The following is a 57,671-nucleotide window of genomic DNA, read 5'->3' as shown; positions in this document are numbered from 1 at the left end:
CATATGGCGTCCGTTATTAGAATTGTATAATCGATAAACATTGTTGCCAGTTTTTGGTGCCGCCCATCCAACTCCTTCATATTTCCAACCAACATCTTGTAGGCCAGAGGCTTCACTAACATTCGTAGTATAATGGTGGCTGCCACCATTAGCATTGTACATTCTGAATACAAATTGTTCATTATCCCGTTGGCCATTAGTACTAGGTCTATTTACTGGAGCATCACTTAGCACCCGTCTAGCAAAGCTCGGTGCAAAGTATGTCCAGTCAATATTTGCGACTTTAACATATTCACCTGGTTGAGGCGCATGGACGTACTGTCCATTTCCAATATATAGGGCCACGTGATACGTATTACCTCTAGATCCCCAAAATAATAAATCACCTGGTTTCAATGAAGATAAATTAACTTCTTTTCCGCTGGATTCTTGAGGTACTGTCCAATCTCCTATATTTACTCCAACTGTATTCAAGTATATATATCGTGTTAATCCTGAGCAATCAAATCCTGAGGGAGTTTTTCCTCCCCAAACATATGGAATATTTCTCTTTGCCAAATCTATTGCTAAATTAACAACTTTTTGTTGATCTGGGGTCATCGATGTGCTAGTTTCAGGTCTCGAGGCAACAGCGTCATATTTTGGCATAGACATAATTGCTTCAAACTGTTCTAAAGTATACCCTGCATCTAAAGCTTTTTGTTTTTCTGATTCGTAATAATCATCTTGAATCGTAGAAGTTGATACTTCAGAATCAGTCACTGTTTGTATCTGACTATTTTCTTGTTCACTTAATATACTTTGGTCAACTTCATTACTAGGGATTTCTTCTGCAAAACTATTATTTGAATAAATATTTAAACCAATGATAGACAAACCAACTAGCATAGAAACTTTTACTAATTTTTTCATAGTGACCCTCCGTAGTTTTTTTTGAAATTATTCAACTATTGATAGAAGTTTTGAAGCAGCATTATGCAAATCAATGGAAGCTTGCAATAAGTCATTTTTTGTTGAATTTGGATTTTCTAAAGTCGCTTTAACAGTAGTTAAAGTAGCTTCGAATTCTGCAAAATCTGCGGTAGGATAGTCTTCTTCTTTGAATGTTGATTCGCAATAGGCAACTTCTTTTTCTAATTTAGAATAAGAAGACTCTGCATAAAAAGATATATCTTCATTATTCCATCCGATATTAATAAGACCATCATGTTCACTTTTACTAGTAGTAAACATATGAGCACCTGCTTTTAAAGCATTCTTGTTATAACTACGATAAACTGGTACCTCATCTCTAGTATCACTTAAGAAAGATTCCCCTTCTTGAGTCCAACCTTGTTCAGCTAACCAGTCATATTCTACGATACTTTTAGTATAAATATGGTCTCCTGCATTCGGATTGTATAGACGATAAACAATGTCACCTTTTTCTGGGACACTCCAAGCAGTTTGTTCTCCAACCCAACCTTGACTAGCTAACCAACTTGCTTCCGCATAATCAGTAGTAAAAAAATGTTCTCCAGAATTCGGATTATACGATCTGAACAACAGATTCTCTAACCCCAAGTTTTCAGCTTTTGCTTCTATCCCTGAGCATAAACCTAATCCTAAACCAGCCAACAAACCTACGCTTAAAACAATTTTTTTCATGAAATATACTCCTTTCTTTGTGAAAGCACTTTCTTATTGTTTTATAATAACATAAGTTTTATTAATTGTGCATTATTATTGGTTTTTTATAGTTTTTTATGTGAATCTAAGAATTTTGCACAAATTATTTATCAATATTTGTAACTCATATACTTAATGGAAATCTATAATAGTCAGGTATGGTTGGTATATTGTCAAAAAAAGTCCATTACAAGTATACCTACAACGGACAGTTTCAATCACAATTAATATACACCCAAAAGTTGCATAAAGAAAAATCAATATAAGCCTGTATATCAATTTTAAAGACTAAATAAAAAGTGTTACCTATGGTTATGTTGGAAATATTCAGTGAAAAATATGATTTTTTACATGCAATAAAAAAACTCTCGTCTAAAAACGAGAGTCTACAAGTAACTTTAATTTACAGCATCTTTTAGTTGTTTACCTGCTTTGAATGCTGGTACTTTACTTTCAGGAATTGAAATTTCCTCTCCTGTTTGTGGATTGCGTCCTTTACGCGCCGAACGAGTTCTTACTTCAAAATTACCAAAGCCAATGATTTGAACTTTTTCCTTTTGTGATAGCGATTCTTCAATGGTATTTAATAATTCATTTACAGCAGCTAATGCGTCTTTTTTTTGTTAACCCTGTTTTATCAGCTACATTTGAAGCTAATTCGTCTTTATTCATCATTTTATTTCTCCTTTATAAAATGTCTTTGTTTCCCTTACTTTATGGAGTTATTTAAGAAAATGCAAGGCTCCTATAATAGAACTACGGACAAGATTGTTCGCTATAATCTATTAAAGGAGTTTTTTATATGCAGAAAAAATCAACTACAAGATATTCAACAGAATTTAAAGCGTCCCTGATAGCACTCAATCAGACCGGTCGGTCTGCTAATTCTTTATCAAAAGAATACAACGTCAGTCTATCTACAGTTGCTAAATGGATACGCCAGGCAGATCCAAACGATAAAAATATTCTTTCTACAAAAGAAAGGGAATTATTAAAGGAAAATAAGCGATTGAAAGAAGAAATTGATATTTTAAAGCGAGCAGCGGTGCTTTTGGCAAAGGATTAATCGCTAAAGGACGAGCGAATGTATTACGAGTAATTCGTATAAATTTAGAAGCTAAACACCGCATTACACGTATTTTAAATGTGCTTAAAATACCAAGAACAACTTACTATGATTACTTGAACTGGAAACCAAATAAACGGATGATCCGACGTCAACAAATCAAAGAGAAAATTTTAGACTCTTGGCTAGCCTATCCAATGTATGGCTAGCCGAGAATGACAAAGTATTTTAATGAAGACTTAAATATTCCAGTTAGTCGCTATCTTATTTATCGTCTTATGCGTGAATTAGGGATCCAATCACGAATGATAAAGAAAATAAAAAAACCTAAAACCTATACTGAAAGTCCTCAATTACCAAATTTAATCAGAAAAAAGGACGACTGGTCTACCGTTCTTTTAACAGATATTACCTATATTCCAGTTAGAGGAAAGTGGGTTTATTTGGCTAGTCTCTATAATCCAGTAACCCGAAGGGTAATCGCCCATAAAATTGGCAAAACTATGACAAAAGAATTAGCTACAAGTGTTTTAGAAAAAGTAGATTTAAGTGAGTCAGGAATCACAATTATTCATAGTGACATGGGTAGTCAGTACACGAGTGACCTCTTTGAAAGCACCTTAAAGAATAATAAGATAAAGCATTCTTATTCTCGTAAGGGTTGCCCAGGAGACAACGCTAGAATAGAGAGTTTTCACTCTATTTTGAAACGAGAATATGTGAACTTCCAAGCATTTAAAACAATAGATGAAGCCATTGTTGGTATTGATAGCTATATTCGCTGGTACAACAGTGATCGTATTTCACTAGTTGCATAGTAAACTGAGCGCATCCATTTCTTCTGAGAAAAAGATAAATTTTTGGAGGTTTATTTGATTACGACTTTTATCTATCCCATAAGGGTATCGCAGTTATAAAGAGTGCTTAGTGCGCTCTTTTTTTACTAAAATGAAGTATTTCCGGTAACGATCATCTTACTCGTTCTCTTTATTTTGTTCGGATTATTGACATAAGAGCCCAAGGACAAGTCATTAAAAAACCGTACATTTCTGAATCATTTTTTTTTTAAACATAGGCTCATCTCAATTATATCAAAAACGAAAGATAACGGTTTTAAAAAAAAATTATTTTTAAGCTGGCTGTTAAACTAGTTCTTACCATTGTATAGATATTTTTTCTTATTTTTATAAAAAACAAGAATATTTGAGTGATTTTCTTTGCTATGAATTTCATTATATTATTCATTTACACTTGAATCAATAAATTCATTCAAAAAAAAATATTTTTCATCATAATTTTGTATATTAATACCTTAAAAAAAGGAAAATAATTTATAAAATCTACTTTTGTCATTTTTATTAGCCGTCATTTAAGCCGTCACTAAAAAATAATTTTTTATAAAAAAGGAGTGCACTATGAGTCGTAGAGGAGAGAATATCTATAAACGTAAAGATGGTCGTTGGGAAGGTCGTTTTATTAAAGGACGAAAAGACAATGGCCAAATTAAATATGGTTACATTTATAATCGATCTTATGCTGAAGTTAGAAATAGATTGTATGCATTAAAGGTGAAGTATCAAACAATACGTGAATTAAAAGGAGAAGGCGCAATTCCTGTAACAATTTGGGGAGAACAGTGGATTCATAGTATTCAAGATACCGTTAAACCTTCCACGTATGCCAGTTATAAGTATAAGTTATTGACATATGTTTATCCTTCTATAGGACAATGCTTACTGAATGAGCTAGATAAGGAACAATTACAGATGCTTATAATGACTTGGAAAAAAAGGGGATTGTCCTCTAGCTCCATCCAAGTTATCTATCGTGTACTTTATCAATGCCTAAATGAAGCGGTTCGACAAGGAAAACTAAAGACTAACCCTTGTTTGCAAATACAATTGCCTAAGGTAAAAAAAAATAAAGTCTCTTCTTTATCTGTTAGGCAACAAAAACAATTAGAGTCAGTTATTAATGGAAAGAAAGGAAAGGGAGAATTAGCTGTACTTTTAGGTTTATCTGCTGGATTACGGATTGGTGAAATTGCTGCTTTACGTTGGGAAGACGTAGATTTTGATAGGGGTATTTTAAAGATCTCCCACACCTACCAACGAATTCTTTTACCTTTAAAAAATAAAAATACACAATTGTGCTATACCGATTCTAAATCAGATGCATCTATTCGATTAATTCCCATGACCCAACAATTGAGAGCTAGTTTATTAGCCTATAGAAAAAAATCTCAAGGAAATTATATTTTAGAGGCAAAAGGAAAACCTTGTGAACCACGCTTATTGACGTATTATTTTCATAAGTTACGATCAAAAGCATGTTTAGATGACATTCATTTTCATCAATTGCGTCATACATTTGCGACTAGATGTATCGAATCTAATGGAGATATTGCATCAATCAGTGCTTTATTAGGACACGCATCTACTCAGATGACATTAGATACATATGCAGATGCCAAATTAGAACAAAGATTTCAGGTAATTTCAATGTTAGAAGAGAAAAGCGCCTAACAGTAATTATCTATATAAAACACTCGTTATAAAAAGCGTATATTCGCTGTTTATGAGGTATTTTTTTATTTTTTTTAATAAAAGCGCTTTCTTAAAGTCGATTCTCAAAAATAGGTGTTCAGCTATTTAAAAAAAAAAAAATAGGAATGTTATCAAAGAAATCTAAGGAATATATATATTTTTTTTTTATTCTCCGTCATAGTCCGTCAAGAACCTTTTATATATCCTCTCAAATCAGGGATAGATAAAGGTTTCTTGTTTTTTATAAGAATAAGAAATTATTGCAGACTTTAGTATGCATAAAATTAATTAAAATTTGGAATGATTAGGATTATTTTTTCAAATTAAAAAGAGAAAAGGAGAGAGAATATGAATATTTTATTATTAACAAAAAGTTTTTCATTTGAAAGTACATTTATTCAAAAATTGAATGCTATGAATCATGAAGTACTGTGCAGTGAAAAATTAATAACTTTGTTGATAGAAGACTCGATAGACGATGGTTTATGGAATTATTTTCAAGCAATTATTTTTAGTGAAACCCTTCTCAATCGTGAAATTTATGAAATATTAATAAAACGAAAACTAAAACCTAAAATAGTCTGTTTGAAACGATTTCATAATTTAGATTTAGAAGAACAAAAGATATGGGTTCAAAAGGGGATTACAAACTTTATTTCAGAAAAATCAGATTTTGATGATATTAGAGAAATTTTCAATTCTACTGATATAGAGGAGAAGAACAATTCAAATCAATCTTCAAATGCATATTTCCCAAAAAAAGAATTAAGCAACCTTATAAATATAAGACTTTCACGGCAAGAACAAAATTTGTTTATGGAACTAAAAGGATCTAACGAGCCAATCTCAAGAGATGAATTATCAAGGAGATTATGGAAGCAACCATCGAATAATTCAACACAAAGCCGACTTTCAAATTTAGTAAAAAAAATCAATAAAAAAATGAAAGAAAATGAAGTTGATTTATACATATCAACAGTTTGGGGAATCGGATATGTGTTGATAAAGGTATAGATTTAAATTAAACAGCCTGATATGAGTGGAATATAGCACAAGGTAATTATAGTAGCCTAAAAAAATATAAGGACTAGGAGAAAAATATGAAAAAGAAATACTTATTAATGACAACATTGATTTTTTTATCACAATTAACTTCACCAATTAATACTTTGGCAACAATAGAAAACAGTCAGGAATACAAAGTAGCCGATAACTCTGATTCGGAAGCTATTGATGATTGGATGCCAGATAAAAATGTACAAAATATTGTGATGACTGCGTTGGGTGTACCGACTGTAAATAGTATTACCAAGGATTTGATGAACCAATTAACGTCTTTTTCTGCTGAACAGTCAACCTTTACATCTTTTGAAGGGCTTCAATATGCTACTAATTTAGATACACTGTCACTGGTTAGTTGTCAATTACCAAGTGATTTCAAATTATCATTTTTTGCAGAAAATATACCTAAGTTAAAGACGCTTAGAATCAGTAACAGTGGTTTAAGTGATATAAATCTTTCAGGCTATATTACTTTTTATAATTTAGACACATTAGATTTTTCAAAAAACAATCTTTCTGGAACACTAACTGACTTTAATCAATTTGGTTGGGCATTACAATTAACAGACTTTAATGTAGCAGATAACAATCTTTCTGGAGGCTTGATTACAGATTTGGTGCCAATACCTGCAATTGATGCAATTGATAAAACGATTAAAGTTGGTGACAAGTGGGAAGCAGCAGACAATTTTGTCAGTGCACAAGATTTGAACGGCGACATCCTAAACCTTGATCAGCTAGTGGTTAGTGGCGAGGTAGACACTGACACACCAGGGGATTATGAAGTTGTTTATACTAGAAATTTTGAAAATACATGGAATAACTATATTTATAAAAAAGTAATAATCCATGTGTTAACAGACCCAACATTGGAAGTTCAGAATATGCAAATATTTAAAGGGAGTAAGTGGTCTCCAAAAGACAACTTTATATCCGCTACGAATGAATATGGGGTTAAAATTCCGTTTGAAAATGTGCAAGTGAGTGGTTCCGTAGATACAAATATTCCTGGAGAATACAATCTCACTTATTCTTATGGTTCTATAGAGAAAAATGTTGTAGTCGAAGTATTGAACTATTTATTAGGAGATATTAATAAAGATGGAGTTGTAGATTTAGATGATTTGATAGCTCTGAAGGCATACCTCAATGACGGAGCTCTTTCAGAAGGTGTTAGTGAGGACTACGTTAAAAAAGCAGGAGACTTAAATTCAGATGGTGTAGTCGATTTAGATGATCTAGTGGCTCTAGCAAATATCCTTAATGGATAAACCATAAACATGAGAGGTGAGTAATCAATTGAAAAATAAGAAAATAATACTGGTAGCTATTACTATACTGCTTCTAAACATCCCATTATCAGGGACAGTAAATGCTTTAGAAAGGAATCCAATTACTAATAAGATAGATGAAAAGACATCTGAGACCGAAAGTACTAATGTAAATTATATTGATTCTGTTACAAACCAAACGTTAGCTACTGCAACTCTGGCGTATCCTAAACAAATGATAGTCGATCAAGAATCTGAAATTGAAGTAACCTTTGAAACAAGTGCTGCCGTCGCTACTGGAACTATTGCAGCATTTCAAATACAGAATTTACTTATTGCAGATGCTACCCAAGCAACAATAACAGAAACCTCTGGATTGCCACAAGGTTCTTCAATTAAAGAGAAACGTATAGGTGCTATTGACCAGTCAGTAACGGATGGTACTGGAAAGAAGACATATACAATTAAAGTCTTACCTACGGCTTTAGGTTCTTTTGACATGACAGGTAATTTTAATTACTCCCAGCAGGATATTAAGTTGAATCAAAAAAGTTTCCCCGTTAATATTTCTATTCCAGTTATAGAAAACAATAAACAAAGTATCACTGGATCAGACTATAGTATGTATGTAGGAGATAAGACACCAACTGTGTCAGATTTTAAAGCCAGTGCGACTGATAAAACTGGTGCAGCTTCAGAAGTAACAGTAGATTTAAGTAAAGCAGATGTAACTAAAGCTGGCACCTATGATGTGACTTTAAATAGTGCCGATGGGCAAAGTAAAGTGGTGAAATTAACAGTAAAAGCCAATAACCAAAGCATCACTGGAACAGACTACAGTATGTATGTAGGAGATAAGACACCAACTGTGTCAGATTTTAAAGCCAGTGCGACTGATAAAACTGGTGCAGTTTCAGAAGTAACAGTAGATTTAAGTAAAGCAGATGTAACTAAAGCTGGTACCTATGATGTGACTTTAAATAGTGCCGATGGGCAAAGTAAAGTGGTGAAATTAACAGTAAAAGCCAACGTATCAGATACGTATAAAGTTACATTTAAATCTAGTATTGGTGGAACCCTTTCTGGAACAACAAGCGTGGATGTTCCAAAAGGAACAAAATTATCTAATATACCACAAGTCATTCCAAATAAAAGTGATGTAGAAGATATTTATTTCCTTGATTGGTATAAAGATGGAGAAATTGTAAATCCTAAAGAAGCGATGATTACTAAGGATACAACGTTTACAGCTAAGTTTGGAGCAGCAGTTTATCGCTTATACAATAAGAACAATGGAGATCATTTATTAACAAAAAATAGAAATGAGAAAAATGATATCGCAGCAACTGGTTGGCTTGTGGAAACGAATGATTCTAACCCTTATGGACGGGCTGCTTTCTATGTACCTGTTAAAGACGATATTAAAGGAAAAAAACAGGTTTATAGAATCTATAATCCAAATTCAGGAGAACATTTCTATTCAACTAATAAAGCAGAATGTGATGCTGCAGTGAAGGCAGGTTGGAGGCATGAAACAAATGAGGATTACACATGGGTATCAGATGGTGATGTGAAGATGTATAGAGAATTTAATCCAGATGTGAATACGGCAGGTAGTCATAACTTCACTACAAATAAAGATGAGCATGAAGGAGTAGTAAAGGCAGGTTGGAGAGATGAAGCAAAAGATACATCTCTATGGAAGGCTTTAAAAGCAGGTTTTTAATACTATGTTTCTGTGCCATTTCTAAAAGTGTGATATAAAATGCGAGGTAACCATCGAGCTAAGTGGAGTTCTTGGAACATCTACACAGAAAACAGTGATTAATAAACGAGCAATTTACATTGAATTACATAAATTGTTCGTTTTTTTATTTAGCTTTTTACTTCTACTGATTATTGTATCCTTATTTTTTACACATAGTTTATTACCTGTTATTTTAATTTTTGTTCCAAGAGTATCAGGAATTTACTTAACTTCTGTGTTTATAGAAATCCATTGTAAAAATAAAAACAGGTAGAATATATTACGAATTAACTAGATATTTCTAGACAACGGTATAGTTCCTATTATACAAATCGAGTTATAGTAAAGGGGAGACTAAAATGAAAAGGAAAGCGGTATATTTAATTATAATTCCAGTTTTATTTATTATTAGTACTTTAGTAGTCCAAAATTACAAATTCATGAATGCAGACACATCGAAAGGGCCATCAATAGTTGTAAATAAAGAAAATTTTCCTTCATATTTTACTACTTTAGGCACAGCTACTTATGATTCCAGTACAGGAGTTGCTGTATTGACAGAAGCAAAAGAAGGACAAGTTGGTGCGTTTACTTTAAATAGTAAACTATCATTCGATACCAATTTTTCTTTTAAAGGTGCTCTCAATCTAGGTACAGATAAGAATGGTGCAGATGGTGTAGGATTTGCATTTCACCAAGGAAACACAACAGACATCGGTTTCTCGGGTAATGGTCTAGGGATTGCTGGACTACAAAATGCAATTGGGTTCAAGGCTGATACCTATTACAATGATGTCGAAGGGGTACCACAAGGTAACGTAGATGATATATATGTAAAAAGACCATCTGAATCTGCAGTATATGGCGGGCCGAAAGACATAATGAAGGCTCCCTACGGATCCTTTGTAACAACAAGTTTTGAAAAAATTATGAGTGATTTTCCTCCAGAAGCACCTAAGGAAGTTACCAGATGGTGGCCAACTTTCTCCGACCCCAAGGCTCTTAGCACAGATGATATCGACGGTAACTTCCATGATTTTTCTATTACGTATGAGGCAACAAATAGAAAACTAACTGTAAGTTTCACACAAAGTTCTGGAAATATACAGACTTGGGAGCGAACTATTGATAGTAATTATAATACCGCTGCATTTACTATTCTTGGATCAACTGGTTCTGCATTTAATAAGCAACAAGTTAGGTTTGATGAATTTTCTTTTCAAGAAGCAGCAACTGCTAATGTTAAGTATGTTGACACAGATGGGAAGGAAATAGCTCAAGGCGAAGTTACTTATCCTCAGGGCGCTTATGTTAATGGGACATATACAACCGAAAAGAAAGATATACCTGGTTACACCTATAAAGAAATGGACTCAAAAGGATTAGCTGCTACAGGCAGTCTAACAAAAAGTGGAAACAACGGTACCATAACTTATATTTATGACATAAATAAATATACAGTTAAATACGATGGAAATGGTGCTAGCAATAGTGATGCAATGTCAGATCAGTCATTTCTATATAATCAATCACAAAATTTATCAGCAAATTTATTTAATAGGCCTGGCTATACATTTAAACAATGGTCTGATTTAGCAGACGGTAGCGGAAATACTTATACTAATAAGCAAAACGTAAATAATTTAACCAATGAAGCAAATGGAATAGTGACGCTCTATGCCCAATGGACAGCCAATAACCAAACTGTTCAATTTGATGCAAATGGTGGGGCTACAGAACAAACTGCTATTACTGGAGATACTGGTACAACAGTTGATTTATCTGGGGTTAAAGTAGCTACCCGAGATGGCTATACGTTCAAAGGATGGTATACAGCGAAAACTGGTGGAGATAAAATGCCAGATTCATTAACAATGCCTGCTGGAGGCACAACTTACTATGCCCAATGGACAGCCAATAACCAAACTGTTCAATTTGATGCAAATGGTGGGGCTACAGAACAAACTGCTATTACTGGAGATACTGGTACAACAGTTGATTTATCTGGGGTTAAAGTAGCTACCCGAGATGGCTATACGTTCAAAGGATGGTATACAGCGAAAACTGGTGGAGATAAAATGCCAGATTCATTAACAATGCCTGCTGGAGGCACAACTTACTATGCCCAATGGACAGCCAATAACCAAACTGTTCAATTTGATGCAAATGGTGGGGCTACAGAACAAACTGCTATTACTGGAGATACTGGTACAACAGTTGATTTATCTGGGGTTAAAGTAGCTACCCGAGATGGCTATACGTTCAAAGGATGGTATACAGCTGAAGACGGTGGTACAACAATGCCAGATAGTGTAATGTTGCCTTCAGGAGGAATTACGTACTATGCTCATTGGATAGCCAACAGTTATACAGTCTCATATGATACCAATACAGGTTCTGGAAGCATGGCTGATCAAGCATTTACTTATAATGTAGGTCAAAATTTGACAACAAACACATTTACTAAAACTGGCTATACCTTTGTTGGATGGAATACCGCTGCTGATGGGTCAGGTACACTTTATACGGATGGGCAATCAGTGATAAATTTAACTACAGTATCAGATGGTAAAGTAACTTTATATGCGCAATGGACAGCAAATACAGAAACAGCTAATGTTTCTTATATTGATGACACAACAAGTAAGACGCTTACTACAAAAGTATTGACTGGACCATATGGGACAACAGACTCTTATAGAACAGAGACAACAATTAACTCCTACAGAGACAATGGCTATAAACTTGTTTCTGATAATTATCCTAAAGATGGCGTAACGTATACTGAAAAAGTTCAAAATTTTGAAGTCCATTTAGAACATGTTTCTAATAATGAAATTGAAACAAAAACCGTTACTGAAACCATCCATTATGTTTACTCAAATGGATCAGAAGCAGCCAAAGATTACACAACAAATATTAGCTTTGTTCGAACAAAAGATACTGATGCAGTAACGGGTGAGGTGACTTATGGTGACTGGACTTCTGTTGAAGGAAACACAACTTTTGTAGCAGTTAAATCTCCAACAATTACTGGCTATACACCAGATAAAGTACAAATTGATGACGTAACCGGTGTGACTGCAGAAACTGCTGATATTGAAGAAACTGTAACTTACAAAGTTAACACTGAAAAAGCAACAATCACATATATTGATGACACTACTGGAAAAAATATAGATGCTAACACGGTCTCTGAGTTAACAAGTAACCCCATAGAGTTAACTGGAGATTATAACTCAACAAGTAGCTACCGAACATCAGCAACAATCACAGCATTAGTGGCAAAAGGATATGATCTTGTTTCAGATAATTATCCAGCAGATGGGGTAACCTTCTCTGACACTACTCAAAGCTTTGAAGTCCATTTAAAACATGGAACTATTTCAAAAGAAGAGAGTAAGGTTGTAACTGAAACTATCCGTTATGTTTACGAAGATGGAAAAAAAGCAGCTGATGATTATATCGCATCATTGTCTTTTGTAAGAACTATAACGACTGATGATGTTACGGGTACAGAAATTAATGAATATTGGACACCTTTGGCAAGGACCTTTAAAGCTATCAATTCTCCTAGTATTTCAGGTTATACTGCTAATAAACTAGCTATTGCTGCCGTTGATAATATAACAGGAGACAGCAAAGACATTATTGAAACGGTAACTTACCGTAAGAATGCTAATGGAGGTGGGAACGTTACACCAATTCCTGCGCCAGTCAGTCCAGTAGATCCTGGAAATAATGGTAGGGGCTCAACTACTACTCACGGCGCTTTACCTCAAACAGGTGAAAAAGATTCTAATTACTTAATATTATTAGGATTAACTTTCTTAGGCTTTGTAGCTTATGTAGACAAAAAAAGAAACAAAAAAGTATCTTAATAATCGTTAAATAAATATAATATAATTTTAAGAAAAATTAGTGGTGGAGTGATTAAATGAATTTGTTGAAGTATGTAAAAATAGTGGCGATAATATTATTGGGGATTCTTTTTCTTAAGACAGACTCAATTTCTGAAGCCAAGAGCATCGATTTCTGGTCTAAAGAAATTCCTAGCGTCCAAATTTCAAATCCCCAAGAATCAGTATACTCACATAGACTATCAAAATTATACCCCACTGGGCTTTATGCAAATCAAGGAGATAATATTGTAGTAAAGGGAAACAATGTTACTATTTGTTTGGGACCTCCTGGCAGAGATGATTATAGAAGTGGTGACGGTGTAACTAGATATGCAGTGAGTGGAGAAACAACTATTCGTATCAATGATAAAAAAACTATTATCTATATTGAAAATGTCAGCGGAAATAATCAAGTTGTCTCTATTTGTCTCTATTGAGGGGGGGAAAGAATATCCACTATTTGAAAAAGGAGTAACAGATCCCACCGAGTTTTTCTCAGATATTTCTAATGACACTCCTCCTTTTATAGAATTTGTTGGTGCACATTCTATATTAACAATCCCTAAACCCAGCGAATATATAAAACAATTAACTAAAATTAATATGAATTATGGTATAAATAATTTTGTTGATTATTTTGATAAGATTGCAGTTTTTGGAGCAGAATCATCAGGCCTTAATTTTACTGGTATTGATAGTCTGAATTATTTATCTGGTAAGATTCACTATGTTAAAGCAGATGAAGACTTAAATAATGGAATGTTTAATGCTGGAGACGAGCGGATTTCTTTGCACAATACGCAAGGGTTTAAAAATATTTTAGACGAATTTACTGGCGTATCACCAAAACCACCTATGATAAAAGCTATCTGGGGTCTTTGGCATGAGACTGGACATCTGTTCCAAAACCCTTATTATACATGGTCTGGAATGACTGAAGTTACTGTAAATATTTGTTCTTATTACACTCTGAAAAACGTGGGCCATTCTACTGCAGAAATTGAAGATTTCAAAAGTTTAGCACCAGAAATAAGAACATATCTTGAAAATTCAAATGTCAAAAATTTTGATGAAATTGAAGATCCATTTTTCAAGTTAGGAATGTTCGCTCAGTTAATGGAATCTTATGGAGACGATATATTTGCAAAGTTAAACGAAGAATATAGAACTGCTTCAATTTTAGGAGAAATAGCTCTTCCAGATAGATATAATGATAATCAGAAGCAGCAGTTATTTATGACTTACATTAGTACAGTTACTAAACGTGACTTATCTGATTTTTTTCAAAAATGGGGACTTTATCCAAACGAACAGTCTTTAGAAAAAATGAAACAATTTAAAAAGCCGTCTGAACTTATTGAACGAAATATCTTTTATGATGATGATATAACTCATTATGATGGGGACCATACGGCATTTGAAAGTCTCTCGGTTCAAGTGAAAAATATTAAACTTTCGAGAATTGAGTCCGGAATTGATTCTATTAAATTTTCAGAGCTATTTGAACCAGAGACACTTTACTCTTTGCCGCAAAAAATGAAACTGTCTTTAAAATCTTTTTGCATTATTTATAGTAATTCAGATTATTTATATGTTCACATAGAGACTAATGAAGGTCCTTCAGGAAATTACAAAGTTCCCATAGAAATTGATAAAGTAAACGATAAAATTTGGGGCTCTGTTACTTGGGACTTCAACAATAAATCGGGAATTTTAACTTTCTTAGATGTAGGTATTTTAGGGGAATCTTCAAACTCTCCATGGAATAGAGCCGATGAGTATAAAATCGATAGTAGTCAAATAAAAAAAATTGTCTTTAATAAATCTGTCCGAGCTCCTAAAAATTCAGCTTCTTTATTTGCTCGTTTAGGAAAAATTGAACAGTTTGATAATATGTCAAATTTAGACACTTCATTAGTTACTAATATGCAAGATATGTTTGCATATGAATCTGTAATTACTAAATTAAACTTATCTACTTTTGATACGAAAAATGTAAGTAATTTTCAAGGTATGTTTTATGGATCTGGCAATATTGAATCATTAGACTTATCAAATTTCGATACAAACAATATTACCGATTTTCCTTATATGTTCAATAGCCTTGACAGACTAAAAGAATTGACTTTAGGTGAGAGAGCGATTTTTGACAATCAAGCCATTGGAAGAAGTGCTTCCCATGAGTGGATAAAATTGTCTAATCCAAGTATTACTATGGGAACAAATCAAACTTTCTTCAAAGACTATAAAGAATATACTGGCGAAAAAGCAGGCAAATATGTCTGGAAGTCTAATGTTGAGAATTATAAAAAAGTAGTATTTGCGACAGATGGTGGTACAACTATTATAGACCAGTGGGTGTTAACGGGAGAAGTCATCTCTGCGTCCTCACCAAGTAAAGAAAATTATAGTTTTGATGGTTGGTTCAAAGATAAGGAATTAACCGTTCCTTTCGATTTTTCAGTGCCAATAAATGAAGATACCACTATTTATGCGAAATGGACAAAAGATCAACGTTCTTTTGTAGCATCCGACTATACAATGTATATAGGAGATAAGACACCAACAGTGGCAGATTTTAAGGCCAGTGCAACTGACAAAACAGGTTCAGCTGTAGATGTAACTGTAGATTTTGGTGACAATGATATTACAAAAGCAGGCGAGTACAACGTTACTTTGAAAAGTTCTGATGGCCAAACGAAAATAATAAAATTAACTGTAAAAGCCAATAAACAAAGTATCGCTGGATCAGACTACAATATGTATGTAGGAGATAAGACGCCAACAGCGTCGGACTTTAAAGCCAGTGCAACTGATAAAAATGGTTCAGCTGTAGATGTAACTGCTGATTTTGGCGGCAATGATATTACCAAAGCCGGTGAATATGAAGTAACCTTAAGAAGCTCTGATGATCAAGCTATCAAAGTTAAATTAACTGTGTTAGTGAAAGATGATCAAATTACTATTATGTATCGTATCTATAACCCAAATAATGGAGAACACTTTTACACACAGAGCATTCAAGAAAAGAATGAGTTGTTAAAAGATGGTTGGAGAGATGAGGGGATTGGATGGCGTGTACCCATGTCGGGAGATCCAATCTATCGATTATACAATCCAAATGTTGGCGATCACCATTATACATTGAGTAACGATGAAAAGACGTATCTTGTATCTCAAGGGTGGAAAGATGAAGGAATTGGATGGTTTTCTGGAGGAGATATACCTATTTATCGTCAGTATAATCCAAATGCTAAAACAGGTTCTCATAACTTTACAACTTCAATTAATGAAAAAGATTCCTTAATTGAAGTTGGCTGGAAAGATGAAGGTGTAAGTTGGTATTCCGTTAAATAATTTGGTAGGTTAAAATAATACTTTTTAATATCCGAAAGTACATTTATTTTGATACAAAAAAAAGAGTGGTCAACTTGTTGCTTGAATTCGAAATTCAATCGGAAAGTAACAACCTAATTTTGCTAAAATTCGCTGATTAATCCAAAAATAGATGTATTTATTCTACAATAATAACGATTACTCTATCATTAATAATCAATTGGTTCTTTAATATGTAGAACGTTCCATAATTTATTGAGCCGTGAAACGATTCTACGGGTGCATTATCAGAAGATTTCCTTTTATGGGACGTTCTTTTGGTAATGCCTTTTTTTGCTATTTCACAATATTACTTTAAATATATAAGTAGCACATTTATCACTATGAAAAAAGGTACTTTTCTTTAAATTATCTAATTGGTTCAATATACCTATTACTAACTTAATATCCTGATGCTCAGATAATTTCACTGATCATATAAGTGGAGCAAAAAGTAATTGACCTAGATTAGAAACTGCAATTGAATTTGTCCGTAGGGGTGACACTTTGGTAGTTCGGCGATTGGACTGATTAGGAAGGAATATGGAAGATCTTATTTCAATTGTCAATCTAGTGAATGAGCGTGGAGTCAGTTTTCATAGTTTACAAGAAAATATTACTATGCATAAGTCCAATTCTGCTTGTCAATTGATGTTTCATCTGTTCGCAGCTTTTGCAGAATTATAACGTAACTTAATATTAGAACGTTCTGCTTCTAGTCGTGCAACCGCAAGAGAGATAGGGCATTTTGGAAATCGCCCAGAATAACAATTGCTGAAAATGATACCTCTCTAGAACCACAATTTATAGCTATTTCAATAAAATGGTGACAAAAGCAAAAGAACCCTTAAACAGAGCAATCCAACTAAATCTGACAAGTTTTAATGGCTTTATAATTAAGATACAGACAAACGGATGTTTATAACCTACTAAAGAACATTTAAAAATCTATCATTAAAAAAATATTTTGATACCCACTATACGATTAAATTTTAAAAATGTTTCTATTTTTTTATTACAAGATGTTGATATGAACGTTTTTATAGAAATGATTAGTAACTCTATAGATACTTAATTTAGTCAAAAAATTGCGCCAAAAATATAAATTTTTTGGCTATATTTTTATAAACTTCTAGTCAATTAATTTATTCGAAAAATCTTAACATTTTTCCTCAACGTGAAATATTATTTATCAAAAAAAGACTACTCTATTATTAGAGTAGCCAGACTGTAGACAAAGTCCATTTTATGGATGCCATCTACAGTTTTTTATTTTATAATTGAAATATGAAATCGTATTCAAGGAGTGGTGTCGAAATGATGTCTAAAAATAATACCAATGGAAGAAACCCATTTGCCTTGATAACTATTGATGATCTCGTTCCTAAAGATCATCTTGTTCGAAAGATTGATGCTGCGATTGATTTTGATTTTATTTATCCAATTGTTGAAAAAACCTATTCAAATCTTGGAAGACCTAGTATTGGCCCAATCATCCTTATCAAATTAGTGTTCATCCAGTATCTTTTTGGTATTCGTTCCATGCGACAAACAATTAAAGAAGTAGAAACTAATGTCGCTTATCATTGGCTTTTAGGCTATTCTTTCGAAGATAGAATCCCTCATTTTTCAACCTTTGGTAAAAATTATGTGCGACGTTTTAGAGAAACCACTTTATTTGAAGAAATATTTGCTTACATTTTAGAACAAGTAGTAAAAGCGGGCTTTGTGACAGAGAATAACTTGTATCTTGATTCTACGCATATTAAAGCCAATGCCAATAAACATAAATTTACAAAGGAAATGACTCATGATGAAGCGAAAGCATTCCAGGGTGAGTTAGAAGATGAAGTTAATCGGCAACGGATAGAGGCAGGAAAACGTCCTTTTACTTTGTATTTAGAAAGCGAAGTGAAACTGAAAGAAAGAAAAATAAGTAAAAGCGATCCGGAAAGTGGTTATTGCGTCAAAGGCGAGCGGAAAAAACAATTTGCTTATTCTGCCCATACTTTTTGTGCTGACGACGGTTTTGTCATCAGCACGATTGTCACTCCTGGAAATATTCATGACAGTCAAATTGCAGATCAACTAGTGATGCAGTCAAAACGACTTTTTTCCGAAATGAAATGTGTCGTTGCCGATGCTGGTTATAAGACACCAAAATTTATTCACTTTTTATCGCAGCTTCATCTTCGATTTACCCAACACCCGTCTTAAAGGAAAAAAAGGACTTATTTCAAAAAATCAATTTCTCTATGATAAATATTATGATTGTTACATTTGTCCACAGGATCAAATGCTGAAATTTTCTACAGTGACCCATGAAGGATACCGAGAGTATAAATCTAATCCCAAAGAGTGTGCCTGTTGTCAATTATTGGAAGAATGTACAAAAAGTAAAAATCATCAGCGGATGATTACAAGACATGTCTGGGGTGATCTGATGGATGAAGTGGAACATCTTCGCCTAACTGACGTGAATAAAGCGATTTATAAAAAACGGAAAGAAATGATTGAACGAATATTTGCGGATGCAAAAGAGAAGCATGGGATGCGTTGGACCAAGTATCGAGGCTTGGAGAAAGTGGCGACGCATACGATGCTTGTGTTTGCTACAATGAATCTAAAAAAATTAGCCACATGGCTATGGAAAGGCAGGAGGCCTTTATTTTTTTACGTTAAATTTGAGATAAAACAGATAAAAGATGTTCCAAATTCAAATTTCCCGAATTTGGAACATCTTTGTCTACAGTCTGAAGTAGCCTGTGAAGGCTATTTCAATAAAATCTAAAATATATACCTAATAATCTGATCAATTTTGGACATATCAGAAAAGGACAATTTTTTGACAAAAATTTAGAGGAGGCGACAATGAAATCAAAACATTCTATTTATTCATTATTTGATTTTATTTTAACTATTTTTTGGATAATACTTTTTATATTAAATTTAGCCAGAGTAATTGATTTAAGTTTATTCCCATACAATCTCTTAGACATGGCGATTACTTTATATTTTATTATTAGCTACCTTACTAGATTCTTGATGTCTGAGAAAAAAAAGGAGTTTTTTTTAGAAAATATATTTGATTTAGTTGCTATACTCCCATTTAATTTACTTACTGGCAATCTCTTATTCAGCACCAATAGAATTTTTAGAATCATTAATTTAATGCTTAAGTTAGGGAAAAAAAGAATAGTTTTTTGTATGAAAATGTTTTTATATACGGACTTTATGCAAGTGCTTGTATTATATTTGTCGGTAGTGGTTTTTTTAGCTTTTTTGAAAATAAAAATTATGGAGAAAGTATTTGGTGGAGTATTGAAACAGTAACTACTTTGGGTTATGGAGATATTATTCCAAAAACAGCCTGGGGCAAACTAACTGCTTCAATAACTATGCTATTTGGATTAGGTTTTATCAGTTTGATTACTTCGACGATAACAAATTATTTTAGTAAAAATAAGATACACAAAAAACATTCTTCTGAAATAGAAAAATCGCATGAAAAAATTGATTATCTTACTAAGCAAGTTGAAATTCTAACAAATAGTAAAGAGAAAAAAGATTAACTGGTGGAGGATTGGTAGAACAATTTCAGCAATGTGTTGGAGATTACGGAAGATACTTTAGACAAATCAAAATTAACAAAAATATAAGAATAGAATAAGCAAAGCTTTTCTTTACTCAGTCATTGTATCGGCATTAACGTAAGAGAGTTGAATTTGCCAAGAAAAACAATTCATGCCATTAAAGAAAGAAGCTACTAGTTATTAGGTGATATTTATGAATAAATTACTGAAAATGAGATTACTTACTGTTACAAATAGTAATCCCGATTGATCAAGTAATAAAGAGGAATTACAAAAAATATAAAAATCTAGTTGAACTTTTATTTGATTCAAGTCATCCCCTTCCGTCAATTAAAAATGATTGGGCTAATTTCAAACGTAGTGATTTTCTGTTTTTATTGTCATTAGGTTATGATACAAAATATATACCAGAAATATATGTAGTAGGATCTCAAAAAATAAACCTTTGGAAAAAAATTAAGGTTTACATGGTAAAACAAAAGATGAAATGTATTCAGATGAAGTTGTCAAAGTGAGAAAGCAGAAAATACTTTCTGATTATGGCATAAATGTTGGATGAGACAATATGCAAGCAACAGATTAAGGAACACATGTTGGCATTAATGGATCAAGATGAAATTAGATTAACAATAAAATACTAGTAAAGAAAATCTATTATTGACTGTTCTTCTCCACTTCCTAAGAATCAAAAAAATGGGAGAAACAAAGGATATCCGATTTTTTATTTTCAATTAAAAAATTACTTATTTAGCATGGTTACTAAGTAAATCCAATTATGATTAGACGTAAAAATTATTTCGGAGTATTATAGACCTACAAATAAAGAAAGCGGTGTTTATTATGACGGATTATGAAAAAAAAGAAGAAAATGTAGCCAATAATGTGACTGACACAGTAGTTAAATTAGATAGTGAGTTGGATAAACTTAATTCACTTAATGAAGATACTAGCAAGGAACATGAATTTAAGAAATGGTATGCAGAAAAGAAAGCAATTCATGAAATTAAACATATTTTATATGATGCTGGTAAATATGATAAATATGATGAAGATGAAATGAATAAAATCGATACTTATTTTGAAAATTTGAAGTGACATTGAGCTATAAATGTTTACTTATACATTAATCATAGCTTTTTATAAAAGGACGGATGTTTATGAAAAACCGAACTAAAATTAGTATAGGAATTGGTTTACTGGCAATAACAGGGGCATATGCTACAGTTAATTTTTCTGAAAAAATATTAGGGAAAATTGAGAGTGAAGTAACTCGTTACAAAACAAAAAAAGTTGTCAGAGATAAATTTAACAATAATGAAAAATTATTAAATATTGTTGATGATTTATCTGATAGTGAATTAAATTCTCTTAACCAAATTGCTAAAGATGTAAAAAATAGTAGAGAAAAAGTAAAACAAATAGGAAAGAAAATTAAAGATACTACGGGAAATGTATTGTAATCATAAAAATTCAAATCTTTTTCGGAGTAGAGTATTCTACTTCGATTTTTTATTTTTCTATTGAATTTAATTCCAATTATCAATAGCAATTTATAACTAGTTACTTTAGCTATGTTTCAAAGCACAGCCTGTGATTATAAATGTAATAAGTTAGAAACTAACCGTTCAATATCACCTGGGAAAAATAGTCAAATTATCAGTTTCAATTTTATATTCTGAAATTTAAAAAATCAAATTAAAACATGTATTACAAAAAAGGAGAAAAAATGAGAAGAAATTTGAATCTTATTGGACAATGTGCACTGTCTATTATTAGTACGACCATAATCATTATTCCATTTATGCTTTTTATTCAGTTAAGCAATGGATCTAACTGGAGTACTATACTTCCCTTCATTCTTTTTTATATTTTTAGGATGACAGGTATTTTTTTTATTCGTGGAATAAAAACTACGTTGAATAGTTATAGCCTTTTGAAAATCTCTTTGATAAGCGGGCTACTGGGATGTATTTTTAGTGTATTGGGTAGCACTTATTTTCCCATGTACATTTTAGGTGGATTTTTTTTAGGGCTAAGTGGAGCGTGGCTACCACCTTCAAATACAAGTTTAAATATTTATTTAAAAAAACAGAATGAAAAACAAAAAAATAGCAATATTATATCACTGATTATGATTGCGATATTAGGCATTACTATGTTCTCACCCATAAACTTTCGTTATAGTTTGTGTTTCTCATTCTATGGTTTACTGTATATCATCTCATTATATATGGTTTATCAGTATTCAGGATATAAAATAGCATCCCACGATTTAGAAGAATCCAAAAATAGCTATTTAGTTTTATTTTTTAGTTTCTTATTTCTATTATTTTTGTTACGATCTAGCAGACTAATGCTAAACTCAGAGGAATTTGATTATTTTATTTATGGATATATTTTTTTTATTATTTTAGGTGTTATAATGTTATTTATTTTTAAATCTCACGAGGAAAAAAGACTACCGCGTTCTTTATCTTTTTTAACCATAATTAATGGATCATTGGGAAATTATTTATTTTTATTTTGTTCCTTATACGCTAGTGGATATTATGGAAGAGAGGCAGTAGCTTTTAAAGTGTATCTCCCTTATGTTTTAGGCATGTTTTTAAGTACTCCAACAAAAAAATTCATCTTTAAAAATATGAAAAACTATTCATTGTTAGGTGTGATAGTGGGATTGGTAACTATTTTAGCAACTCCCTTTTTTTCATTGGGAATTTTTTTAATTAGCTTATTTAAGAGTATTTTAAATTCTTGGTTGACAATCCAGTATAGTGAAACAGAGTCTCTACCTATGGATAAAAGAATATGGGTAAAATATACAATTCAAAATATTGGTAGTATATCACATCAGTTTATTTTAATGATATTAGCATCTGTAATTTTGACCAGTGACAAAAAGACTGTAAAAGAATTTTTTATATATAGCAGCAGAGCAGTATCAACTCATAATAGTATGGTGATTATGCAATCGTGGAATCATATTGCCACTGCACTGATATTATTGCTAGTTGCTATGTATTATTTGATCATTTTAAAGATACAGTATTCTACAAAAGATATCCTTTAGTTTACGTCAAAAATTAAGTCAAATAGAAAGTCTATTTCATTGTTCAAATTAAAATATTAGCTTAATTTGAATTCCTTTAAATTTTTAATCAAATTAGTTGAAAAATCAAAAATATTAATATAGCAGTATTCACGAGTAGCTTAATCTCTCGTGGATACTGTTTTTTCAATAGTAACTATACGTCGAAAAACATTCCAATTTTAGACACAAAAAAATTGGATTTAGTTACTAGAATAATATATAGAAGTACTTTATATTTTGGACAAATCTCAATGTTTGTCTATTTAAAAAAATCGAAAAAAAATGTAAAGTACTCTTGTGTCCAAGTCTAAAAAAATAATTCTTTTAAAGGAATGATGACAAATGTATTACTCAAATGGAAACTATGAAGCTTTTGCACGTCCAAAAAAACCTAAAAAAGCTGATAAGGTATCTGCCTACTTAGTTGGTTCTGGACTGGCTTCACTTGCAGCAGCAGCATTCTTGATTCGTGATGGTCGTGTGGCTGGAAATAGAATTCATATTTTCGAAGAATTGAGTCTTGCCGGAGGCTCATTAGATGGTATTTACAAGCAAGAAAATGGTTTCGTTATACGAGGTGGTCGAGAAATGGAAAGTCACTTCGAATGTCTTTGGGATCTCTACCGTTCCATTCCTTCATTAGAACAGGCAGATGCTTCTGTTTTAGATGAATTTTATTGGTTGAATAAAGAAGATCTCAACTCTTCGCATTGTCGTTTGATTCATAACCGGGGAGAACAAGTAGCTACCGATGGTCAATTTTTATTAAGTGAAAAAGCCATAAAAGAAATAATTGCACTTTGCTTAATGGAAGAAAGTCAGCTACAGAATAAAAAAATTAGTGAGGTCTTTTCTGATGATTTTCTTACTTCAAATTTTTGGGCTTATTGGTGCACAATGTTTGCCTTTGAAACTTGGCATTCAGCAATGGAAATGCGCCGTTATTTAATGCGGTTTATCCACCATATAGACGCTTTAGCTGATTTTTCATCATTAAAATTTACTAAATATAACCAATACGAATCATTAGTATTACCTCTGTTAAGCTTTCTAAAAAAAGCTGGTGTTCACTTCCAATATAATACGCAAGTGGAAAATATTTTAATTAAATCAGATAAAAGCGGTACAAAGCAGGCGCAACAAATTCTACTAAAAGTAGATGGATTTCCTGAAACAATCGATTTAACTGAAAATGATTTAGTTTTTATTACTAACGGTTCTATTACTGAAAGTTCAACATATGGCGATAATGATACTCCTGCACCTATTTCACATAAGCTAGGTGGTAGTTGGAACCTTTGGAAAAAACTAGCAGCGCAAGACATAACTTTTGGTAGACCAGAAAAATTCTGCGAAAATATTCCAGATGCTGCGTGGGTAGTTTCAGCTACCATTACTACATTGGATAAAAAAATTGCACCTTTTATTGAAAAAATAAGCAAGCGAGATCCTTATAATGGAAAAGTTGTTACTGGCGGAATTGTTCACGTAGAAGATTCAAATTGGAAATTAAGTTATACGTTAAATCGTCAACCACATTTTAAAGAACAACCAAAAGATCAACTAGTCGTCTGGTTTTATGCACTGATATCTGATACTGATGGAAACTATACAAAAAAAACAATCACTGAATGCACAGGTAATGAGATTGCAGCTGAATGGTTATATCACATGGGAGTTCCTAATGAAATGATCAACGATTTAGCGATCCATTCATGCAACACGATGCCTTGCTACATGCCTTATATTACTTCTTATTTTATGCCGCGTGCAAATGGTGACCGACCACTAGTTATTCCTGAGGGATCTAAGAATTTAGCCTTTATCGGAAATTTTGCAGAAACAAAACGAGATACTGTTTTTACTACTGAATATTCAGTTCGGACAGCTATGGAAGCAGTGTACGGTTTATTAGAGGTGGATCGAGGTATTCCTGAAGTTTTCGCTTCTTGCTATGATATTAGAACATTGATGAAGGCTACTTATTATTTAAATGATCAAAAGAAATTAATTGATCTAAAAGTTCCTTGGTTTACAAGTCTAGTGGAAAAGCATGAACTAAAAAAAATTAAAGGTACATTCATTGAAGAATTATTAGAAGACAGTGGTTTGTTATAATACTAAGTAATCTTTAGTGTATAAACAAGCATCGATGTGTCCTCCTATAAAAAAGATTACTTTCTAAAAAGTAGATCAAAATGAACAACCGAGAAGGATTTTTCTTTTCGGTTTTTTTAAAAGTAACAGGGAATTTTTTAAAAAAAATTATTGATGGATTGGGCAGCCTCCCATGTATTTAACCATTCAAACTGTAATATTTTAATCTTCCACAGTTAAAAAATGCAATCACATGATAGATTATTATTACTTTTAGTTCTCGTTTGAAACGAGAACTATTTTTTTCAAAACAAACATTAGTATACTTTTTCTAATTACACTGGTTACCCTTCTCATTCCCAAAATTAACACTTATTATTCCAAATAAAGCATTGCCAATACGGATTTATTCTATTCTCTACAGTGTAAGTCATAGGTGTATATTAAATAATAAGTAATTTCTCTTTTTTGTTCGGATTACTGTCATAGGAGCCATAAAAAAATAAGCTTTTAGAATTGAAACTACTGACTAGATTTTTAGATATCCCTTATGGGTGACAACTATGACTTACATTATTTTATTCTTTTAGAAGATAGAGATTTTTGCGAGATATAATATTTAAACAAATACCCAAGGCAAAAGATAGGATTAAATAACTAGTTCCTCCATAACTTACGAAGGGTAATGGTACTCCTGTCATAGGAATTAATCCTAAGACGCTGGCGACATTGATACTAGATTGGATAAGTATCAGCGTCCCAAATCCAATAAGTACTAAGCTCAGTTGCTGATCTTTGCATTGAATGGATTTTTGAAAAATCCTTAAGCAAACTACAAAAATTAAAAATAAGACAAATATAGCACCTAGCAACCCCAATTCTTCACTAATAATTGAAAAAATAAAATCTGTCTCTGCTTCTGGTAGATATCCCTGCTTAGTAAGACTATTGCCTAAGCCAAGTCCTAAAAAACCACCATTATATAAAGCATAGTAAGAATTAGCCATTTGGTATCCGTATCCATGCTCATCTAAGAAAGGATTGTGAACTATAGAAATGCGATTATAAGCATGAGAAAAAAATGTTGGCAACAAATTGTTTTCGCCTAAAATTAATACAATAGAGGCTATTAAAATTATCCCCATTAAAAATAAACCTATCCCCATTATTCCCTTTTCAACAGGGATTGCTGCCGCCCAAATGATTACTGCGACTATCACTATAATCATAAATGCTCCAGAAATTTTAGGTTGCAGTAATACTAAGCCAGTAGCTAACCCTGTAATAATAAATGGTTTAGTCAATTTTACATTGGTAATATTTTTATTTTTAAAATAACTTGCTAAATATAAAATTAGAAATATAACAATAATTTCAGATGGTTGAAACTGAAGTCCTCCTATCGAAATCCATCTCTGTGCGCCATTGACAGTTACAGCAAAAAAACCGACTTTTACCATAATTAAAAGGAGAAATGAAACTATTAAACCTCCCTTAATAAATAGTGGGTGTAGCAAATACTCAAGCTTTATAAAAAAGGTTACCCCTATTATTGTCAAACTTATTATAATAAATATAAATTGCCGATATAATAAGCTTAGCGAGTATTCATCTGTGACCATCAGTCTATAAGAACTGGCACTATAAATTTCTAAAAGCCCAATTACAGATAAAATAAAATATGGAACTAAAATAACAAGGTCAATTTTTCTATTCTTGATCATTCAATTTCTCCTCCTAAAACGATAGTTAGGTGGAATTGATAACCAATTCTACAAGTAACCCAAATAAAAAAGGCCTAAAACCTTTTTTGAACAGATTTTGACCTTTATAAGGTTGTCTCATCGTTCGAGTTTTAGCACTATGCAACGTAAAGAAAAAATATCTTAGTTATTTGAAAAAGCCTTAATTCGACAATTCCTGTTTGACCCATTGGTATCTTTCGATATTTCTGGGCAATAACCTATTTTTACATAGGAGCCTCACCTAACAAGTTTATTTAATTGCGTTCATATTAATTTATTTCTTTTGCCGATACAACGAATTGGAAAAATCTTAAAAAAAAGCTGATAAATTCTTATTAATTCTTTATTTAATAGGCTCTCCGTCAAATAGTGTTGCAAAGGGTTTTTATTTTTATATTAAGTTATTCTTTTCTATTAATTGCTATTACAATAAAATTTTTATTTTTTAAAAAATTGGATATGGAATAAAAATTATAAAAACATAAATAAATGATCAAATAATAACAAAAAAATATTCTACAGACTTTAGATATATAACTGGTAATAACCATGAACTTGTTAAAAGATGAGAGTAAAGTAGTGACAATTCAGAATATAAGTGACCAAACAATTGATGATGTAAAATTCTTAGCAAAATTAAGTAATCGGAACTGTTTTACAGAATATTGAAGAACGTGAATGCATTCCCGTCAAAGTAAGTAACCATTTGTAAATATTTTTTTGGTGGACGGAAAATTGTTTTTTTTCAATATATTCATTATTCTTTTCCAATAATACGATTGAAATAATTAAAAAAAAAATAAACTTACTCAAAATGATTGAAAGCTATACAACCTTAATTCTATACTTTTGGCAGTTAGATAAAATAACCTTGTTAGGTGAGGCTCCTATCCAAATATAGGCTATTGCGCAGAAATGTCGAAAGACACCAATGTGTAAAACAGGAATTGTCGAATTAAGGCTCTTCTAAAGATAGCTAAGAGAAATCTTTACGTTGGATAGTGCTAAAGCTCAGACGATGAGAACCGATTGATGTACTGTTTGCTTTTTTAGAAAGTAGCAATTGCTTATTTACGATCAATGCTGGCTTAGTCTCCTCTTTCAAGGAAAAAAGAAAGGGATTCTCATGCAAAGATCAGAAAAAAAAATTCCACGTTACACCATAACAACCATTTGTTTTACTTGCCTCACGCTATTAGTGGCTGCCAGTCCAAATTGGTTTCAACAAATAGACGAGGCAATCTATCACATCAAATGGCAATTAAATACGTCACTTTTAACGATTATCAATCTGCTGGCGAAAACAGCAACGATTGGTCCAATGTCCCTGTTCTTCTTGTTACTTATGATTTACCTTTTTCAGAAAAAAGAAAAAGTTCTTGCCTTTTGGGCCGTTAGTAACCTTTTAATTGTAGGCTTTTTAGGGAGCGTCTTTAAACATATTATTGGTCGAACTCGACCAGATTTAGGTGCTCTAGTCGATCGAAGTTCCGCGAGTTTCCCTAGTGGGCATTCTCTCTTAGCAATGTGCCTTGTCTGTACGGTTTTTATCACTTTAACTTATCTTAAAGTTGAAAAAGCTAAAGGGATAAAAATTTTTTTAGTTGCTTATCTTGTTCTGATTGTTTTAGGAAGAATCCTTCTCCGCGTTCACTATCCTAGTGACGTGATTGCGGGTATGCTTCTAAGCTATAGCTGGGTAAACTTTTCGTTCAGTGTTGTGAATCAACGTTATTTACAAACTTTCGCAGAAGAAGACATCACGCAACGGAGTAGACGACATCATCGTAAAAGAAAAAGTTTACTCCTAGTATTCAGTTTGACTCTTTTATTTTTAGGAACGCTGTCTATATCAGCTTACGGCGTCAGCATGTATCATAATTTAAAAAAAACAGCGAACACAATGTATAAACCACGAAAATCGTCAACTAAAAGTCCAGATTTGGCTAAAGGTGAACCTGTTAGTTTCTTAATTATGGGAATTGCGAATGATTCAAAACGGAAGACGGATTATCGCTCCAATGCTTTAATGGTGGTCACGGTTAACAATCAATTAAAAGAGACAACCATTACTAGTATTCCGCGAGATTATTATGTAGAAATTGCAGGCACTGATGGAGAATATAATAAAATCAATGCAGCCCACGTTTTCGGAGGTGCTGATATGCAAATCAAAACGGTAGAGAATATTTTACACATTCCTATCAACCATTACTTTTCTGTTGATATGGATGCCATGAAGGACCTTGGCGATGCTGTCGGTGGTGTTACCGTGAATAATGCCTTTGCCTTTGATGCTGAAGGTATCCATTATCCAAAAGGTAAGCAACATTTAGGCGGATGGGAAGCTTTGCAGTACGCACGTATGCGGTATGAAGATCCAGAAGGGGACTATGGTCGTCAACGTCGCCAACGAGAAGTTTTAATTCAATTAACAGACAAATTACTTTCTTTTAACAGCTTACTAAAGTATCAAGAAATTCTGGACGTTATTGGTGAAAATGGAGAAACTGATCTATCTTTTGACCAAATGATGTCCATGTTAAAACAATACACGCCTGCACTAAAAAATATCAAAACCGATCAATTAAAAGGCTACGATTTCACAGGTGATGGTGAGACTGGAATTGAAGGAATTTCTTATCAACTTGTAGAAGAAAGCGAACGCCAACGTGTCGAAAATGCCATCAAAGAGCAGATGGATATTGATACAAATCAGGATGAACAAAATCAATAATTATATTCCATAGAAGAAGCTATAACAAAAGCGTTCAATCCGATAACTCACTTTAAAGAGGATATAAGGTGAGTGTATTAACTATTAATAACTCGATTCATCGAGCTAATTTAACTCATGAACTAACTATGGATGTAGGATATAGATTGAAGAGGGGCCAAAAAATAAAAAATTTTGGCCCTTTTATTTCACACTGTTTGTATTCATTAGATGAAAATACCTTTTTTGAATTTTAGATGTAAATTAATAGTTTTGCATAACCTAAAGGCGGACAATAAAATCAATCTTACTATATATGTAATTGTTGTATGCATATAGAGATTCTATTTTGAAATGTGTTTATACCAGAATTTCTTAGAGAAAAAAATTTAGCAAATTGAATTATTGAAAAATATAAGGCAAAAAATACGTACAGAAATATACTGAGTCTAAAAGTTAGACTTTTAAGGAGTGGAGAAATCCACTCCTTTTTTTTTCGATTTTTTAGTTTGAATTAAGAAAATAACATTAAAATATTCATTAATCATTTAAAAATCCATCAATATAAATAATAATTTTTTACAAACTAAAACCCATTGAAACCCTTATTACCATCGATTTTCTTCAAAAATTTATGGCTTCTAAAAAAAGTTTGTGAAAAAAATTTAGGAGAAAGCGTTGACAATATTTTTAACGATGTTATACTAATCCATGTAAAACACATATGACAAACATATTGACATATGACAAAATTAGTTGGAGGGAAATATAATGACACTTTATGGCAAATTACTTGAACGTGAAAAAAATAACAATCCTATTAAAGTAGGTGTAATCGGCGCAGGACAAATGGGATCAGGAATGATTGCACAAATTTCGACAATTCCTGGAATGATTGTTGCTGGAATCAGTGATATTAATTTAGATAACGCCAAACGTGCGGCTGAGGCTTACAATGCGAGTGCAGCTCAAAAAATTGATATTTTAACTACGACAGATTTTAAAGAAGTCATTCACTCTGATAAAGTTGAAATCATTGTTGATGCAACAGGTGTTCCAGAAGTTGGCGCACAAATTTCTTTTGAAACTTTAATTGCGAAAAAACATATTGTACTATTAAATGTTGAAATTGATATTACCATTGGCCCATTAATGAAAAAATTATATGATGCAGCTGGCTTAGTTTACACTGGTTCCGATGGTGACGAACCGGCAGTAACAACTCAATTATTTGAATTTGCTAAAACAATGGGTATGGAAGTTTTAGTTGCTGGTAAAGGAAAAAATAACGCGTTGAAAGTCAGTGCAAATCCTGATTCAGCTCAAGCAGAAGCAGATGCTAAAAAGATGTCTAGTCATATGTTGGCAGCTTTCCAAGATGGAACAAAAACTATGGCAGAAATGAATCTGTTATCTAATGCGATTGGATTTGTACCAGATAAAGTTGGAATGCACGGAATTTCAGCTGGTTTAGATGGCACAGTAGAAAAACTTGATTTAAAAGAAAATGGCGGAGTTTTAGATAACTTTGGTGTTGTTGAATATGTCGATGGTTTAGCACCAGGTGTCTTCGTAATTGTGAAAGGTCAAAACGAAGGTGTGCGTCACGAATTAAGTTACTTAATGAAAAAAGGTGAACGGGATCATCACTTGTTATACCGTCCGTTCCATTTAGCTAGTTTAGAAACACCATTAACGATTGCTCGAGCAGTTTTAGAAAACGATCATGCAATTGTGCCAATGGGAGCACCAATTTCTGAGACAGTAGCGGTAGCGAAAAAAGATATCAAAGCTGGTGAAAGAATCGATGGTATCGGTGGTTATTGTGTCCGCGGTGTGCTAGAAACACATGCTGATATGAAGAAAAATGGAAATGTGCCAATCGGTTTAGTTGGCGGTAGTTCTGTAGCTAAACGTGATATTAAAGATGGTACGTTCTTAACTTATGATGATATTGAAATTGATGAATCAACTACTGTTTATCGTTTACGTAAAATGCAAGATCAAACCTTTGCAGAATAAAAATAAGTTGAATTTCTGGTGAAGCAGAAGTGATCATCGCTTCTGTTTCATTTTTTAAAAGAAAAGAGGAATGTCATGAATTTATTAATGGTCGTCGTGTTGCTTTTGATGGTGCTACAGTCACTTACCAGTTTTATTCAAGTCCGCAATTATAATCGTTTTATTAGTAAAATTACTAAAGAATATGCTGGACAGACAGGTTTTGAACTACAGACGGATGTATCAAAGGGTTGGCTGTCAAAGACAATTGTGGCAATCGTAATAAATGAAGCTGGTACAATTGAACACTGCTATATTTGCCGCGGGTTGACAATCTTTGCAGGTTTTAGAGAAATGAAAAATTATCAAAATATGCATTTGAAAGATTTTTATGAAAAGCAGCAGACAGTGAAACATCTATCTAAGACAGAGAACTTATTGGGCAACATCTACCTACGGAAAATGGAAGCGATTACTAATAATTAGGAGGAACAAATAATGAAGTATATTGAATGGTTCGGAACAAATTTTATTGGATTATTTGAAGCTGGCGGGGAGCAGTTTACAAGTTTTATGACGGGGATTGTTCCGTTATTGATTGTTCTACTGACTTTCACTTATTCAGTAATTGCCTTTATTGGTGAAGAAAGAGTCGACCGAGCAATTCGATTTTGTTCGAAATACATGGTGTTACGTTACTCAGTGATGCCGATTTTGTCAGTCTTGATGCTGACTAATCCAATGGCTTATACTTTTGGGAAATTTGTTAAAGAAGAAGAAAAACCTGCTTTTTATGATGCGGTTGTATCTTTCTTGCATCCGGTAACAGGATTGTTTCCTTATGCAAATGCTGGTGAGTTATTTGTCTTTTTAGGTATTGCTAATGGGGTGACACAAGCTGGTTATAGTCAATCGACTTTGGCTGTCCGCTATTTTATTGTCGGTGTGATCGTCGTATTTATGCGGGGCGTAGTCACTGAACAAATTACTAAGTTTTTAATTTCTCGTGAGTCGAAAAAAAATTCAGCCAAGAGTGTGGCTAGCTAGGAGGATCTTGACATGTTCAAAACAATTTTTGTGGAACCAGGAAGTAATGGTTGGGGTGTTGGATTGGAATTGACACCAACTGATCAGAAAAATAAAGTTGTTTCCGTAACGGGTGGCGGGATTCATCCAGTCGCGCAAGCAATTGCAGATTTAAGTGGGGCAGAAGCTTGGGATGGTTTTAAAAACCAAGTACCAGAAGAAGAAATGATGTGTGCTGTCATTGATTGTGGTGGTACAGCCCGAATCGGAGTTTATCCCATGAAACGGATCCCAACGGTTGATGTATTGCCTTCATCACCATCTGGCCCTTTGGCAAAGCATATTACTGAAGATATTTTTGTTTCTGGTGTGAAGCCAAATAATATAAAATTAAGAGATAGCGCTACTGTAGAAGAAGTTCAAAGTGCTGGAATTGCCCAAGCCGAAAAAGAGATAGTTAATGCAGCGGCTGAAACTGAAGAAATTGAAGAAAAATTTGAAGAGAAATATGCAAAAGCAAAGGCAGATTACAAAGCTAATAACGAGAAGAAAGATGGCTTTTTAGTTCGTTTTTCTCGCGGAATCGGTGGCGTGATGGGTGTCTTCTATCAATCAGGTCGTGATGCGGTTGATATGCTTTTGAAAAATATTATTCCTTTTATGGCGTTTATTTCAATGATGATTGGGATTATCAACTACACTGGTATTGGCGATTGGATTGCAAATGTGCTTTCTCCTTTGGCGGGATCTCTACCAGGAATGTTGGCTTTAGCATTAATCTGTAGTATTCCAATCTTGTCACCAATCTTAGGACCTGGTGCGGTTATTTCACAGGTTATCGGTGTTTTGATCGGTACACAAATTGCAAACGGATCAATTCCTGTACAGTATGCATTGCCAGCATTATTTGCCATTAATGCTCATGTAGGTTGTGACTTTATTCCAGTTGGGTTAACATTAGGTGAAGCAAAACCTGAGACAGTTCAAGTCGGTGTGCCGGCAATTTTATATAGCCGAGTATTGACTGGTGTAGCTGCAGTAGCGATTGCTTATGTCTTCAGTTTTGGTATGTATTAAAAATTTAAAAGAAATTGAGGGATTCTCATGGTAAAAACAAAAGTAACTGAAATTGGTTCAATGGTAGAAGCATTTGCCGAAGAAAAATTGATTATTTTATTTGGCCCAGAAGCAACGGCTGAATTGAGAGATATTTGTGTCATTCATGAATTTGAAGAAAAACCACAGGATGCCTTGAAAGTTGGTGGCCTTATTAAATTTGGTAGTCAAGAATATAAAATTGCCGCAGTTGGCTCTCAAGCTAATGCAAACTTCGAAGAATTAGGTCATATCTCGATTTATTTCCGTGATGAGATTGGCGAAATTTTACCAGGTGCGATTATTATTAGTCCAAGTAGTTATCCTGAAACAGTTGAAATTGGCGAAGTAATCGAATTTTTATAAAAGAAAATATGGTGAGGTGAGGCAATCGTTGTCTCACTTTTGCTGTTTTGGAAGGGGGTCAATAAAAATGAATGAACAAATGAATCGGGATTTAGTTAGAGTTGCCACAATGTATCATAAAGAGGATTTGAAACAGTCGGATATTGCCAAGAAAATGGGGATTTCTCGGTCGCTGGTTTCAAAATATTTGAATGATGCAAAAAAAGAAGGAATTGTTGACATTTACATAAAAAGTGAAAGTGCTTACTCAGCAGAGCTGGAATTAAGCTTAGAAAAAAAATTCGGGTTAAAACGAGCAGTCGTGCTAGACACAAACAATATCAGAGAAAATGAAGTCGAGAAAATTTTGGTGCAAACGGCTATTTCCTCCTTTAAACGAGACATTGATCAAGCAAATAAAATCGGTATTTCGTGGGGGAAAATGTTGCGGCGTTTTGTGGATGAATTCCCTTATGAAAATAGTCCTGAAACGATGATCGTGCCATTAATTGGTGGGATGGGTCCTGATCATGTTGATGTTCACTCAAATCAGCTGGCCTATGATTTGGCTCGTAAAATTAGAGGTCGTAGTCTGTATCTTTATGCGCCGGCTTTAGTTGATAATCATGAAGTCAAAACAAGTTTAATCGAGAATTCTTTAATTAAAGAAGTTTTGGCTGAAGGATGCAAGGTAGATCTTGCGCTAGTAGGGATTGCAGATCCTTTCTCAACTAAAAATACGATGACGGAAATCGGTTATTTAAATCCAGCTGCTTTGGCGGATTTAAAATCAGTCCATACAGTGGGAGATATTAATTCTCGTTTCTTTGATCGTAATGGCGAGGAAGTAGATAGTCGGATCAATGAAAATGTTATTGGCGTAAATTTAACAGAGTTGAAAAAAATTGATAAAATCGCTGCAATTTGTCACGAAGAATCTAAAAAATCAGCGCTTTATGTAGCGATTCAACATCAATTAATCAATATGATTGCTGTAACAACAGAAATCGCTGAATTTTTACTAGAAAAAACTGACAGCAGCGAAGAATAAAATTTGATTCTATTAACAGAAAACATTGAAGCTGCAATATATAATGCTAGCTTCAATGTTTTTTTATTTGACATATTTGGTTAAAAATTCTGCAACTGTTGCTTGATATTTTTCAGGGTTTTTTGAAAAGGCTTGTGCATGGGCAGCGCCTTTCACTACATATTTTTCTTTAGGACCTTTAGTTGCTTGGTAATTTTGGTCTAACATGGAAAAGGGCACAAATTTATCTGCATCACCATGGATAAACAACATTGGGCGTTCATTTTTAGCCAGTTGTTTAAGAGCGTCAGCTTCACCAAAAAAATAGCCTGCTCTGACTTTAGTTACTAAACTAGTCACAGGGATTAGTGGAAATGCAGGTAGATTAAACATATCTTTCAATTGATAGCTCAATTCAGCATTAGCAGAAGTGTAACCACAATCCTCAACAATTGCTTTTACTTGCTGTGGTAATTTTTCGCCACTAGTCATCATGACAGTCGCGGCACCCATGCTGATGCCGTGAAGAACAATATCTTGATCTGCGGCATTTTTTTTCAAAACTTGTTGAATCCACTGTTGGTAATCTTTTCGTTCGTCCCAACCGAAGCCAATATAATCGCCAGCGCTTTTACCATGGCCGCGAGCATCTGGGGTTAAAACATTGTAGCCTAAATCATGGTATATCTTGGCATAGTCAGCCATGTCTTCAGCATTTCCCATATAACCATGGGCTATAATTGCTGTTTTTTTAGCATTTTCAGCTGGTAAGTAAATTGCTGAAAGTTTTAAACCGTCGCTGGCTTTTAATTGCCAGGTGGTTCGATTTTCTTTATTGTCAAACCATTTTTGTGAGTCGCTTACTTCAGTGTTACCGCTGCTTAAAAAATCTTTTTCTGAAGGAACGACAGCGTAATTGTAAAAGTAGTTTCCGGCGCCAATTAAAACGACAACAATCAATGCAACTAAACTAATTAAAATAATTTTTATCTTTTTTTTCATTCGATACTCCTTTATGCTTCTAGCAGTATAGAAGAAATACCATCTTTTGACAAGTTTACAGACAAGAATATTCATGCGAAAATAAGGAGTATTTTAAGCGAGGAGAAATCATGACTAATAAAAAAATTACTATTAAAGACGTAGCCAAACAATCGGGCGTTTCGATTGCGACCGTTTCCCAAATATTAAATGGCAATGATGATAAATTTAGTCCTAAGACGGTGGAAAAAGTTATAGCTGCCAAAAAAGCACTAAATTATGAACCAGATTATTTTGCCCGTCGGATGATTGTAAAAAAGAGTAAAACCATTGGTGTTTTGGTCCCAGACATTACTAATCCTTTTTTTGGCACTTTACTTTCAGGTATTGAAAAAATATTATATCGAGAAAATTTTGTAACGATTCTATGTAATGCCGATTCTGATGATCAGCGGGAAAGTGCTTATTTAGAAGAATTAAGTCGTCGTGGCGTAGATGGTTTTATTATTGCCAGTTCAGCCATTTCCAATGAAGCGATTAACCAAAATTTACGTCAAAAAAATCGACCTTTTATTGTTTTGGATCAAAAGAAAGCTGAAGGATTTAGTGATGCGGTCTTGTCGGATGATTTTACTGGCGGAAAAATCGCTGCCCAGCATTTAAAAGACTTAGGGCATCAGCAAGTAGCGGTCGTGTTGCCTAAAACAGCAACAGAAAATATCCAAACGAGGTTAGCTGGTTTTCGCTCCATTTATGGAACCAATTTGGAAGTGATTGATGCCAGTTTATCAAAGATTGGCGGACAAGCGGCTGTACCAAAAGTTTTATCCAGCAAAGTGACCGGTATTTTTGCGATTAATGATGAGATTGCTTTTGGTTTATATTACGGCTTAAAGGAAGCCGGAAAAAAAATCCCTGACGATTATAGTATTGTCGGTTATGACAATATTGATATGGCGGCGTATGTAACGCCTGAATTAACAACTGTGGCTCAGCCCGTTTTGAAGATTGGCGAAACAGCTGCTCAATTATTATTAGAAAGAATTGCTCAGCCAGATAAAGCTTGGGACGAAATAATGCTACCTGTACAATTAAAACTAAGAAAATCTACAGCACCCTTGAAATCGTTCTCTTGAAATTGTTTTCAAGGTGTGCTATATTTTTGGCAACGAATTAAAACGTTTTAATAAAACGTTTTAATTCGAACTAAATAAAGGTGGTTTTTACAAAATGAATACGATTACGGTAGTTGGAAGTATTAACTTGGATACGAATTTACGAGTGGACCATATGCCAAAACCAGGAGAAACAATTCATACGAAAGAATTATATACAGCCGGTGGTGGTAAAGGTGCTAATCAAGCTGTCGCGGCTAAACGTGCAGGAGCGAAAACTAATTTTATTGGTGCAATTGGCAACGATGCAGCCGGTACTGTTATGAAGGAACTTTTGTCTGAAGAAGAAATTGAGTTAGCAGGGGTACAAGTTTTAGAAAATCAAGTGACGGGTCAAGCGTTCATCACTGTTGATGAAACGGGAGAAAATAATATTATTATTCATTCTGGTGCCAACGATGCCTTTACGCCGGAAGATGTTCTAGCCCAAAGAGAACTGATTGAAGCAAGTGATTTCGTGATTGCCCAGTTTGAAAGCGCTGTAGAAAGTACTGTCCAAGCTTTTGAAATCGCGCAAGCAGCTGGCGTAAAAACAATTTTAAATCCAGCTCCAGCGTTGGCAAAAGTACCGGAAAAATTATTAAAAGTTACTGATATGATTGTGCCAAATGAAACGGAAACAGAAATTTTGACGGGTATCACTATCACCGATGAAGCTAGCATGACTGAAGCAGCCAATCAATTACACGATTTAGGGATAGCTGTAGTGATTATTACTGTTGGCAGCAAAGGAGCTTTTTATCACTTTGATGGGAAAAGTGGGATTGTGCCAGCAATGAAAGTTAAAGCAGTTGACACCACCGCAGCTGGTGATACTTTTATTGGCGCTTTAAGCAGTATTTTGAAAAAGGATTTTAGTAATTTAGTCGAAGCAATTACCTTTGGAAACCATGCTTCAGCGATTACTGTGCAACGCTTTGGTGCACAGCCATCAATTCCATATCAAAACGAAATTGAGAAATAGGAGATTGAAAAATGAAAAAAACTAAAGTAATTAATTCAGATATATCACGAGTAATTAGTCAAATGGGTCATTTCGATACGTTAAGTATTGGTGATGCTGGGATGCCAGTCCCAATGACCACTGAAAAAATTGATTTAGCAGTAACCAATGGGATTCCAAGTTTTATGGATGTACTAGATAATGTCTTGGCGGAATTGGAAATTCAACGAATTTATTTGGCTGAAGAAATTAAAACGGAAAATCCAACTGTGTTAAACCAAATCAAAGAACGCTTGCCCGAAATGCCAATCAGTTTTATTCCTCATAGTGAAATGAAGAAAAATTTACATCAAGTTCATGCCTTTATTCGTACTGGAGAAATGAGTCCGTTTGCCAATATTATTTTGGAAAGCGGCGTCGTCTTTTAAATTTAGGAGGAAATATTTATGAACACATTAGCAATATTAATTGGCTTAGGTCCGTTATTAGGTTGGGGACTTTATCCCACGATTGCTTCAAAAATTGGTGGGCGTCCTGTTAATCAAATTTTAGGTTCAACTCTGGGAACTTTAATTTTTGCCATGGTTTTTTCCTTAGTACAAGGGCTAGCTTTTCCAGGCGGTCGAGATTTATTTTTTGCAATTTTATCTGGTGTCGGCTGGGCAACAGCACAAATTATTACGTTCCAATCATTTAGATTAATAGGTTCATCACGGGCGATGCCAATTACAACGGCATTCCAGTTGTTAGGTGCTTCTTTATGGGGCGTTTTTGCTTTAGGTGACTGGCCGGGAATGATGGCAAAAATCATTGGTGGTTTGGCTTTAGTAGTCATTATTGTGGGTGCTTATTTAACTGTTTGGTCAGAAGATCGGACTTCAGCAGATGCTGGTAAATTAAAAAAAGCAGTCATCATTTTATTAATTGGTGAAATTGGTTATTGGGCTTATTCAGCAGCACCTCAAGCAACTAACTTAGATGGGATGCATGCTTTTCTACCACAAGCGATTGGTATGGTGATTGTGGCAGTCGTTTATGCGATTTTCTTATCCTTTAAAGAAGAATCAGCTTTTAAAGAAAGTGTTTCATATAAACATATTTTCTCTGGCTTCTTCTTTGCTTTTGCAGCGTTGACGTATCTTATTTCAGCTCAACCAGATATGAATGGTTTGGCAACTGGCTTTATCTTGTCACAAACTTCGGTAGTCTTAGCGACACTGACTGGTATTTGGTTCTTGGGTCAAAAGAAAACCAAAAAAGAAATGCGGGTAACGATCATCGGGCTGCTTTTAATCTTGGCTGCAGCAGCGGTGACAGTCACGATTTAAAATTCAGCAGTTTTTCCTTCGATGATGCTATAATGACCATAAGAAAAGAGGGAATCTATGGAACTGACACTATCTTTCAATTTATTAGAAGCTGAATTTTTCTATGTTTCGCCTAAAAAACCTGTTTCAACAGTACCGTTAGTTTATTTGACATTTGCCTTTGATGAAGGACAAGTCGCTTATAATTTAAACAATCAAGCCAAACTAACGCGAAAAATGGAACGAATTGTCAAAACAATTTTAAAAAAATGGCAACAAGAAAATGCAGTCTATCAACAAGCATTAGATCAGGATTTAATTTTGATGCCCGATGAACACTTGGATTATCAGACGGCTCTGGTCAAAAATTTGCTGATACTTTTAAAAGATAATGAACTTCCAGCGATTCGCCTAGAATTAGTCGGCAGTTGGCCTGTGTTTCAAACCAAAGACGGACAACTAGATTTAACGAACTAATTAATATTTTAGGGGGAAAAACCATGATTTTAAATTATTTTGAAGGACAAGATGCTTTTTTTGAGGATTACAAAAAGGCAGTGAAAGAATTAAATTTCGATCAGCAAGCAGTGATTGATGATGTTTTGAAGCAGTTAAATGCAATTGATAATGCTGAAAAAGATGAATTAACTTATGTTTTGGAAGCTGATTTAACGATTAGTGGTAAAACAATAACTTTTCCTTTTAGAAAAGAGTTGGTGGCAAATGACATGGAAGCTTCTGTTTCCAACAAGTTTATTTACACTGGACAACCTTATGAAACGGATTTTGCAACAGAAGAACAATTATAATCATTGTATGACGGACTTTTGACGAGTCCGTTTTTTTTGTGCAAAAAAAACGTCTTTTTAAGTTTGTGAAAATAAGCTAAAATCACATTTGATGTGGCTTTTAAATTTAATAAGTCAGTCATTTTTATGGTGAAAATTTTTCTTATTTATTAAATATTTTTATGTTCGGTACAATCTTTTGTTTTTTTGAAAAGCAATTTGTACTGAACAATCATCGAAATTCAACCGTTTCCATTTTATACTTACGTCAGGAGGTGAGGAGATGCATTACAAATTAAGTTATCTCCTATCCCAAAAAGCCAATTGTTACGTTACATTGAACGAAGCGCAAATTCAGACAGGCCTGTCTGCCAAAGAAGTTCAGCAGCAATTGAAGAAGTTACCAATTAAACAAGAGTCAACTGTAGAAGATAAATTTTTCGTACCAGCTGTCACACCAAGACAATGGGCAAATTTAATAAGCCAAGAACCAATGGAAGCTTACAGCGAGGAAGAACGACGCTCTTTAATATTTTTAATGAGTTATTCCCAGTATGAAGAATTGTCGTTGTTTCACTTTCAAGACTTTCTAGAGATTTCCAAAGGGACAGCAATTGCTGATATAAAAAAATTGCGTAATCTATTGGAAAAGGAAAAATTGGCATTGACTTATTCTCGTAAAGAAGGATTTCTGGCTTCTGGTGAAGAAGAAGCAATTCGTCGTTTTGCCAAAAACTGTGTTGCCTTTTTATTACAAAGTAGCAGTGGTAAATTTGGCCTGCTGTATTGGCTGAATCAACAAGATTTAAGTCTTTATGCTGCTTGGCGCGATACCATTCAAGAAAAAAGTCAGCTAGTTGGTTTAGAAATCGTACCTAGTCGGATTGATGAAGTTGCTGTATTTTTAGCTTTTTCTGCTAAACGAATGGCTGATTCACAATTAGCACCTTTAACCGATCGGCAATTGGTGCGCTCACTGACTGCGTATCATGCCAGTGAACAAATTTATCAAAATTTTTTTGACCAAGCCCATTTAAACGAGCTTGATTATTTAACCATTATTTTGATGACTGTCACTCAGGGCGAAATTCAAGACATTCAACTGGATCAATTATTAAGTTGCTCGGCTGAAATCATTCATCGGATGGAAAATTTATCAGCGATTGGTTTTTCAAATTTTCGCGAATTGTTGATGAATTTGTTTTATCACTTGGTACCAGCATATTTTCGTATCAGAAATGGGTTTTATTTACCAAATGTCTTAATTGAAAATATTCAAATGGAATATGCAGAAATCTATCGTTTTACTAAAGAAGCATTGCTACCACTAGAAAAATTAGCAGAAAGAGAAATACCTGAAGAAGAGGTTGGCTTTTTCTCGATTTTATTTGGTGGTGAAGTAGCTCGACAGAAAGAGGAAGCGGTTCAAGAAGAAATTCGTGGCTTGATTGTTTGTCCTAATGGCATCAGTTCTTCATTAATTTTGCAGACAGAATTAAATAAAATGTTTCCAACGATTCATTTTAAAGCATCCAACTCAGTCGATCAGCTGCAAAGTATTTCAGAAGAAAGTTACGATGTGATTTTTTCGACGATAAATATTGAAAGCAACAAACAAGTTTATGTCGTTAAACCTTTAATGTCGCAACTGGAAAAAAATCAATTGATCAATCGGGTGCAACAAGAATTATTGATTCCTGGTTTTTCACTACCTAGTGCAAAAGAAATTGTGGATGCGTTACTACCTTATATTGAAATCAAAAAAGGAGTAACCAAAGAAAAATTATACAAGGTTTTAAATAAAAAGATGAATCGAATGATTGAGAAGAAGGAGGACCGCCGCCCTATGTTAACAGAATTAATTACCGAAGACATGATTCAAATCAGTGATCAGCCATTAGGATGGGAAGAAGCGATTCGCTTAACGGCAGAACCATTATTAGAGAAAGAAAAAATTGAGGAAAGCTATATTACCGCAATGATTGATAAGGTAAAGCAATATGGACCTTTCATTCACATTGGTAAAGGTATTGCTTTACCCCATGCTCGTCCTGAAGATGGCGTGAAGGAAATCGGGATGTCTTTATTGAAAGTCAAAGAACCTGTTTTACTTGTCGATGATGAAAAACATGCGATTCAATTGTTCGTTTGTTTAGCTGCTGTTGATAACGAAGCTCATCTGCGGGCACTATCGAGTTTGACCAAACTATTGTCAGACAAAGAAAACTTAGAAGCTTTATTAAATGCCGAAACAAAAGAAGAAATACTAACTATTTTAGCAAAAGGAGAGAATGAATAATGAAATTTGCAGCAGTTTGTGGGTCCGGATTAGGATCAAGTTTTATGGTAGAAATGAATATTAATTCAGTATTAAAAGATTTAGGTGTTGATGGTGTGGAAGTATCTCACTTTGACATGGGTAGTGCGTCACCAGATATGGCAGATGTGTTCTTTGTTGCTAGTGATTTAGCTGACAGCGCGCAACATTTAGGCGAAGTTGTTGTTTTAGACAGCATCATCGATATGGATGAATTAAAAGAAAAAGTTCAAAAAGTAGTAACAGAAAAAGGCTTGCTTTAAAAATTAAGTAGGCTTGAGACGGCAGAAGTCCCAAGTCTATTTTTTTAGGAAAAAAACCAAACTTAGGAGGAAAAAAGATGAATGGATTTTTAGATATTTTAATTGATATCGCCAGTACCCCAGCTTTGTTGGTAGCACTGATTGCTATTTTAGGGAATGTCCTGCAAAAGAAAGATATCGCTTCAACCGTTAAAGGTGGGATTAAAACTTTTGTTGGTTTCTTAGTAGTAACTGCCGGCGCTGGTGTAGTTGAGGGATCGTTGGCACCATTTGGTGAAATGTTCCAAGCTGCTTTTAACATGCAGGGGGTTGTGCCAAATAATGAAGCCATCGTAGCGTTAGCTTTGACTAAATTCGGAACGTATACAGCACTTATTATGTTAGCAGGAATGGCTTTCAATATTTTAATCGCCCGCATCACTCGTTTCAAATACATTTATTTAACTGGTCACGCAACTTTATATATGGCTTGTATGATTGCGGTAATTTTAAGCGTAACTGGTATGGGAACAGTACCTTTAGTTTTATTTGGTGGTTTAGCTTTAGGTTTAGCCAATACCATTTTCCCAGCAATCGCTCAACCGTTTACCCGTCAAATTACTAAAAATGATACTGTGGCGTTAGGTCATACAGGTAATTTTGGTTATGCATTAAGTGGTTTAATCGGTAAATATGTCGGTAACAAAGAAAAATCAACCGAGGATATTAATTTCCCTAAAGGGTTATCTTTCTTAAGAGATTCAACTGTAAGTATTACGATCACAATGGCGGTTGTTTACGTGATTGTGGCATTATTTGCCGGAAATGATTATATAACGACTAACTTAAGTGATGGCACTAACTACATCATTTATTCATTACAACAAGCAGGTTCATTTGCAGCAGGTGTATTTGTTATCTTAGCGGGTGTTCGTTTAATCTTGGCAGAAATCGTACCAGCTTTCAAAGGGATTTCAGAAAAATTAGTACCAAATTCTATTCCAGCCTTAGACTGCCCAATTGTTTTCCCATATGCACCAAATGCAGTATTAATTGGGTTCTTAACTAGTTTCGTTGGTGGGATTGTCAGTTTAGTTATCATGGTCTTCGCAGGAACAACTGTAATTATTCCAGGAGTTGTCCCTCATTTCTTCTGTGGTGCGACAGCCGGTGTTTATGGAAATGCAACTGGTGGTTTGCGTGGCGCATTAGCCGGTTCATTTATCCACGGAATTATCATCAGCTTTATGCCGATTTTATTAATGCCTGTTATGGGTGATCTTGGCTTCCAAGGTTCAACCTTCTCAGATACAGATTATGGTGTAACGGGAATTTTCTTAGGAAACTTAGCTAACTTTGGCGGACAAATTGCAGCAATTGCTGGAATCATTGCAGTTTTAGCTGTTTTAATCGGCTTAACTATTGCTTTCAAAGGCAAAGACACAAAAGCAGCAGCTAAATAATGGAGGGAAATCATAGCATGGAGAAAGAAATGCTTGGCAAATTAGAGCGCTTAGCCGCTGAAATTCGCATCAACAGTATTGAAGCGATTCGTAAAGTTGGCGCAGGTCATATCGGTGGCTCGTTATCAATCGCTGATTTATTAGCAGTTTTATACGGTAAACAAATGAAATTTGATCCAAAAAATCCTCAATGGGAAGATCGAGATCGTTTAGTTTTATCAAAAGGACATGCGGGTCCAGCATTGTATAGTACTCTTTCAGCAGTTGGTTTTTTTGACAAGAGTTGGTTGGGTACTTTAAATGAAGGAGGTACAAAATTACCTTCTCACCCTGACCGCACAAAAACACCTGGCGTAGATGCTACAACCGGTTCATTAGGTCAAGGAACTTCGGTGGCCGCTGGATTAGCGACTGGTTTAAAAATGCAGCAAAAAGATAATTATGTTTATTTAATTGTCGGAGATGGCGAATTAAATGAAGGTCAATGTTGGGAAGCATTCCAATACATTGCCCATTTTAAATTAAACAATTGCATCGTTATCATCGATGAAAACAAAAAACAATTAGATGGTACAACCCAAGATATCCTAAATCCATTTGATATTGAAGCAAAAATGCAAGCTTTTGGTTTTGCGACACAAAAAGTTAAAGGTGATGACTTAGTGGCCATTGACGAAGCAATCAACGCTAGTAAAACAGTGACTGATCAAGCAGTTTGTATCGTATTGGATTCAATTAAAGGTCAAGGGGTACCATTCTTCGAAGAAATGGAAGCCAATCATTCAGTCAAATTTGATAATGCTGACATTCAAAAAGCAACGGACGAAGCTTTAGAAGTATTAAGAACAAAGGAGCGTGGCTAGATGTTTACATTAACTGATGATAAAAAAGTAGGTAAAGAACTACGCGCAACCGTTGTAGATGCTCTAAAAGACGTTATGGCTGAAAATGATCAAGTAATTGCTTTAGATGCTGATCTTGGTGGCGCAAGTAAGTGGACTGATATCGCAAAAACGCATCCTAATCGTTTTATTAATGTGGGAATTGCTGAAGCCAATATGGTTGGTGTGGCTGCCGGTTTAAACTTAGCAGGCTTTACGCCATTCATTCATACCTTTGGTCCATTTGCTACCAGACGTGTGTTAGATCAAATTTATCTATCAGGTGCTTATTCTAAAAATACGATTAATATTTTTGGTTCAGATCCTGGCTTTGCAGCTGGACACAATGGCGGTACGCATACAACTTGGGAAGATATGGCCTTACTTCGCTCGATTCCCGATGTAGTGATTTGTGATGGAGCTGATGAAGTTCAGTTAGATTGGATTATTAAAGAATTTAGCAAAATGACTGGCGTCCATTATGTTCGCGGTAATCGTAAAGGTGTTAAAAATGTTTATCAAGCAGGTTCAACCTTTGAAATTGGGAAAGGAAATCTTTTACGAGAAGGCTCAGATTATTTAATCGTTGCAGCTGGTCAATTAGTTTCAGAAGTATTAGAGATTGCTGATCAATTAGCAGATAAAGTCGTAATGGTAGATGTGATTGATATGTTTACAATCAAACCTTTAGATGAAGAATTATTGTTGGAACGTTTGATTGGTAAAAAAGGCGTGATTACGATTGAAAATCATTCGATTATTGGTGGTTTAGGTAGTGCCGTAGCAGAAGTAATTGCTGAAAATGGTATTGCAGTCCCACTTAAACGTATCGGGGTTGATAATCGTTTTGGACAAGTTGGTACACCTGAATTCTTGCAAAAAGAATTTGGTTTAACAACTGAAACAATGCTAGAGCGTTTGAAAAACTTTATTAAATAAAAACGAAGCGATGAACTGTGGAAGGCTTCCTAAAAGTTGGCATAACTAACTTTTGGATTACTTCCTCAGTTCATCGTTTTTTAATCTGTATAGTTTGACATATCCTCTGCCGTGACTATTTCCGGATGATATTCACTAATTTCTCCGGTAATAATCTTATGTTGTAATTTATCAATAAAAGATTCAATCTGTTCATCAGCTGTAATGCTAGAAAATTTCCAAACAGGATAATTCCACCACTTTAAGATTAATAATTGTTCAATAATTTTAAAGGGATACCGATAACGAATAATTTTTGCCGGCGAACCTGCAACAATAGCGTAAGGTGGTACATCCTTAGTGACAATTGAACGAGCACCAACAACTGCACCATCACCAACCTTTATATTTTTTTTGAACAAAACTTCTTGTCCTAACCAAACATCGTTTCCAAGAATAATTCCATCATTCATTTGCTGATCGTACGGGACTTGTTTGAATCCACCGATTTGACAGGCATCAGAAAAACCGAAAGAGTCTGACACACTTGTACCAGAGATCATAACAGACGAGGTGGTAAAACGATCTAATGGATGTTGAGCTGACATAAATGAAATATCTGAGGCGATAGAGCAATAACGTCCAATTTGTGACTGTGTTGGAAACATAGTAGCAGAATAACTATGTGTACCGATAGTAGGCAAAGTTTTATCAAAAGACGATACTGTGTATAAGCAATTGTTTTCTAAAATAGTTGAATCATCAATGGTTAAAATACAATTATCAGCTAAACCATCCTGACGATTGACTGCAAAATAAATTTTCTTTGATAATAAAAATTGCCTAAGTTCAGGTGTTATTTTTATTTTTTTAATCATCATGTACTCCTTATTTTCTGATTTTTCATCAGTTATAAAGATATTTTACTATGATTTTTAGATGTAAGAGATATTCTCCCAGATATGGGAGAATGGTTTAATAAATCAATCCAGTAATAATGCCGCTTAAAAAACTAACCAAGGTAGCACTTAATAAAATTTTCAATCCGTGTTTGGCGACTAAATTGCCTTTTTCCTCGTTCAAACCTTTCATGGCACCAGAAATAATTCCAATTGAAGAAAAATTTGCGAATGAGACTAAAAAGACAGAAACAATCGCCGTTGTACGGCCAGAAAAATGAAAGTTGCCTTTAGCTAATTCTGTCATAGCAACAAATTCGTTTGTGACTAATTTAGTCGCCATTAAGCTACCAGCACTCACCGCTTCATTCCGCGAAATACCACTGAGAAAAGCCAATGGAGCAAAAATATAGCCTAAAATCTCTTGAAAACTTAAGCCTGTTACTTTAGCAAAAATAAAATTAATCATCGCAATCAAAGCTACAAAACCAATCAGCATGGCGGCAACAGTAATAGCCACGTGAAAACCATCCAAAATGTATTCTCCCAGCATTTGGAAGAAGGTTTGTTTTTGATCTTCTTCAATCGCTAATAAATCTTCTGTTTCCGAAAGTTTATAAGGATTTACGATTGCTGAAATAATATAACCGCCAAAAAGATTTAAAACTAATGCAGTAATAACATAACGAGGCTGTAATAAAGCCATGTAAGAACCTACAATTGACATTGAAACTGTCGACATGGCCGAAATACTCATAGTAGTAATTCGTTGTTCACTCAAATGAGGTAGCTCTTTTTTGATCGAAATAAAAACCTCAGACTGTCCTAAAATGGCTGAAGCCACGCCATTATAGGATTCTAATTTACCTAAGCCGTTTATTTTACTTAAAGCTAGTCCAACGCCCTTCATAAATAATGGTAAAATTTTGATGTAGCGCAAGATACCGATGATGGCAGAAATAAAAACAATCGGCATTAAAACATTTAAGAAAAATGGTGCACTGCCTTTATTAGCGATCCCACTAAAAACAAAAGCGACACCTGAGGCAGCAAATTTTAATAATGCATCAAATACTGCTGCTAAGGCCGAAACAATTACTGTACCAACAGACGTCCGCAATAATATAAAACCCAAAATAAACTGCAAAACCAGCATAAAAATAACACGTTTAAAAGCTATATTTTGACGTTGACTACTCATGCTAAACGCAACCAGTAAAACTATAATAAAACCAATTAATCCTACAAAATAGTGCATATACTCACTCCTTCAAAAATTCCTGATTCAGCATAGCGAATGTAGTGGAAAAAAACTAATAATAAGTTCATTATCCGACTAATTTTTAGACATTTCTCTTAAAAAAAACACTAACAAATTCATTTTAATAAAAATCTTTTCATCACCTTTTAGTAAATTTTGTGCTATGCTAAAAAAAATAACTTGAAGGAATGTAGCAAATGGAATCCAATAAAAAAACAGTTTCCTTACCGCGTTATCAGCAAGTAGCGGTTGAAATTGCTGAACGTATCGCTGAAGATCGCTATCGAGTAGGAGAAAAAATCCATGCTCGTTCAACTTTAGCTAGCAACTTTAATGTTTCACCAGAAACAGCTCGAAAAGCAATTAATGTGTTAGTTGATTTAGGGATTATGGAAGTTCGGCATGGCAGCGGTGCTTATGTCTTATCCAAGGAAAAAGCACAAGCATATTATGAACAGTACCAAGACGTCCAATCAATTCAAGAAATCAAAAATGAAATAGTGTCGAGTATTCAACGTCAACGAAACGAACTAGACGATATTAGTCAAAAATTGAACCAGTTGGTTGCCAAAACAAAACGGGTTCACCATTCGGCCCCCTTTGTTCCTTATGAGCTCACTTTAACTGAAAATGCGCAACTTTTAGGTCAAACGATCAATCAATTAAATATTTGGCACGAGACGGGCGCCACTATTGTCGCATTGCAAAAAGGCGACAATTTGGTGCTATCTCCGGGACCATATGCGAAATTAGAAGTTGGAAATATTTTATTTTTTGTCGGCAATGAATTAGGTTTCCAACGGATGCAAAATTTGTTTTATCCTGATAAATAAACAAAAGACCATGAAATTGAGGTAGTATTTTCATGGTCTTTTTATTATTCATGAAAATTTTTGAAAGTTTCTTTTTGACAAAAGTGAACACACGATGTTAGTATGATATGGTCACTTTTTTATCGTTTCGAGGGAATTGAAACGAAGAAAAAACAAGGAGGAACTTACAAGTGAGTAAAGTAAAGGTTGAACATTTAACCAAAATCTTCGGTAAAAAGCAGCAACAAGCTTTAGCGATGATTAAAGAAAATAAAAGCAAAACAGAAATATTAGAAAAAACCGGCGCAACGGTTGGGGTTTATGACGCTAGTTTTGAAGTCAACGAAGGAGAAATTTTCGTTGTGATGGGACTTTCCGGTAGTGGGAAATCTACCATGATTCGTCTATTGAACCGTCTGATTGATCCAACTTCAGGTGAAATTTATATTGATGGCGAAGATATTGCTAAGATGAATAAAGATGAACTGCGGGAAGTTCGTCGCCACAAAATTAACATGGTTTTCCAGAACTTTGGTCTATTTCCACATCGAACTATTTTGGAAAATACTGAATATGGTTTAGAAGTTCGCGGTGTGTCAAAAGAAGAACGACAAGCAAAGGCAGAAAAAGCTTTAGAAAATTCTGGACTGCTTTCATTTAAAGATCAATATCCAAATCAATTATCCGGTGGGATGCAACAGCGGGTTGGTTTAGCGCGAGCATTAGCAAATGATCCAGAAGTTTTGTTAATGGATGAAGCTTTTTCTGCGTTGGATCCGTTAATCCGTCGAGAAATGCAAGACGAGTTATTGGATTTACAAGCAAGTGTCCAAAAAACAATTATTTTCATTACCCATGATTTAAATGAAGCATTGCGTTTAGGTGATCGGATTGCTTTGATGAAGGATGGACAGATTATGCAAATTGGTACGGGAGAAGAATTCTTGACTAACCCTGCTAATCAATATGTTCGTGATTTCGTTGAAGATGTGGATCGCTCGAAAGTCTTAACGGCACAAAACATTATGGTACCTGCTTTGACAACAAATATTGAAGTCGATGGACCAAATGTTGCCTTAAATCGGATGCGGAAAGAAGAAGTCAGTATGTTGCTGGCGGTAGACCGTAAACGTAAACTAAAAGGTAGCTTGACAGCAGAAGCTGCTTCGGAAGCTCGTAAGAACAGTCTTACTTTAAAAGAAGTACTAGACAAAAATGTTAGAAAAATTAAACCAGATATGCTGGTTACAGATATTTTCAATCTGATTTTTGACTCACCGGCACCACTTGCGGTAGTTGACGATGATGATAAATTAATTGGCGTAGTCATTCGCGGGAGTGTAATCGAAGCATTAGCTGGTGAGCACGAGGAAGAAGAGGTGGCAATCAATGAATAATTTTTTAACAAATAGTTTGCCAGTTGCTGATTGGGTAGAAAACTTTACTAGTTGGTTAACCAGTACTTTTTCTGGCTTATTCTCAGTTTTACAAAGTATCGGTCAATTTATCATGGATGGCATGACTGCTTTATTAACAGGTATTCCTGCTTTACTATTCATTGTAATTTTGACGATTGCCGCATTTATGATCTCAAATAAAAAATGGGGTCTGACTTTCTTTACGTTAATTGGTTTACTCTTTATTTATAATCAAGGCTTATGGCCGGACTTGATGAGTACGATTACGCTAGTTGTATTATCTAGTGTGATTTCAATTATTATCGGGGTACCATTAGGAATTTGGATGGCTAAAAGTGATCGAGCAAAAAGTATCATTACGCCGATTCTAGATTTCATGCAAACAATGCCTGGTTTCGTTTATTTGATTCCAGCCGTTGCTTTCTTCGGAATTGGGATGGTGCCAGGGGTATTTGCCTCAGTAATTTTCGCTTTACCACCGACCGTACGTTTTACTAATTTAGGGATTCGTCAAATTCCAACTGAATTAGTCGAAGCATCTGATTCATTTGGTGGTACTGCTAAACAAAAATTATTTAAATTAGAATTACCATTAGCTAAAGGAACTATTTTAGCCGGAATCAACCAAACAACAATGTTAGCTTTATCAATGGTAGTAACAGCTTCAATGATCGGTGCACCTGGTTTGGGTCGCGGCGTCTTGTCAGCTTTACAACGTTCACAAGTAGGTAATGGTTTTGTTAATGGTTTAGCATTGGTTATTTTAGCGATTATTATTGACCGTTTCACACAAAACTTAAACCGACCAAAAACTGAAAAATCAGCGCAACCAATGTCTAAAAAGAAAAAAGCTGGGATTTTAGCAATGGCAGCTGTATTAATTGTTTCTTCAATTGGTGGTGTGGTTTACAATAATGCTCAAAACACCTCAAAAGGAACAGTAAACTTGGCTTATGTAGAATGGGATTCTGAAGTTGCTTCAACCAATGTGATTGCCCAAGTCTTAAGAGATCAAGGATATACCGTTAACGCGACACCGTTAGATAATTCAGTTATGTGGGAATCTGTTGCCAATGGAGAATCAGATGCATTAGTTTCTGCTTGGCTACCGACGACTCATGCGTCGCAATATGAAAAATACAAAGAAAACTTAGTTGATTTAGGTCCTAACTTAGAAGGGGCAAAAACAGGCTTAGTTGTGCCAGAATATATGGACGTCAATTCGATTAGTGATTTAACTGATCAAGCTGGACAAACCATTACCGGAATTGAACCAGGTGCCGGGATTATGAACTCAACTGAAAAAGCCTTGAGTGATTATTCAAATCTATCAAGTTGGAGTCTAGAAAGTTCTTCATCAGGTGCTATGACAACGGCGCTAGCTCAAGCAATCAATAATCAACAAGAAATTATTGTAACGGGCTGGACACCTCACTGGATGTTCCAAGAATATGATTTGAAATATCTAGAAGATCCTGAAGGAAGCTTTGGTGATGTTGAGTCCATCCATACAATGACTCGTAAAGGTTTAGAAGAGGATAACAAAGAAGTCTATGATATTTTAGATAAATTTGATTGGACGACTGACGACATGGAAAGCGTGATGCTAGCCGTTCGTGATGGTAAAGATCCGCAAGCAGCTGCACAAGATTGGATTAAAGCCAACAGTGATAAAGTTGCTGAATGGACAAAATAAGTTTATTGGAGAGTCGCTTGTGAGCGGCTCTTTTTTATGAAACAAAAAAGAGGACTTTTTCAGTCCTCTAAAAATTACAATTCTTTTTCACGGGCAATTGTGTCATCAACAGCTTTGACAACGGTTGCTAAGAAACGATTGTCTTCCAAGCTGACAACTCCAGCCACTGTTGTGCCACCAGGTGAGCTGACTTGATCAATTAAGCCCCAAGCATTTTCGGATGATACAGCTAAAGTTTCTGCGCTTCCTAGCACAGCCTGAGTGGCCATTTCGGTAGCTAAATCTTTTGGCAAGCCATTTTTTACTCCTGCTCTAGCCAAGGAATCAATATAAAGGAAAGTAAATGCGGGTGAACTTCCTGCAATTGCTGCAAAAGTTGAAAACTGTTCTTCTGGTAATTCCCAAGCTTTACCAATCGCTGCAAACAATGCGATTATTTCCGCAACTTGTTCTTTAGAAGTAAATTGATTGCCGCAAACTGCAGTTGCGCCTTGACCTACCATGGAATTCATATTTGGCATTACGCGAATAATACTGACGGCTTGCTCGGTTTCCAAATAATCATAAAGAGTCGCCAAATCTTTTCCAGCTGCGATAGAAACTAGCAGTGACTTTTTCGCTAAAATGGTTGTTCGAATTTCATTTATCACACTTTCAATAATTGGGGGCTTAACTGCCAATACAACTGTGTCAACTGCTTCAACCAATTGATTGACCTCTTCAACTGCATGGATACCTAATTGATCTGCTAAATTTTGGGCTTTTTCAAAATGGATGTTGTATAAATAGACATCTTCTGCAGAAACAAATTTTTGACTGATAATCCCTTCTATAATCGCCCGTGCCATATTACCGGCACCAATAAAACCAATTTTCATTTATTTTCCTCCTAAAATCTGTCTTCAATTGAATTATACGTTTTTTTTAATCACTTGAAAAATATTACAGCACAAGCTAAAGTTAAAACGAGGTGAGTCGATGTACGAAGAATATTTTAAAGAGGTTGGATTAACAGTGGTAGAATTACCTGTGGAATTGGAAAATAATTTACCGGTATATCGTGGATTAATTAAAGAATTGTCGTTTATTACAGCTGAAGCGATTTCGAAAAAAGCGATGTACGCTAAATTGTCAGAGCAATACCAGGTTTATCGCAAAGAAATTTTGGCGCAACAACAAGCAGTTGACGAAGAAAAATCTGCTTTGTCGTTGGAAGAGATGCTGCGTTATTATGACGGCGAAATCTTTGCGGATTTTTCTGTAAGTGATTTGGAGGATGAGCATGAATAGTATGGAGAAAATTAATCAATTTCGAGATGAAAGAAATTGGCGGCAATTTCATAATGAAAAAGACTTGGCTTTATCTTTGACGCTAGAAGCCAGTGAATTGTTGGAACTATTTCAGTGGAAGACGTCAGAAGAAGCCAAAGAAAAGCCAGAGCGACTAAAAGAAGAACTGGCAGATGTTTTGATTTATGCTTATATGTTAGCTGATAATTTAAATTTCGATATTGACCAGATTATTGCTGAGAAACTGGTCAAAAATGCACAGAAATATCCAATTGAAACGAGTCATGACAGTCGAGAAAAACCAAAATAAGTAAATCTTTATTATTTCAATACCATTCGTTCACAAAAAGTTCATAAATATTGTTTATAGTATGCATATACCAACAAACAACCCTAACACTTTTTCATTTTTAACTCCTTGCCTGTCGGACCCCACCGACAGGCATATTTTTTTGCTTTAATCTAAAAGAGATGGTACAAATAGATTGAATAAATTTAAATTGGAGATGGCGCTATGTTTGGATTTTTTGAAAAAATGGATACGATATTACCTGCTGACTTAGAAAGACAGCTGAAAAAAAATAAATTAACAGTTTTAGATGTACGGGATACAAACGAATATGCTTCTGGACATATTCCCAATGCGATTAATTATCCTTTGGCAGATATCGAAAACTATCAAGGGGCTAAAGATCAACCAACTTATGTCGTTTGTCAAGGTGGCGTTCGTAGCAAAAAAGCTGCAAAAATTTTGCAGGCCAAAGGATATCAAGTGGTAAATGTAACCGGTGGTATGAATTTGTGGCAAGGATCTCTTTCAAAAAAATAGCATCAAATGTTTTTGAATTTCCCATAAATTCTTCAAAGGTTCTTCAAATTCTCTCGGTATTATATATTCATACCAACAAACAACCCTAACACTTTTTTTCATTTTTAACTCCTAGCCCGCTAGTTCCCCGACTGGCGGGCATCCTTTTGTCTTCAAATAGGTTCTTATAGATTTTGCTCCTTGATTAAATGGTAATGGGCCTTTTTAGCTTGTAAGAAATCAATATGATCTTGGAGCTTTCTTTTTTCGAATTCCAATAATTGTTCTTGTTCTTCCAAAATGGCAATGCGTTGATTGATCGTGGTGATTCCTTGTTCTCGTAGCTTAGAATACTCAATAATTTTTGATAATTGCATCCCAGTGTTTTTGGCTTTTTGGATAAATTCAATCCAGTCCAAATCTTTTTTTGTAAATAGGCGATAATTATTTTCTGATCGTTTAGGCTGAAGTAAGCCTAATTCTTCATAATATCGTAAAGTGGGTATTGATAAATTTGTCAGTCGGGCTACTTCGGAAATTTTATAATTTTTAGTCATTGCTGTCCTCATAAATTTTTTCTTGCTATCAAGTAAGCTTGATAGTTTATGCTCATTGTATCAAAGAGGAGGATGTCATATGAATAATTATCAACGAGGATTAGAAATAAGAAAACAAGTTATTGGTCAAGAAGCTAGTCGTGCTGTATCGGAAAGTCTGAAAGAAATTGCACCAGTTTTAGATGAATACACTTTACTGGTATTCGATGAAATGGAAAATCGCAAAATTTTAGACTTAAAACAGCGAGAAATGATTACCATCACAACTTTATTAACTCAAGGAGATACTGCACCGCAATTAAAAATTCATATTCAAGGTGCTTTAAATGTGGGTTTATCGCAAGCTGAAATTATTGAGACCTTTATCCAATGTTTACCATATGTCGGTTTTCCAAAAGTTTTAAATGCTATTGCAGTTGCTAAAAAGGTATTTGAATAATAAGATTACGTCCAGATGATAACAAATTCTGGTCGTTTTTTTATGTAAATATTTACCATAAATTTCGATTATTTAAAGTAATTTAGAGTAAATTCAAATAGATAATTAGAATAACCTGTGATAGTATAAAAACGTCAAAATAAATGGTAGTTTAATAACTATCTTGGAGGAAACAAAATGATTGAAATTATTGCGACAGCAGAATCAATGGCACAGGCCTATGATTTGTTAGCTGCTGACGTCGATACTTTGTATATTGGGGAAGAAAACTTTGGTTTACGTTTGCCCTATTCCTTTTCTCGAGCTGAACAGCAGGAATTAATCGAAGCGGCTCATCAACAAGGAAAAAAAATAAATATCGCTTTAAATGGTATTATGCATCCAGAGAAGATGAAAGAAGTACCAGAATATTTAGCTTTTCTTAGTCAGGTCAAACCAGATCGGATTGTGGTAGGCGATACAGGTGTGATTCATTTATTACGCAAAGGAAACTATGGTTTAGATTTTATATATGATGCTCAAACTTTAGTCACTAATGCACGTCAAATAAATTTTTGGCATAAAAAAGGCGCTAGTGGCGCAGTATTAGCCCGGGAAGTTCCTTTTGATGAGATGAAACTATTGAACACCGAAGTAGAAGTACCAGTGGAAGTTTTGGTTTATGGTGCTACTTGTATCCATCAGTCCAAACGGCCATTAGTTGAAAATTATTTTAATTATACAAAACAAGATAGTAAAAAAGATAAAGAGCGAGGCTTGTTTATTTCCGAACCACGTAAAGATGAAACCCATTATTCAATCTATGAAGATCAACATGGCACTCATATTTTTGCCAATAATGATATCGATTTGTTACCGCAGTTGCAGGAATTAGTTGCGGCGGGATTTACTACCTGGAAGCTGGATGGTATCTTCACTCCCGGGGAAAATTTTGTGGAAATCGCCAAGCTTTTTGTAACAGCAAAAAAAATGTTAGAAGAAGATAATTGGCAAACAGCAGATATTCAAAAATTAGCTGAACAATTACAACAACTTCATCCTGAAAATCGCGAATTAGATACAGGATTTTACTATTTTGATCCAGCCAGCATTAAATAAGGAGAACATTATGCAAAAAACAGCTTTAAAACGTCCTGAGGTGTTAGCACCAGCTGGGACTTTAGAAAAATTGAAAACAGCGATTCATTATGGTGCGGATGCTGTTTATATCGGTGGCGACGCCTACGGTTTGCGTTCACGGGCCGGAAACTTTTCATTTGAGGAAATGGCAGAAGGCGTAGCTTTTGCCAATGAGCACAAGGCAAAAGTTTATGTAGCAGCGAATATGGTTACTCATGAAGGCAATGAAAAAGGCGCCGGCGATTTTTTCCGTACGTTACGAGATATCGGTATTTCAGCGGTGATTGTTTCTGATCCAGCCTTAATTGAAATTTGTGCGACAGAAGCACCCGGCTTACCGATTCATTTATCAACACAAGCTTCGGCAACAAATTATGAAACGTTAGAATTTTGGCGTGAAGAAGGCTTGGAGCGGGTCGTGTTAGCTCGAGAAGTCTCGATGGAAGAGTTGGCGGAAATTCGTAAAAATACGTCTATTCAAATTGAAGCATTTATTCATGGTGCTATGTGTATTTCTTATTCCGGTCGTTGTACTTTGTCTAACCACATGTCGATGCGCGATGCCAATCGTGGCGGTTGCTCGCAGTCTTGCCGTTGGAAGTATGAATTATTCGATATGCCCTTTGCGAAAGAACACCGTTCATTAACTGAAAATGGAGAAGTGACAGAAGAATTTTCTATGAGTGCGGTGGATATGTCGATGATTGAACATATTCCTGATTTAGTTCAAAATGGTGTAGATAGTTTAAAAATTGAAGGTCGGATGAAATCTATTCATTATGTATCGACTGTGGCAAATGTATATAAAACAGCAATCGATAGCTACATGGCTGACCCTGAAAATTATGTACTAAAACAAGAATGGGTGGATGAACTTTGGAAAGTGGCACAACGAGAACTTTCTACTGGTTTTTATTACCATACACCTACGGAAAATGAACAATTATTTGGCCCAAGACGAAAAATCCCAGTCTATCAATT

The 57,671-nt window shown here is 34.4% G+C and carries 47 protein-coding genes, 4 pseudogenes and 2 riboswitches (2 of these 53 running past the window's edge); of the genes and pseudogenes, 42 read left to right on the top strand and 9 right to left on the bottom strand.

Annotation, left to right across the window (positions count from 1 at the left end; genetic code table 11):
• The 3 genes and pseudogenes from KUA55_RS18545 to KUA55_RS12545 form a co-directional block, all read right to left on the bottom strand.
• On the bottom strand, positions 1-912 hold the 5' portion of the coding sequence (locus KUA55_RS18545; RefSeq protein WP_218326715.1) for an NlpC/P60 family protein. Its footprint begins 234 nt before the window's first position; 912 of the gene's 1,146 nt are visible here — the first part of the coding sequence; it begins with the start codon at positions 910-912; its stop codon lies beyond the left edge, outside the window.
• Between the two features lie 27 nt (positions 913-939).
• Complete coding sequence (locus tag KUA55_RS12550; RefSeq protein ID WP_218326714.1) at positions 940-1,647, bottom strand: hypothetical protein; 708 nt, start codon at positions 1,645-1,647, stop codon at positions 940-942.
• Between the two features lie 419 nt (positions 1,648-2,066).
• Positions 2,067-2,343: pseudogene (locus tag KUA55_RS12545) on the bottom strand (HU family DNA-binding protein).
• A 127-nt stretch (positions 2,344-2,470) separates the two neighbouring features.
• On the opposite strand from KUA55_RS12545, the pseudogene KUA55_RS12540 reads away from it, so the two are divergent.
• The 15 genes and pseudogenes from KUA55_RS12540 (at position 2,471) to KUA55_RS12470 (ending at position 25,439) form a co-directional block, all read left to right on the top strand.
• Positions 2,471-3,552 (top strand): annotated as a pseudogene (locus KUA55_RS12540) (IS3 family transposase).
• 597 nt (positions 3,553-4,149) lie between these two features.
• Positions 4,150-5,259, top strand: coding sequence for a tyrosine-type recombinase/integrase (locus KUA55_RS12535; RefSeq protein WP_218326713.1), 1,110 nt, complete (start codon positions 4,150-4,152; stop codon positions 5,257-5,259).
• A gap of 369 nt (positions 5,260-5,628) precedes the next feature.
• The gene (locus tag KUA55_RS12530) at positions 5,629-6,294 is read left to right on the top strand and encodes a helix-turn-helix domain-containing protein (protein ID WP_218326712.1); all 666 of its coding nucleotides are present in this window, start codon (positions 5,629-5,631) and stop codon (positions 6,292-6,294) included.
• Between the two features lie 86 nt (positions 6,295-6,380).
• Complete coding sequence (locus tag KUA55_RS12525; protein WP_218326711.1) at positions 6,381-7,613, top strand: bacterial Ig-like domain-containing protein; 1,233 nt, start codon at positions 6,381-6,383, stop codon at positions 7,611-7,613.
• Between the two features lie 235 nt (positions 7,614-7,848).
• Positions 7,849-9,339, top strand: a complete 1,491-nt coding sequence (locus KUA55_RS12520) for a hypothetical protein (RefSeq protein WP_218326710.1) — start codon at positions 7,849-7,851, stop codon at positions 9,337-9,339.
• Positions 9,340-9,719: 380 nt separating this feature from the next.
• Complete coding sequence (locus KUA55_RS12515) at positions 9,720-13,241, top strand: lectin-like domain-containing protein (protein ID WP_218326709.1); 3,522 nt, start codon at positions 9,720-9,722, stop codon at positions 13,239-13,241.
• A gap of 56 nt (positions 13,242-13,297) precedes the next feature.
• Positions 13,298-13,699, top strand: a complete 402-nt coding sequence (locus KUA55_RS12510) for a hypothetical protein (protein ID WP_218326708.1) — start codon at positions 13,298-13,300, stop codon at positions 13,697-13,699.
• Complete coding sequence (locus KUA55_RS12505; RefSeq protein WP_218326707.1) at positions 13,677-16,619, top strand: M60 family metallopeptidase; 2,943 nt, start codon at positions 13,677-13,679, stop codon at positions 16,617-16,619. Before KUA55_RS12510 ends, KUA55_RS12505 begins: the two co-directional genes overlap by 23 nt.
• Positions 16,620-17,051: 432 nt before the next feature.
• A pseudogene (locus KUA55_RS12500) lies at positions 17,052-17,402 on the top strand (recombinase family protein); the annotation flags it as partial.
• Between the two features lie 552 nt (positions 17,403-17,954).
• A pseudogene (locus KUA55_RS12495) lies at positions 17,955-19,428 on the top strand (IS1182 family transposase).
• Positions 19,429-19,840: 412 nt separating this feature from the next.
• Entirely contained in the window at positions 19,841-20,209 is a 369-nt protein-coding gene (locus KUA55_RS18345; protein WP_246601499.1) for a potassium channel family protein, read from the top strand.
• Between the two features lie 861 nt (positions 20,210-21,070).
• Complete coding sequence (locus KUA55_RS12485; RefSeq protein WP_218326706.1) at positions 21,071-21,325, top strand: hypothetical protein; 255 nt, start codon at positions 21,071-21,073, stop codon at positions 21,323-21,325.
• 62 nt (positions 21,326-21,387) lie between these two features.
• The gene (locus KUA55_RS12480) at positions 21,388-21,690 is read left to right on the top strand and encodes a hypothetical protein (RefSeq protein ID WP_218326705.1); all 303 of its coding nucleotides are present in this window, start codon (positions 21,388-21,390) and stop codon (positions 21,688-21,690) included.
• 266 nt (positions 21,691-21,956) lie between these two features.
• On the top strand, positions 21,957-23,300 hold the full coding sequence (locus tag KUA55_RS12475) for a hypothetical protein (protein ID WP_218326704.1): 1,344 nt from the start codon (positions 21,957-21,959) through the stop codon (positions 23,298-23,300).
• Between the two features lie 363 nt (positions 23,301-23,663).
• Positions 23,664-25,439: an oleate hydratase gene (locus KUA55_RS12470; protein WP_218326703.1), complete on the top strand. Its 1,776-nt coding sequence runs from the start codon at positions 23,664-23,666 to the stop codon at positions 25,437-25,439.
• Between the two features lie 557 nt (positions 25,440-25,996).
• Here the strand turns inward: KUA55_RS12470 and KUA55_RS12465 are convergent.
• Positions 25,997-27,142 (bottom strand): FtsW/RodA/SpoVE family cell cycle protein, encoded by a 1,146-nt coding sequence (locus KUA55_RS12465; protein ID WP_218326702.1) that lies wholly within the window; start codon positions 27,140-27,142, stop codon positions 25,997-25,999.
• Between the two features lie 109 nt (positions 27,143-27,251).
• A riboswitch (M-box (ykoK) riboswitch) is annotated at positions 27,252-27,419 on the bottom strand.
• A 607-nt stretch (positions 27,420-28,026) separates the two neighbouring features.
• A riboswitch (M-box (ykoK) riboswitch) is annotated at positions 28,027-28,193 on the top strand.
• 96 nt (positions 28,194-28,289) lie between these two features.
• Between KUA55_RS12465 and KUA55_RS12460 the strand changes: the two genes are divergently transcribed.
• The 7 genes from KUA55_RS12460 to KUA55_RS12430 all read left to right on the top strand — a co-directional run bounded on the left by KUA55_RS12460 (position 28,290) and on the right by KUA55_RS12430 (position 35,397).
• Positions 28,290-29,900, top strand: a complete 1,611-nt coding sequence (locus tag KUA55_RS12460; protein WP_218326701.1) for a phosphatase PAP2/LCP family protein — start codon at positions 28,290-28,292, stop codon at positions 29,898-29,900.
• A 750-nt stretch (positions 29,901-30,650) separates the two neighbouring features.
• Positions 30,651-31,901 carry an NAD(P)H-dependent oxidoreductase gene (locus KUA55_RS12455; RefSeq protein ID WP_218326700.1) on the top strand — a complete coding sequence of 417 codons (1,251 nt, stop codon included), beginning with the start codon at positions 30,651-30,653 and terminating at the stop codon, positions 31,899-31,901.
• A gap of 75 nt (positions 31,902-31,976) precedes the next feature.
• A complete protein-coding gene (locus tag KUA55_RS12450) occupies positions 31,977-32,366 on the top strand; it encodes a transcriptional regulator GutM (protein WP_218326699.1) in 390 nt (129 codons plus the stop codon).
• Between the two features lie 12 nt (positions 32,367-32,378).
• The gene (gene srlA / locus KUA55_RS12445; protein ID WP_218326698.1) at positions 32,379-32,927 is read left to right on the top strand and encodes a PTS glucitol/sorbitol transporter subunit IIC; all 549 of its coding nucleotides are present in this window, start codon (positions 32,379-32,381) and stop codon (positions 32,925-32,927) included.
• A gap of 12 nt (positions 32,928-32,939) precedes the next feature.
• Positions 32,940-33,983 carry a PTS glucitol/sorbitol transporter subunit IIB gene (gene srlE, locus KUA55_RS12440; protein ID WP_218326697.1) on the top strand — a complete coding sequence of 348 codons (1,044 nt, stop codon included), beginning with the start codon at positions 32,940-32,942 and terminating at the stop codon, positions 33,981-33,983.
• A 27-nt stretch (positions 33,984-34,010) separates the two neighbouring features.
• Positions 34,011-34,367, top strand: a complete 357-nt coding sequence (locus KUA55_RS12435; protein WP_218326696.1) for a PTS glucitol/sorbitol transporter subunit IIA — start codon at positions 34,011-34,013, stop codon at positions 34,365-34,367.
• A gap of 67 nt (positions 34,368-34,434) precedes the next feature.
• Positions 34,435-35,397, top strand: a complete 963-nt coding sequence (locus KUA55_RS12430) for a sugar-binding transcriptional regulator (RefSeq protein ID WP_218326695.1) — start codon at positions 34,435-34,437, stop codon at positions 35,395-35,397.
• Between the two features lie 63 nt (positions 35,398-35,460).
• Here KUA55_RS12430 and KUA55_RS12425 read toward each other — a convergent pair whose 3' ends face one another.
• On the bottom strand, positions 35,461-36,378 hold the full coding sequence (locus tag KUA55_RS12425; RefSeq protein ID WP_218326694.1) for an alpha/beta hydrolase: 918 nt from the start codon (positions 36,376-36,378) through the stop codon (positions 35,461-35,463).
• Between the two features lie 110 nt (positions 36,379-36,488).
• Here KUA55_RS12425 and rbsR point away from each other — a divergent pair, with 110 nt between their 5' ends.
• From rbsR to KUA55_RS12370, 11 genes are all read left to right on the top strand, one after another.
• Complete coding sequence (rbsR, locus tag KUA55_RS12420; RefSeq protein WP_218326693.1) at positions 36,489-37,493, top strand: ribose utilization transcriptional repressor RbsR; 1,005 nt, start codon at positions 36,489-36,491, stop codon at positions 37,491-37,493.
• A gap of 94 nt (positions 37,494-37,587) precedes the next feature.
• A complete protein-coding gene (rbsK, locus tag KUA55_RS12415) occupies positions 37,588-38,496 on the top strand; it encodes a ribokinase (RefSeq protein ID WP_218326691.1) in 909 nt (302 codons plus the stop codon).
• A gap of 11 nt (positions 38,497-38,507) precedes the next feature.
• Entirely contained in the window at positions 38,508-38,903 is a 396-nt protein-coding gene (gene rbsD / locus KUA55_RS12410) for a D-ribose pyranase (RefSeq protein ID WP_218326690.1), read from the top strand.
• 18 nt (positions 38,904-38,921) lie between these two features.
• A complete protein-coding gene (rbsU, locus tag KUA55_RS12405; protein WP_218326688.1) occupies positions 38,922-39,803 on the top strand; it encodes a ribose/proton symporter RbsU in 882 nt (293 codons plus the stop codon).
• Between the two features lie 57 nt (positions 39,804-39,860).
• Positions 39,861-40,259 (top strand): hypothetical protein, encoded by a 399-nt coding sequence (locus KUA55_RS12400; RefSeq protein ID WP_218326686.1) that lies wholly within the window; start codon positions 39,861-39,863, stop codon positions 40,257-40,259.
• Between the two features lie 23 nt (positions 40,260-40,282).
• Positions 40,283-40,591 carry a DUF5960 family protein gene (locus KUA55_RS12395; protein ID WP_218326685.1) on the top strand — a complete coding sequence of 103 codons (309 nt, stop codon included), beginning with the start codon at positions 40,283-40,285 and terminating at the stop codon, positions 40,589-40,591.
• Positions 40,592-40,853: 262 nt separating this feature from the next.
• Entirely contained in the window at positions 40,854-42,869 is a 2,016-nt protein-coding gene (locus KUA55_RS12390) for a BglG family transcription antiterminator (RefSeq protein ID WP_218326684.1), read from the top strand.
• Positions 42,869-43,150, top strand: coding sequence for a PTS sugar transporter subunit IIB (locus KUA55_RS12385; RefSeq protein ID WP_218326683.1), 282 nt, complete (start codon positions 42,869-42,871; stop codon positions 43,148-43,150). The genes KUA55_RS12390 and KUA55_RS12385 overlap by 1 nt, the downstream gene beginning before the upstream one ends.
• A gap of 77 nt (positions 43,151-43,227) precedes the next feature.
• Entirely contained in the window at positions 43,228-44,592 is a 1,365-nt protein-coding gene (ulaA, locus tag KUA55_RS12380; RefSeq protein ID WP_218326682.1) for a PTS ascorbate transporter subunit IIC, read from the top strand.
• 17 nt (positions 44,593-44,609) lie between these two features.
• Complete coding sequence (locus tag KUA55_RS12375; protein ID WP_218326681.1) at positions 44,610-45,455, top strand: transketolase; 846 nt, start codon at positions 44,610-44,612, stop codon at positions 45,453-45,455.
• Positions 45,456-46,412: a transketolase family protein gene (locus KUA55_RS12370; protein WP_218326680.1), complete on the top strand. Its 957-nt coding sequence runs from the start codon at positions 45,456-45,458 to the stop codon at positions 46,410-46,412.
• 80 nt (positions 46,413-46,492) lie between these two features.
• Here the strand turns inward: KUA55_RS12370 and KUA55_RS18540 are convergent, their stop codons facing one another.
• The gene (locus KUA55_RS18540; RefSeq protein ID WP_281419034.1) at positions 46,493-47,269 is read right to left on the bottom strand and encodes a CatB-related O-acetyltransferase; all 777 of its coding nucleotides are present in this window, start codon (positions 47,267-47,269) and stop codon (positions 46,493-46,495) included.
• Between the two features lie 97 nt (positions 47,270-47,366).
• Positions 47,367-48,548, bottom strand: a complete 1,182-nt coding sequence (locus KUA55_RS12360) for a NupC/NupG family nucleoside CNT transporter (protein ID WP_218326679.1) — start codon at positions 48,546-48,548, stop codon at positions 47,367-47,369.
• Positions 48,549-48,748: 200 nt separating this feature from the next.
• Between KUA55_RS12360 and KUA55_RS12355 the strand changes: the two genes are divergently transcribed.
• The 3 genes from KUA55_RS12355 to KUA55_RS12345 all read left to right on the top strand — a co-directional run bounded on the left by KUA55_RS12355 (position 48,749) and on the right by KUA55_RS12345 (position 52,477).
• Complete coding sequence (locus tag KUA55_RS12355; protein WP_218326678.1) at positions 48,749-49,384, top strand: GntR family transcriptional regulator; 636 nt, start codon at positions 48,749-48,751, stop codon at positions 49,382-49,384.
• Positions 49,385-49,554: 170 nt separating this feature from the next.
• Positions 49,555-50,760: a quaternary amine ABC transporter ATP-binding protein gene (locus KUA55_RS12350; RefSeq protein WP_218326677.1), complete on the top strand. Its 1,206-nt coding sequence runs from the start codon at positions 49,555-49,557 to the stop codon at positions 50,758-50,760.
• Entirely contained in the window at positions 50,753-52,477 is a 1,725-nt protein-coding gene (locus KUA55_RS12345) for an ABC transporter permease/substrate binding protein (protein WP_218326675.1), read from the top strand. Before KUA55_RS12350 ends, KUA55_RS12345 begins: the two co-directional genes overlap by 8 nt.
• Before the next feature lie 74 nt (positions 52,478-52,551).
• Here the strand turns inward: KUA55_RS12345 and proC are convergent, their stop codons facing one another.
• Positions 52,552-53,355: a pyrroline-5-carboxylate reductase gene (gene proC, locus KUA55_RS12340; protein WP_218326674.1), complete on the bottom strand. Its 804-nt coding sequence runs from the start codon at positions 53,353-53,355 to the stop codon at positions 52,552-52,554.
• Positions 53,356-53,455: 100 nt separating this feature from the next.
• Here proC and KUA55_RS12335 point away from each other — a divergent pair, with 100 nt between their 5' ends.
• The 3 genes from KUA55_RS12335 (at position 53,456) to KUA55_RS12325 (ending at position 54,596) form a co-directional block, all read left to right on the top strand.
• Complete coding sequence (locus KUA55_RS12335) at positions 53,456-53,767, top strand: hypothetical protein (RefSeq protein WP_218326672.1); 312 nt, start codon at positions 53,456-53,458, stop codon at positions 53,765-53,767.
• Positions 53,760-54,077: a nucleotide pyrophosphohydrolase gene (locus tag KUA55_RS12330; RefSeq protein WP_218326670.1), complete on the top strand. Its 318-nt coding sequence runs from the start codon at positions 53,760-53,762 to the stop codon at positions 54,075-54,077. The genes KUA55_RS12335 and KUA55_RS12330 overlap by 8 nt, the downstream gene beginning before the upstream one ends.
• Positions 54,078-54,281: 204 nt before the next feature.
• Entirely contained in the window at positions 54,282-54,596 is a 315-nt protein-coding gene (locus KUA55_RS12325; RefSeq protein ID WP_218326669.1) for a rhodanese-like domain-containing protein, read from the top strand.
• A 164-nt stretch (positions 54,597-54,760) separates the two neighbouring features.
• Here KUA55_RS12325 and KUA55_RS12320 read toward each other — a convergent pair whose 3' ends face one another.
• Positions 54,761-55,132, bottom strand: a complete 372-nt coding sequence (locus tag KUA55_RS12320; protein WP_218326667.1) for a MerR family transcriptional regulator — start codon at positions 55,130-55,132, stop codon at positions 54,761-54,763.
• A gap of 79 nt (positions 55,133-55,211) precedes the next feature.
• On the opposite strand from KUA55_RS12320, the gene KUA55_RS12315 reads away from it, so the two are divergent.
• The 3 genes from KUA55_RS12315 to KUA55_RS12305 form a co-directional block, all read left to right on the top strand.
• Positions 55,212-55,571, top strand: coding sequence for a carboxymuconolactone decarboxylase family protein (locus KUA55_RS12315; protein ID WP_218326666.1), 360 nt, complete (start codon positions 55,212-55,214; stop codon positions 55,569-55,571).
• 177 nt (positions 55,572-55,748) lie between these two features.
• Positions 55,749-56,669 (top strand): peptidase U32 family protein, encoded by a 921-nt coding sequence (locus KUA55_RS12310; protein WP_218326664.1) that lies wholly within the window; start codon positions 55,749-55,751, stop codon positions 56,667-56,669.
• Between the two features lie 10 nt (positions 56,670-56,679).
• Positions 56,680-57,671, top strand: the 5' portion of a protein-coding gene (locus KUA55_RS12305) for a peptidase U32 family protein (RefSeq protein ID WP_218326662.1). The gene runs 262 nt beyond the window's last position; 992 of the gene's 1,254 nt are visible here — the first part of the coding sequence; the start codon lies at positions 56,680-56,682; its stop codon lies off the right edge, out of view.

It is taken from the genome of Enterococcus alishanensis, assembly GCF_019218635.1.
Classification (GTDB): domain Bacteria; phylum Bacillota; class Bacilli; order Lactobacillales; family Enterococcaceae; genus Enterococcus_A; species Enterococcus_A alishanensis.
This window is presented reverse-complemented; position numbering and strand designations above follow the sequence as displayed.

Coding starts and splice junctions, on each gene's coding strand:
- KUA55_RS12430 (WP_218326695.1), top strand. CDS start 34,435: ATGAATGAACAAATGAATCGGGATTTAGTTAGAGTTGCCACAATGTAT.
- KUA55_RS12385 (WP_218326683.1), top strand. CDS start 42,869: ATGAAATTTGCAGCAGTTTGTGGGTCCGGATTAGGATCAAGTTTTATG.
- KUA55_RS12520 (WP_218326710.1), top strand. CDS start 7,849: ATGATAGTCGATCAAGAATCTGAAATTGAAGTAACCTTTGAAACAAGT.
- KUA55_RS18540 (WP_281419034.1), bottom strand. CDS start 47,269: ATGATTAAAAAAATAAAAATAACACCTGAACTTAGGCAATTTTTATTA.
- KUA55_RS12465 (WP_218326702.1), bottom strand. CDS start 27,142: ATGATCAAGAATAGAAAAATTGACCTTGTTATTTTAGTTCCATATTTT.
- KUA55_RS12325 (WP_218326669.1), top strand. CDS start 54,282: ATGTTTGGATTTTTTGAAAAAATGGATACGATATTACCTGCTGACTTA.
- KUA55_RS12360 (WP_218326679.1), bottom strand. CDS start 48,548: ATGCACTATTTTGTAGGATTAATTGGTTTTATTATAGTTTTACTGGTT.
- KUA55_RS12550 (WP_218326714.1), bottom strand. CDS start 1,647: ATGAAAAAAATTGTTTTAAGCGTAGGTTTGTTGGCTGGTTTAGGATTA.
- KUA55_RS12330 (WP_218326670.1), top strand. CDS start 53,760: ATGAATAGTATGGAGAAAATTAATCAATTTCGAGATGAAAGAAATTGG.
- KUA55_RS12510 (WP_218326708.1), top strand. CDS start 13,298: ATGAATTTGTTGAAGTATGTAAAAATAGTGGCGATAATATTATTGGGG.
- KUA55_RS12425 (WP_218326694.1), bottom strand. CDS start 36,378: ATGAAAAAAAAGATAAAAATTATTTTAATTAGTTTAGTTGCATTGATT.
- KUA55_RS12515 (WP_218326709.1), top strand. CDS start 9,720: ATGAAAAGGAAAGCGGTATATTTAATTATAATTCCAGTTTTATTTATT.
- KUA55_RS12370 (WP_218326680.1), top strand. CDS start 45,456: ATGTTTACATTAACTGATGATAAAAAAGTAGGTAAAGAACTACGCGCA.
- KUA55_RS12355 (WP_218326678.1), top strand. CDS start 48,749: ATGGAATCCAATAAAAAAACAGTTTCCTTACCGCGTTATCAGCAAGTA.
- KUA55_RS12475 (WP_218326704.1), top strand. CDS start 21,957: ATGAGAAGAAATTTGAATCTTATTGGACAATGTGCACTGTCTATTATT.
- rbsU (WP_218326688.1), top strand. CDS start 38,922: ATGAACACATTAGCAATATTAATTGGCTTAGGTCCGTTATTAGGTTGG.
- KUA55_RS12530 (WP_218326712.1), top strand. CDS start 5,629: ATGAATATTTTATTATTAACAAAAAGTTTTTCATTTGAAAGTACATTT.
- KUA55_RS12390 (WP_218326684.1), top strand. CDS start 40,854: ATGCATTACAAATTAAGTTATCTCCTATCCCAAAAAGCCAATTGTTAC.
- KUA55_RS12435 (WP_218326696.1), top strand. CDS start 34,011: ATGGTAAAAACAAAAGTAACTGAAATTGGTTCAATGGTAGAAGCATTT.
- KUA55_RS12470 (WP_218326703.1), top strand. CDS start 23,664: ATGTATTACTCAAATGGAAACTATGAAGCTTTTGCACGTCCAAAAAAA.
- KUA55_RS12320 (WP_218326667.1), bottom strand. CDS start 55,132: ATGACTAAAAATTATAAAATTTCCGAAGTAGCCCGACTGACAAATTTA.
- KUA55_RS12480 (WP_218326705.1), top strand. CDS start 21,388: ATGAAAAACCGAACTAAAATTAGTATAGGAATTGGTTTACTGGCAATA.
- KUA55_RS12535 (WP_218326713.1), top strand. CDS start 4,150: ATGAGTCGTAGAGGAGAGAATATCTATAAACGTAAAGATGGTCGTTGG.
- KUA55_RS12485 (WP_218326706.1), top strand. CDS start 21,071: ATGACGGATTATGAAAAAAAAGAAGAAAATGTAGCCAATAATGTGACT.
- KUA55_RS12450 (WP_218326699.1), top strand. CDS start 31,977: ATGAATTTATTAATGGTCGTCGTGTTGCTTTTGATGGTGCTACAGTCA.
- rbsR (WP_218326693.1), top strand. CDS start 36,489: ATGACTAATAAAAAAATTACTATTAAAGACGTAGCCAAACAATCGGGC.
- KUA55_RS12455 (WP_218326700.1), top strand. CDS start 30,651: ATGACACTTTATGGCAAATTACTTGAACGTGAAAAAAATAACAATCCT.
- KUA55_RS12525 (WP_218326711.1), top strand. CDS start 6,381: ATGAAAAAGAAATACTTATTAATGACAACATTGATTTTTTTATCACAA.
- srlA (WP_218326698.1), top strand. CDS start 32,379: ATGAAGTATATTGAATGGTTCGGAACAAATTTTATTGGATTATTTGAA.
- KUA55_RS12335 (WP_218326672.1), top strand. CDS start 53,456: ATGTACGAAGAATATTTTAAAGAGGTTGGATTAACAGTGGTAGAATTA.
- KUA55_RS12310 (WP_218326664.1), top strand. CDS start 55,749: ATGATTGAAATTATTGCGACAGCAGAATCAATGGCACAGGCCTATGAT.
- ulaA (WP_218326682.1), top strand. CDS start 43,228: ATGAATGGATTTTTAGATATTTTAATTGATATCGCCAGTACCCCAGCT.
- rbsK (WP_218326691.1), top strand. CDS start 37,588: ATGAATACGATTACGGTAGTTGGAAGTATTAACTTGGATACGAATTTA.
- proC (WP_218326674.1), bottom strand. CDS start 53,355: ATGAAAATTGGTTTTATTGGTGCCGGTAATATGGCACGGGCGATTATA.
- srlE (WP_218326697.1), top strand. CDS start 32,940: ATGTTCAAAACAATTTTTGTGGAACCAGGAAGTAATGGTTGGGGTGTT.
- KUA55_RS12400 (WP_218326686.1), top strand. CDS start 39,861: ATGGAACTGACACTATCTTTCAATTTATTAGAAGCTGAATTTTTCTAT.
- KUA55_RS12375 (WP_218326681.1), top strand. CDS start 44,610: ATGGAGAAAGAAATGCTTGGCAAATTAGAGCGCTTAGCCGCTGAAATT.
- KUA55_RS12395 (WP_218326685.1), top strand. CDS start 40,283: ATGATTTTAAATTATTTTGAAGGACAAGATGCTTTTTTTGAGGATTAC.
- KUA55_RS12460 (WP_218326701.1), top strand. CDS start 28,290: ATGCAAAGATCAGAAAAAAAAATTCCACGTTACACCATAACAACCATT.
- rbsD (WP_218326690.1), top strand. CDS start 38,508: ATGAAAAAAACTAAAGTAATTAATTCAGATATATCACGAGTAATTAGT.
- KUA55_RS12345 (WP_218326675.1), top strand. CDS start 50,753: ATGAATAATTTTTTAACAAATAGTTTGCCAGTTGCTGATTGGGTAGAA.
- KUA55_RS12315 (WP_218326666.1), top strand. CDS start 55,212: ATGAATAATTATCAACGAGGATTAGAAATAAGAAAACAAGTTATTGGT.